Annotated in this window: 45 protein-coding genes and 1 pseudogene (2 of these 46 only partly in view); 28 read left to right on the top strand and 18 right to left on the bottom strand. The window is 50.8% G+C overall.

Annotation, left to right across the window (positions count from 1 at the left end; all coding sequences use genetic code 11):
* From AC286M_RS25650 to AC286M_RS25685, 8 genes are all read left to right on the top strand, one after another.
* Positions 1 to 2,324, top strand: the 3' portion of a protein-coding gene (locus tag AC286M_RS25650; protein ID WP_488207074.1) for a glycerophosphodiester phosphodiesterase family protein. It extends 1,702 nt beyond the left edge of the window; only the last 2,324 of its 4,026 coding nucleotides appear in the window; its start codon lies off the left edge, out of view; it ends in the stop codon at positions 2,322 to 2,324.
* Positions 2,325 to 2,719: 395 nt separating this feature from the next.
* Positions 2,720 to 6,697 (top strand): phytase, encoded by a 3,978-nt coding sequence (locus AC286M_RS25655; RefSeq protein ID WP_488207075.1) that lies wholly within the window; start codon positions 2,720 to 2,722, stop codon positions 6,695 to 6,697.
* A 319-nt stretch (positions 6,698 to 7,016) separates the two neighbouring features.
* The gene (locus AC286M_RS25660) at positions 7,017 to 7,505 is read left to right on the top strand and encodes a hypothetical protein (protein ID WP_488207076.1); all 489 of its coding nucleotides are present in this window, start codon (positions 7,017 to 7,019) and stop codon (positions 7,503 to 7,505) included.
* Between the two features lie 208 nt (positions 7,506 to 7,713).
* Positions 7,714 to 8,523 (top strand): PhoX family protein, encoded by an 810-nt coding sequence (locus AC286M_RS25665; RefSeq protein WP_488207077.1) that lies wholly within the window; start codon positions 7,714 to 7,716, stop codon positions 8,521 to 8,523.
* Between the two features lie 19 nt (positions 8,524 to 8,542).
* The gene (locus AC286M_RS25670) at positions 8,543 to 9,913 is read left to right on the top strand and encodes an IS4 family transposase (RefSeq protein WP_488202900.1); all 1,371 of its coding nucleotides are present in this window, start codon (positions 8,543 to 8,545) and stop codon (positions 9,911 to 9,913) included.
* Between the two features lie 19 nt (positions 9,914 to 9,932).
* Positions 9,933 to 11,102 carry a PhoX family protein gene (locus AC286M_RS25675; protein WP_488208863.1) on the top strand — a complete coding sequence of 390 codons (1,170 nt, stop codon included), beginning with the start codon at positions 9,933 to 9,935 and terminating at the stop codon, positions 11,100 to 11,102.
* 301 nt (positions 11,103 to 11,403) lie between these two features.
* Positions 11,404 to 11,634 (top strand): hypothetical protein, encoded by a 231-nt coding sequence (locus AC286M_RS25680; protein WP_488207078.1) that lies wholly within the window; start codon positions 11,404 to 11,406, stop codon positions 11,632 to 11,634.
* A 17-nt stretch (positions 11,635 to 11,651) separates the two neighbouring features.
* On the top strand, positions 11,652 to 13,796 hold the full coding sequence (locus AC286M_RS25685) for an NAD-binding protein (protein WP_488207079.1): 2,145 nt from the start codon (positions 11,652 to 11,654) through the stop codon (positions 13,794 to 13,796).
* 49 nt (positions 13,797 to 13,845) lie between these two features.
* On the opposite strand, the gene AC286M_RS25690 is transcribed toward AC286M_RS25685, so the two are convergent.
* Together AC286M_RS25690 and AC286M_RS25695 are read right to left on the bottom strand one after the other, a co-directional pair.
* Positions 13,846 to 14,946: a PstS family phosphate ABC transporter substrate-binding protein gene (locus AC286M_RS25690; RefSeq protein ID WP_488207080.1), complete on the bottom strand. Its 1,101-nt coding sequence runs from the start codon at positions 14,944 to 14,946 to the stop codon at positions 13,846 to 13,848.
* A gap of 118 nt (positions 14,947 to 15,064) precedes the next feature.
* A complete protein-coding gene (locus AC286M_RS25695) occupies positions 15,065 to 15,340 on the bottom strand; it encodes a DUF7219 family protein (RefSeq protein WP_488207081.1) in 276 nt (91 codons plus the stop codon).
* A 213-nt stretch (positions 15,341 to 15,553) separates the two neighbouring features.
* On the opposite strand from AC286M_RS25695, the gene AC286M_RS25700 reads away from it, so the two are divergent.
* Positions 15,554 to 15,793, top strand: a complete 240-nt coding sequence (locus AC286M_RS25700) for a hypothetical protein (protein ID WP_488207082.1) — start codon at positions 15,554 to 15,556, stop codon at positions 15,791 to 15,793.
* A 7-nt stretch (positions 15,794 to 15,800) separates the two neighbouring features.
* Here AC286M_RS25700 and AC286M_RS25705 read toward each other — a convergent pair whose 3' ends face one another.
* From AC286M_RS25705 to AC286M_RS25715, 3 genes are all read right to left on the bottom strand, one after another.
* On the bottom strand, positions 15,801 to 15,959 hold the full coding sequence (locus AC286M_RS25705) for a hypothetical protein (protein WP_488207083.1): 159 nt from the start codon (positions 15,957 to 15,959) through the stop codon (positions 15,801 to 15,803).
* Positions 15,960 to 16,194: 235 nt separating this feature from the next.
* Positions 16,195 to 17,757 carry a pyruvate kinase gene (locus AC286M_RS25710; protein ID WP_488207084.1) on the bottom strand — a complete coding sequence of 521 codons (1,563 nt, stop codon included), beginning with the start codon at positions 17,755 to 17,757 and terminating at the stop codon, positions 16,195 to 16,197.
* 288 nt (positions 17,758 to 18,045) lie between these two features.
* Positions 18,046 to 18,198 (bottom strand): ATP-binding protein, encoded by a 153-nt coding sequence (locus tag AC286M_RS25715; RefSeq protein WP_488208864.1) that lies wholly within the window; start codon positions 18,196 to 18,198, stop codon positions 18,046 to 18,048.
* A gap of 124 nt (positions 18,199 to 18,322) precedes the next feature.
* Here AC286M_RS25715 and AC286M_RS25720 point away from each other — a divergent pair, with 124 nt between their 5' ends.
* Positions 18,323 to 19,522 (top strand): IS4 family transposase, encoded by a 1,200-nt coding sequence (locus AC286M_RS25720; RefSeq protein WP_488203413.1) that lies wholly within the window; start codon positions 18,323 to 18,325, stop codon positions 19,520 to 19,522.
* An 8-nt stretch (positions 19,523 to 19,530) separates the two neighbouring features.
* Here the strand turns inward: AC286M_RS25720 and AC286M_RS25725 are convergent, their stop codons facing one another.
* A complete protein-coding gene (locus AC286M_RS25725; RefSeq protein WP_488207085.1) occupies positions 19,531 to 20,979 on the bottom strand; it encodes a sensor histidine kinase in 1,449 nt (482 codons plus the stop codon).
* A gap of 566 nt (positions 20,980 to 21,545) precedes the next feature.
* On the opposite strand from AC286M_RS25725, the gene prfB reads away from it, so the two are divergent.
* The 3 genes from prfB to AC286M_RS25740 all read left to right on the top strand — a co-directional run bounded on the left by prfB (position 21,546) and on the right by AC286M_RS25740 (position 25,793).
* Positions 21,546 to 22,680, top strand: a protein-coding gene (gene prfB, locus AC286M_RS25730) for a peptide chain release factor 2 (protein ID WP_488207086.1) whose coding sequence is annotated in 2 segments (ribosomal slippage) — positions 21,546 to 21,617 and positions 21,619 to 22,680 — 1,134 coding nt in all. Because the reading frame shifts where the segments join, the coding sequence is not laid out codon by codon here.
* A gap of 350 nt (positions 22,681 to 23,030) precedes the next feature.
* On the top strand, positions 23,031 to 25,163 hold the full coding sequence (locus AC286M_RS25735) for an ABC1 kinase family protein (RefSeq protein WP_488207087.1): 2,133 nt from the start codon (positions 23,031 to 23,033) through the stop codon (positions 25,161 to 25,163).
* 381 nt (positions 25,164 to 25,544) lie between these two features.
* Positions 25,545 to 25,793: a hypothetical protein gene (locus tag AC286M_RS25740; protein ID WP_488207088.1), complete on the top strand. Its 249-nt coding sequence runs from the start codon at positions 25,545 to 25,547 to the stop codon at positions 25,791 to 25,793.
* A 266-nt stretch (positions 25,794 to 26,059) separates the two neighbouring features.
* Here AC286M_RS25740 and AC286M_RS25745 read toward each other — a convergent pair whose 3' ends face one another.
* Positions 26,060 to 26,842: an HAD-IIB family hydrolase gene (locus tag AC286M_RS25745; RefSeq protein WP_488207089.1), complete on the bottom strand. Its 783-nt coding sequence runs from the start codon at positions 26,840 to 26,842 to the stop codon at positions 26,060 to 26,062.
* Between the two features lie 54 nt (positions 26,843 to 26,896).
* On the opposite strand from AC286M_RS25745, the gene AC286M_RS25750 reads away from it, so the two are divergent.
* From AC286M_RS25750 to AC286M_RS25760, 3 genes are all read left to right on the top strand, one after another.
* On the top strand, positions 26,897 to 28,600 hold the full coding sequence (locus tag AC286M_RS25750; RefSeq protein ID WP_488207090.1) for a peptidase M15A: 1,704 nt from the start codon (positions 26,897 to 26,899) through the stop codon (positions 28,598 to 28,600).
* A 128-nt stretch (positions 28,601 to 28,728) separates the two neighbouring features.
* On the top strand, positions 28,729 to 33,939 hold the full coding sequence (locus AC286M_RS25755) for a translocation/assembly module TamB domain-containing protein (RefSeq protein WP_488207091.1): 5,211 nt from the start codon (positions 28,729 to 28,731) through the stop codon (positions 33,937 to 33,939).
* Between the two features lie 235 nt (positions 33,940 to 34,174).
* Positions 34,175 to 35,347, top strand: coding sequence for a DNA double-strand break repair nuclease NurA (locus AC286M_RS25760; RefSeq protein WP_488207092.1), 1,173 nt, complete (start codon positions 34,175 to 34,177; stop codon positions 35,345 to 35,347).
* A gap of 59 nt (positions 35,348 to 35,406) precedes the next feature.
* On the opposite strand, the gene AC286M_RS25765 is transcribed toward AC286M_RS25760, so the two are convergent.
* Positions 35,407 to 35,628, bottom strand: coding sequence for a hypothetical protein (locus AC286M_RS25765; RefSeq protein ID WP_488207093.1), 222 nt, complete (start codon positions 35,626 to 35,628; stop codon positions 35,407 to 35,409).
* A gap of 253 nt (positions 35,629 to 35,881) precedes the next feature.
* Between AC286M_RS25765 and uvrB the strand changes: the two genes are divergently transcribed.
* The 4 genes and pseudogenes from uvrB to AC286M_RS25785 all read left to right on the top strand — a co-directional run bounded on the left by uvrB (position 35,882) and on the right by AC286M_RS25785 (position 40,856).
* Entirely contained in the window at positions 35,882 to 37,900 is a 2,019-nt protein-coding gene (gene uvrB / locus AC286M_RS25770; RefSeq protein ID WP_488207094.1) for an excinuclease ABC subunit UvrB, read from the top strand.
* A 154-nt stretch (positions 37,901 to 38,054) separates the two neighbouring features.
* Positions 38,055 to 38,900: a GGDEF domain-containing protein gene (locus AC286M_RS25775; protein ID WP_488207095.1), complete on the top strand. Its 846-nt coding sequence runs from the start codon at positions 38,055 to 38,057 to the stop codon at positions 38,898 to 38,900.
* Between the two features lie 108 nt (positions 38,901 to 39,008).
* Positions 39,009 to 40,222: pseudogene (gene bioF / locus AC286M_RS25780) on the top strand (8-amino-7-oxononanoate synthase).
* Between the two features lie 16 nt (positions 40,223 to 40,238).
* On the top strand, positions 40,239 to 40,856 hold the full coding sequence (locus AC286M_RS25785) for a nucleotidyltransferase family protein (protein WP_488207096.1): 618 nt from the start codon (positions 40,239 to 40,241) through the stop codon (positions 40,854 to 40,856).
* 19 nt (positions 40,857 to 40,875) lie between these two features.
* On the opposite strand, the gene AC286M_RS25790 is transcribed toward AC286M_RS25785, so the two are convergent.
* The 4 genes from AC286M_RS25790 to AC286M_RS25805 form a co-directional block, all read right to left on the bottom strand.
* Positions 40,876 to 41,763 carry an isocitrate lyase/PEP mutase family protein gene (locus AC286M_RS25790; RefSeq protein WP_488207097.1) on the bottom strand — a complete coding sequence of 296 codons (888 nt, stop codon included), beginning with the start codon at positions 41,761 to 41,763 and terminating at the stop codon, positions 40,876 to 40,878.
* A gap of 62 nt (positions 41,764 to 41,825) precedes the next feature.
* A complete protein-coding gene (locus AC286M_RS25795; protein ID WP_488207098.1) occupies positions 41,826 to 42,476 on the bottom strand; it encodes a DUF3226 domain-containing protein in 651 nt (216 codons plus the stop codon).
* A gap of 3 nt (positions 42,477 to 42,479) precedes the next feature.
* A complete protein-coding gene (locus AC286M_RS25800; RefSeq protein WP_488207099.1) occupies positions 42,480 to 43,595 on the bottom strand; it encodes an AAA family ATPase in 1,116 nt (371 codons plus the stop codon).
* A gap of 139 nt (positions 43,596 to 43,734) precedes the next feature.
* Positions 43,735 to 44,583, bottom strand: coding sequence for an ABC transporter permease (locus AC286M_RS25805; protein WP_488207100.1), 849 nt, complete (start codon positions 44,581 to 44,583; stop codon positions 43,735 to 43,737).
* 89 nt (positions 44,584 to 44,672) lie between these two features.
* Between AC286M_RS25805 and AC286M_RS25810 the strand changes: the two genes are divergently transcribed.
* Positions 44,673 to 45,890 (top strand): IS256 family transposase, encoded by a 1,218-nt coding sequence (locus AC286M_RS25810; protein ID WP_488202914.1) that lies wholly within the window; start codon positions 44,673 to 44,675, stop codon positions 45,888 to 45,890.
* Between the two features lie 92 nt (positions 45,891 to 45,982).
* Here AC286M_RS25810 and smpB read toward each other — a convergent pair whose 3' ends face one another.
* Together smpB and AC286M_RS25820 are read right to left on the bottom strand one after the other, a co-directional pair.
* On the bottom strand, positions 45,983 to 46,450 hold the full coding sequence (gene smpB, locus AC286M_RS25815; protein ID WP_488207101.1) for an SsrA-binding protein SmpB: 468 nt from the start codon (positions 46,448 to 46,450) through the stop codon (positions 45,983 to 45,985).
* A 30-nt stretch (positions 46,451 to 46,480) separates the two neighbouring features.
* Positions 46,481 to 46,747 (bottom strand): YciI family protein, encoded by a 267-nt coding sequence (locus AC286M_RS25820; RefSeq protein ID WP_488207102.1) that lies wholly within the window; start codon positions 46,745 to 46,747, stop codon positions 46,481 to 46,483.
* A 58-nt stretch (positions 46,748 to 46,805) separates the two neighbouring features.
* Between AC286M_RS25820 and AC286M_RS25825 the strand changes: the two genes are divergently transcribed.
* From AC286M_RS25825 to AC286M_RS25845, 5 genes are all read left to right on the top strand, one after another.
* A complete protein-coding gene (locus tag AC286M_RS25825; RefSeq protein WP_488207103.1) occupies positions 46,806 to 47,372 on the top strand; it encodes a 2'-5' RNA ligase family protein in 567 nt (188 codons plus the stop codon).
* A 305-nt stretch (positions 47,373 to 47,677) separates the two neighbouring features.
* Positions 47,678 to 48,721, top strand: a complete 1,044-nt coding sequence (locus AC286M_RS25830) for an acetamidase/formamidase family protein (RefSeq protein WP_488207104.1) — start codon at positions 47,678 to 47,680, stop codon at positions 48,719 to 48,721.
* Between the two features lie 176 nt (positions 48,722 to 48,897).
* Positions 48,898 to 49,857, top strand: a complete 960-nt coding sequence (locus AC286M_RS25835; protein WP_488207105.1) for a cation diffusion facilitator family transporter — start codon at positions 48,898 to 48,900, stop codon at positions 49,855 to 49,857.
* A 633-nt stretch (positions 49,858 to 50,490) separates the two neighbouring features.
* Positions 50,491 to 51,081 (top strand): sigma-70 family RNA polymerase sigma factor, encoded by a 591-nt coding sequence (locus AC286M_RS25840; protein ID WP_488207106.1) that lies wholly within the window; start codon positions 50,491 to 50,493, stop codon positions 51,079 to 51,081.
* A gap of 30 nt (positions 51,082 to 51,111) precedes the next feature.
* Positions 51,112 to 51,948, top strand: coding sequence for an anti-sigma factor domain-containing protein (locus AC286M_RS25845; RefSeq protein WP_488207107.1), 837 nt, complete (start codon positions 51,112 to 51,114; stop codon positions 51,946 to 51,948).
* On the opposite strand, the gene AC286M_RS25850 is transcribed toward AC286M_RS25845, so the two are convergent.
* Positions 51,920 to 52,360 (bottom strand): acyl-CoA thioesterase, encoded by a 441-nt coding sequence (locus AC286M_RS25850; protein WP_488207108.1) that lies wholly within the window; start codon positions 52,358 to 52,360, stop codon positions 51,920 to 51,922. The two genes, AC286M_RS25845 and AC286M_RS25850, sit on opposite strands and share 29 nt — an antisense overlap.
* Before the next feature lie 102 nt (positions 52,361 to 52,462).
* Complete coding sequence (locus AC286M_RS25855; protein WP_488207109.1) at positions 52,463 to 53,458, bottom strand: pentapeptide repeat-containing protein; 996 nt, start codon at positions 53,456 to 53,458, stop codon at positions 52,463 to 52,465.
* Positions 53,459 to 53,759: 301 nt separating this feature from the next.
* On the opposite strand from AC286M_RS25855, the gene AC286M_RS25860 reads away from it, so the two are divergent.
* Positions 53,760 to 54,407, top strand: a complete 648-nt coding sequence (locus AC286M_RS25860) for a phycobiliprotein lyase (RefSeq protein WP_488207110.1) — start codon at positions 53,760 to 53,762, stop codon at positions 54,405 to 54,407.
* Positions 54,400 to 55,587 (top strand): extracellular solute-binding protein, encoded by a 1,188-nt coding sequence (locus AC286M_RS25865; RefSeq protein WP_488207111.1) that lies wholly within the window; start codon positions 54,400 to 54,402, stop codon positions 55,585 to 55,587. Before AC286M_RS25860 ends, AC286M_RS25865 begins: the two co-directional genes overlap by 8 nt.
* Positions 55,588 to 55,848: 261 nt before the next feature.
* Here the strand turns inward: AC286M_RS25865 and AC286M_RS25870 are convergent, their stop codons facing one another.
* Together AC286M_RS25870 and AC286M_RS25875 are read right to left on the bottom strand one after the other, a co-directional pair.
* Positions 55,849 to 56,529, bottom strand: a complete 681-nt coding sequence (locus tag AC286M_RS25870; protein ID WP_488207112.1) for a hypothetical protein — start codon at positions 56,527 to 56,529, stop codon at positions 55,849 to 55,851.
* Positions 56,530 to 56,721: 192 nt separating this feature from the next.
* Positions 56,722 to 57,671, bottom strand: partial view of a molybdopterin molybdotransferase MoeA gene (locus tag AC286M_RS25875; protein WP_488207113.1) — the 3' portion only. Its footprint extends 313 nt past the window's final position; only the last 950 of its 1,263 coding nucleotides appear in the window; its start codon lies beyond the right edge, outside the window; the stop codon is at positions 56,722 to 56,724.

The raw sequence follows: 57,671 nt of genomic DNA on the forward strand, positions 1-57,671 counted from the left end.
CCGATGAAGTCCGCTCTCCCCAAAATCCGGACTTTGACTTCAATACGCTCAACGGTCAAACACCGCTGGTCATTGCCCACCGGGGTGCCAGCGGTGACTTTCCAGAGCACACCCTGGAAGCCTATCGCCTGGCGATTTACCAGGGAGCCGACTTCGTTGAGCCAGATTTAGTGATCACAAAGGATGGGGTGCTAATTGCCCGCCACGAGCCGATCCTGGACGACACTACCAATGTCGCCGAGGTATTTGGCCCAGAGCGGATGTCCACCAAAATTCTGGATGGCGAAGAAATTACCGCTTACTTTGCCGAAGACTTTACGCTGGCTGAAATCAAGCAGTTGCGAGCTGTCCAGCCTCGTCCCTATCGGAATCAGGCGTTCAATGGTGAGTTCGAAATTCCCACCTTTGCCGAGGTCATCGAACTGGTGCAGGAAGTCAGCGCGGCAGTGGGTCACAATATCGGCATCTACCCCGAAACCAAGCATCCCACCTTCTTCGACGAGCAGGGCCTATCGCTGGAAGAGCCACTGGTGCAAACGCTGGTTGATACCGGATTCACCAGTCGCGATCGCATTTTTATCCAGTCGTTTGAAGTCGCTAATCTGATTGAGTTACGCAATGAGCTTCTGCCTGCGGCGGGACTGGATGATCTGCAACTGGTGCAGCTTTTCGGCGATATTGAAGATACGTCGATTAACGCAGGTGGCGGCGGGTTTTCAGTTCCGTATGACTTTGTCGCCAATGCGGGCAAGTCTGAAACTGAGCTGCGCCAGATCTACGGTGACTTAGTAGACTTAATTGATTTCTCCGCCGCTCCTACCTATCAAGATCTGGCTAATCAAGCAGTCATTGACTTCATTAGTTCCTACGCCGACGGTCTTGGCCCCTGGAAAAACAGCATCCTGCTGCGGGAATCGTTGGCAACCCCAGTGGACGGCGATGGTGATGGCGTCGCTGAAATCACCACACAGCTCACGGGTGAAATCTTTCCGCTGATTGACTTTGCCCACAGTGCCGGGTTACAGGTGCATCCCTACACGCTGCGGGATGAAGAGCAGTTTCTGACGCTGGATGCAGACGGTAATCCCCAAACCACAGGCGATGAGTTCCGGCAGCTCATTGAAATTGGCACAGACGGCTTCTTTACCGATTTTCCAGAAACCGGACGAATCGTTCTAGAACAGTACGAGACGGCAGAAGAGTTTGCCAACCTCGGCGGTTCGCGCGGCTACGAAGGCATGGCGTTTAGCCCCGATCGGCTGACGCTCTACCCCATGCTGGAAGGTACCGTCTTTGGCGATCCAGTCGGCTCATTGCGGATCTATGAGTTTGATGTCACCACCCGTTCATTCGTTGACATCGTCGGTCTCTACCAGATGGAGGCCACAAACCACGCCATTGGAGACTTTACGCCGATCAGCGAGAACGAATATCTGGTGATTGAGCGGGATAATAATCAGGGCGCAGGCGCGGAGTTCAAGAAAATCTTCAAGGTCGATCTGTCTCAGGTGGATGAAGACGGGTTCGTCAAGAAAACTGAAGTCGTTGATCTGCTCAATATTGCCGATCCCAACGACCTGAATGGCGATGGTGACACCACGTTTACCTTCCCTTTCGTCACGATTGAAGACGTGCTGGTGATTGACGAAAGCACCATTCTAGTTGCCAACGACAACAACTATCCGTTTTCCATTGGTCGTGATTTTTCAGGCCAGGAAATTGACAACAACGAGATTATTTTACTTGGTCTCGATAACCCGCTGGATCTGGATTTGCGGCTGGGATCGGCATCCCTCACGCGGGACATCACTCAGGGATCGCGCGAGGCCGACATCCTGGCAGGCGGCACTGATGGCGATGACGTCATGTTTGGCAGCGATGGTGACGATATCCTGCGCGGTGACCTCAATTCATCGAACTCTCAAAATGGCATTGGCGACAATGACACCATCTTTGGCGAAGGCGGCAACGACAGGATCGGCGGCAAAGGCGGTAACGACTCGCTGTTTGGCGGTGAAGGCAATGACAAGATCTGGGGCGATGATGGCGATGACCTACTGCACGGTGGTCTCGGCAGCGATCGCTTAATGGGTGATTCTGCCGGAGGCCACGGTAGCGACACCTTCGTCCTCGCCTTAGGTGAAGGCACAGACCGAATTGTAGACTTTGAAGTGGGCACGGACTTCATCGGTTTGGCGGATGGTCTAGAGTTTGGCGTACTGTCCTTTGCTGGAAACGCCATTTTAGCGGGTAGCGAAACGCTGGCTATCCTGAATGGCGTAAATACCACAACCCTGAGTGAACTATCATTCGTGGTGGTTTAGGATTTGCCTAAACTGCTGAGATCAAGACGTTGATCACCAATTCATAAACTCGCAATACGATTCTGGGGGGCACGGCGACGCCGTGCCCCTGTACTTTATCTCATACCGAACTCGACTAGAAAAAAGCCGAATTATTTTTTGTGAAAGTCAGGTTATGCCTGACTTTCACAAAAAATAAAGGCTGGATTTATGAGCAAATTTTGTATCAGTCGTTCAATTCTAAAATTCAAGACATAATGTCTGAATAAACCAGCCTTTAACTTCAACGACTCTAGTCTTTAACTTGAGCTGATATTGTCGTCTGCGGAGTGGAAACACTGAATCATCCAGTATTTTTCCTCACACCGAATAGGTTAAGTGTTTCTCCCTGATAAACGACATGTGAGCCCCTTCCTATGACTGGTGAAATCCGTTTTGCAAGCTTCAATGCCTCTCTCAATCGTTCCAGTGCTGGCCAGTTAATTAACGACTTATCCACACCGGATAATGCTCAAGCTCAAGCCGTTGCTGAGATTATTCAACGCACTAATCCAGATGTGCTGCTGATTAACGAGTTTGACTATGACGAGAACGGCGAGGCGGCTGATTTATTTCGAGAAAACCATCTAGAAGTCAGTCAAAGCGGTATTGAGCCGATTGAATATTCCTATGTCTACGTTGCGCCGTCTAACACAGGCATTCCTTCGGGCTTTGACCTCAATAATGACGGCACAATTGGTGGCCCAGATGATGCGTTTGGCTTTGGCTTTTTCCCCGGCCAGTTTGGCATGGTGGTTTATTCCAAGTACCCCATTGATGAAGCCAATGTGCGGACGTTTCAGAACTTTTTGTGGAAAGACATGCCAGGGGCGCTGCTGCCCGCCGATCCGGCAGATGTAGACGCCAACGGCGATACGGCTAATTGGTATACCCTAGAAGAATTAGAAGCAGTTCGCCTTTCATCTAAAAGCCACTGGGATATCCCAATTCAAGTCAATGGCGAAACCATTCACGTTCTGGCTAGTCATCCCACTCCGCCTGTATTCGATGGGCCAGAAGATCGCAACGGGACACGCAACTTCGACGAGATTCGATTTTGGGCAGACTACATTGACGGAGCCAACTATATCTACGATGATGCCGGAAACTTCGGTGGTTTAGACTCCAATGCTCGCTTCGTTGTCATGGGCGATCAAAACTCCGATCCGTTTGATGGCGATAGCATTCTCGGTGCAATTCAGCAGCTTTTAGAAAATCCCCGCGTCAATACGACGGTCACGCCGTCCAGCCTTGGTGGGCCAGATGCTACCAAGAGGCAGGGCAGCAATAACCTCAGTCATCTCAGCGATCCGGCTTACGACACGGCAGACTTTGGTGAAGCGGAGTTTGGTGGCCCTGGCAATTTGCGAGTTGACTATGTGTTGCCGTCCAATAACCTGGATACCGCTGAAGCATTGGTGTTCTGGCCAGAAGCAGGCGGTGAGAACTTTGATTTAGTAGGGGATTTCCCCTTTCCCAGTTCTGATCACCGATTGGTTTACGCTGATGTTGCGATCGCACATTCCGGCTCTAGTCAAGATCGGGTTTCAGTAGGTGGGGTTGAGTTCCTGGGTGAAGTTACATTTGCGACGGGCACTGAACTAAATGGGACTGAAATTGGTGGACTGTCGGGGCTGACCTATGATGCAGCTCAGGGTGTGTACTATGCGCTGTCGGATGACCGCAGTTCTGATGCTCGCTTCTACACGCTAGAGATTGATCTGAGTGACGGTAGCCTGGATGAGGGAGATGTCGAATTCGTAAGCATAGCTCAACTTGCCGATGCAGCAGGCAATCCGTTTGCTGATGGCACGTTAGATCCAGAAGGAATTGCGCTGACGGGAATTGGTACGCTCTACATCTCGTCTGAAGGAGATGCCAGCCAACTGATTGATCCATTTGTCAACCAGTTCTCGATTACTGGACAGCAAATCAGCGAGTTGCCCGTACCCGACAAATATGCACCGACAGCGGATCAGACCAGTGGCATTCGCAACAATCTGGCGTTTGAAAGCTTGACCATCACACCGGATCAGCGTTTCCTCTATACAGCTACTGAAAATGCACTGTTTCAGGATGGCTCCGAGGCGACACTCGACACAGGCAGCCTCAGCCGCATTCTCAAATATGACCTCACCACTGGCGAACCTGTAGCCGAGTTTGTCTATGAAGTTGATGCCGTGCCCGATGTGCCCGTTTCGGCTGACGGCTTTACGACCAATGGCCTGGTTGAATTACTCGCAATCGACAATAACGGCACCCTGCTAGCGCTGGAGCGCGGCTTTTCGGTTGGGGTTGGTAACACGGTCAAGCTCTATCAGGTGAACACCCAGGGGGCGCTGAATGTCCTGGATACCCCGGATCTGTTCCGGGAAGACTCTGTGGAAGACGATGGTGAAATTTTGCCGCCAGGGCCGTTTGAAGTTGATCCAGCCGTAACCAAGGTCGAACTGCTGGACATTGAAGCAGACTTAGGGATTGAGCCGGACAACATTGAGGGCATGACCTTGGGGCCTGTCCTATCCAATGGTCGTCAGCCGCTCATTTTGGTCAGCGACAACAACTTTAGCGGCACTCAAACCACCCAGTTTATTACTCTAGCTCTGGACTTGGAGACCACACCAGCGGCACAGCCAGTGGTTGAAACGCCGCTGACGGTTGACGATGAGGACGGTACGACGCCGCTTCAAGGCGACTCCGACGATCCAGCGATTTGGGTGCATCCCACTGATCCCGCTCAAAGTGTGGTGCTGGCTACGCTGAAAGATGGTGGCTTGGTCAGCTTCGACCTAGAGAGCAATATCCTCGATACCTTTCGCCCCGATAACTATGGCGATATTCGCTATAACAATGTCGATTTGGTTTACGGCCTGGAGCGCCCGTCGATGCTGGGCGGCACAACGCCCGTTGATGTGGCCGTCATTAGCGATCGCGCCAATGATACGCTCGTTGTGCTGCAAATCGATCCGGCAACGGGAGAGCTGACCGATGTTACCGCTCCCGACATGCTGGAAACTATCTTCGGCGTAGATGATGGTGAAGCGACGGCCTATGGCTTAGCGACCTATACCAGCCCAGTGACCGGAACGTCCTATGCGTTTGTCACTCAGGCCAGTGGTAACCAGGTTGCTCAGCTTGAACTGGTATCCTATCTAGGGCCAGCAGATCAGTTCTATGTCAGAGCCGAAGTGGTGCGGATGATTGATTTGCCTGTGCCAACAGGTGATCCAGTTGATTCCCAGTCTGAAGGTTTAGTCGTTGATCAGGAAATGGGACTGCTGTACGTGGCCCTGGAAAACGAGGTCGGCATTCTCAAGTTTTTGGCTGAACCCGATGGCGGCGATGACTACGCGGTTGTGCAATCGATTGGCGCAGACTATTTAGTACCCGACATTGAAGGACTAAACATCTACTACGGGCCTGACGGGACTGGCTATCTGATTGCTAACAGTCAGGGTGATTCGTCCTATGCCGTCTTCAGCCGCGAGGGCACGAACGAATATCTCAGCAGCTTTATCGTTGGCGGCAATGGCGATATCGATCAGGTAAATGAATCGGATGGCCTGGACGTGAGCAACGTGCCACTCGGCCCTAACTTCCCGAATGGCTTGCTAGTGCTACAGGATGGTGCCAACGATCCGCAGAATGTGGTCGAAGATGACACCGAGCTAGAAAACAACAGCACCAACTTCAAATTCGTTCCCTGGGAAAACGTGGCTAATACCTTCGACAATCCGCTCTTAGTAGATCCCAGCAGTTATGCCCCCCGTCATCCCCAAAGCCTGATCCGTAGCGGCACCAACGCAGATGACGAGCTAGAAGGCGATGGCAGTAATATGACGCTGGCTGGCTACGCTGGAGACGATGCGATCGCAGGTGGCCTTGGTAACACAACTATTTTTGGTGGTGATGGGGATGATGTTTTGAGGGGCGATCTCAACTTCCGTCAGTCCGGCGGTAGCGTTGGTGGCGACGACACTATATTTGGCGGCGACGGCGATGATCGGATCGGTGGTAAAGGCGGCAATGACTCACTGTTTGGCGGTGCTGGCAATGACCAAATTTGGGGCGATGACGGTGATGACCTGCTGCGCGGCGGCCTTGGCAATGATCGTTTGATGGGCGATTCCGCTGGTAGCCAGGGTAGCGATACCTTTGTCTTGGCGCTAGGTGAAGGCACAGACCGAATTGTGGACTTCGAAGTGGGCACGGACTTCATCGGTTTGGCGGATGGTCTAGAATTTGGCGCACTGACCTTTGCCGGAAATGCAGTTCTAGCTAATGGTGAAATGTTGGCCATACTGAATGGCATCAATACGGCAACATTGACTGAATCATCATTTGTAGTGGTCTAGCCAGTTGCTCAAAATCAGCAATCCGAAAATTCCCATCAGTCAACCAAAAAATCAGCATCCACAAAAAGAAAGATACGGTTGAGAAAAATATTCCTCAATCGCATCTTTCTTTTTTATTTGTTGACATTTATATTTTCGATAGCACCTTTATTTTAACTTCATTTAACCTCAGCTTCACCTTGATCAGGCAAACTCAAATTATTGTGAATAAGCATGACAATCCAATTACTTCTGCACTGTTCTAACTGCTACTTTCTTACCGATGGCTCTAGATGGATTTCCAATTTTCTGCTTAAGTCGGATATTTTGTCGTCAAATATTGAAAGCGATCGCAACAACAATCTTGGTGTATTGTTTGGCAGGAGGATATCAGCCAGCTAGGGCGCAGACAGATAGCATCACACTTGAAATTCCGGTTGATGGACAGGTTCCATACCACGATTTAATGAACCAGGCTGAGTTTCTATCAACGAATGCAATCAGCCGCGAGTTTAGCCGAGACAACAGTCTTATGACAATCGAGGTCGTCGTTCTCGGTAATCGGCTCGGCGAAATTATTCCAATTCTGTCAACTACGGTTTCTCGCAACCAGTGGCAAGAAACTCCACAAGCGAGTACTTGGAGTCAGTACTATAACGCTTCCTATGCGCTGTTTCAGCGCCATGATATTGGAGTAAATGCAACCATAGCTCAGGCACCTAGCAGATCCAATATTTCAAATATTAGCGCTGTTCAGATTGACCGTGCTCTTGATGAAAGGCGGTTAACAGGAGAACAGGCGCAGCAATATTTGGATGACTTAGATTAGCTAATATCATGCCTAATCAATAATTGGGAGTGAGGTATATCGTTGCTCTCCCAGTCACTTAAAAGCTTTTCTAGTTTAGATATACGGATTTAGGGTTTAGCAAAACCTGAATTCTGATCGATTTTTTCCAATAGTATCGAGCTAGAAAAGATGCGATTTCCGTTTGCTGTTATTTATAACCAAGGCAATATTTGAGAGGAGAACATCAGTGATTCATGACGACGGTATTAGTAACAAGTCGGGCAATCGTCCATTTGAGGACGTTCTGCGAGTTCGGATGTCCCGACGCAATGTATTGGTGCGCGGAGCAGCCCTATCAGCCACTGGCTTTTTAGCGGCGTTGGCCGGTAACAAAGCATTGGTTGGGCGAGCAGTTGCGGCAACCACTTCTTCTGAATCGAGTACTGTTATCGGTAGTGGGATTGGTAGTGGTACCCAAATTGCCCAGAACAGCAGCCTGATTAATTTCCCGTTTGTGCCTCCTGCTGAGAGTGCTGGTGCTGTACCGGCTATTTCGACAGATTATCAATACGAGGTGCTGATTCCCTGGGGTACCCCAATTCAGCCCGGTGGTCCGAGCTACGATGGTGAACCCAATACCCGTCCCACTGCCAATGAACAAACGGAAATGGTGGGGATTGGTCATGACGGCATGTGGTTCTTCCCGATCGACGACAGCAACGACCACGGCATGTTAGCCATCAACCACGAATTTGGAACAAACGACCATGTTTTAGGTAAGGCAGAGCCAGATAGTTTGGCAGATGTGCGGCTTTCCCAGCATGCTCACGGCGTTGCGGTGGTAGAGATCAAGAAAGTCAACGGTAGCTGGCAAAACGTCGAGAGCAGCAATGCCCGCCGCATTCATGTCAACACTCCAGTCACCTTCAGTGGGCCTGCTGCTGGTAGCGATCTACTCAAGACTGCTGCAGGCAATAGTCCTCTAGGGACGAATGGCACTGACATAAGAGAGCAAAAAAGGCTTCAAGCGCCTGATTTGTCAGAATCAAACCGTTGAAGCCCATAACCTTGCCTCTATGATGCCGAATCGTGCGGACGTTCTCAAGGCCAACTATCAGAGCAGCATCGGTCTACCCTTTGCTGAGATGCTGCCGGAAGCAGAGATTGAAACTGTGCTGAGCGAGCAGGGAATCCGATATCGACAAGTCCTCTACACTCCCATGGTCGTCCTGTGGAGTTGGCTCTCCCAAGTGCTGGATGCCGACAGCAGTCTCAGCCATGCAGTCAAGCGAGTGGTGACCTGGATGAGCGTGTCGGGATTGGAGGTGCCCTCAGCCGATACCGGGGGCTATAGTAAAGCACGAAAACGCCTTCCCGAGTCGATATTTCCGCCCCTGTTCGAGCGGGTGGTGAGGGCGTTGCAGCGCCAAGTCTCCCCAGAGCAACGCTGGTGTGGCCGTCCGGTTAAAGCCTTTGATGCGACGACGGTCTTGATGAGTGACACGCAGGCCAACCAAGCCGAGTATCCTCAACACAGCAATCAGAAAGAGGGCTGCGGCTTTCCGATTCTCAAACTCCAAGTGTGGTTTTGTGTCACCACGGGAGCGGTTATGGCCGTGGCGATGGCTCCGTTGCGGGTGAGTGAATGGCGTCTAGCCCGCCAACTCTATCAGAAACTGCGCCCCGAGGATGTGGTGGTGGCCGATTCAGCCTATGGCACCTATGTAGATTTGGCCTGGGTCGCCCGGATGGGAGCCGATGCTGTCTTTCGCAAGCATCATCAGCGCCGCTGCGATTTCAGACGGGGCAAAAAACTGGGCATTGGCGATCACATCGTCCGCTGGCAGCGCCCGAAGCAATGCCCTCAAGCCCTCAAGCCGCAGGAGTTCGAGGCTCTGGCGGCATCCATTGAGGTGCGGGAAGTGTATCTCTTCATTCAGGTTCCTGGGTTTCGCCCGACCAACTTTGTGGTGGTAACGACGCTACTCGATCCCAACCGCTATCCCAAAGCTAAACTTGCCGAACTCTATCAGCTCCGCTGGCAGGCCGCCGAAGTTAATCTCCGGCATCTCAAAACCACCTTAGCCATGGAGATGATTGCTGCCAAAACACCCACCATGGTGAGCAAAAGTATTTGGGTGCATCTGTTGGCCTACAATCTGCTTCGCACCCTGATGTGGGAGGCGACAGCCGACGGCGAGGTCGGGGTGTTGCGAGTCTCTCTACAAGGTGCTCGGCAACAGTTCAATCACTTCCGGCCTGAGTTGCTGCATCTAGCTCCATCCGAACGACGGCGAGGCTACCAGGCCTTGTTAAACGTGGTGCGAGAGTTGGTGATTCCGTTTCGACCCAACCGTTCAGAACCCCGAGTTGTAAAGCGCCGTCCCAAACCGTTCCCAAGAATGCAGGAACCTCGCTCCGTCTTGAAAGCCAGGTTGCTAGCTTGATACAGCTTATGTCAGTGCCATTCCTCTAGGGACAGTTAACAATTGTGCTAACGGGTACACTCCTTGGGGAACATACCTCACCTGTGAGGAGAATTTCAACGGCTACTTTGGAGCCTCCGGGGACTGGACTCCCACGCCAGCTCAAGAACGCTATGGTTTCAGTGCTGATGGGTTTGGTTACGGCTGGCATCTGTTCGACTCTCGCTTTGACCTGTCCAATCCTGATTATGTCAACGAAGAAAATCGCTTTGGCTGGGTTGTTGAGATTGATCCGATGAATGGTTCTCAAACTCCAGTGAAGCGAACCGCTCTAGGCCGATTCAAGCATGAAGGGGTCGCATTCGCTGTGGGCCGAGGTGGTCGGGCCGTCTGCTATATGGGAGACGACGAGCGCTTTGACTATATCTATAAGTTTGTGTCAGACAGCAATTGGCGCTCCATGCAGGCACGGGGCATCAGCCCGTTGGATCGCGGCAAGCTCTATGTTGCTAAGTTTAATGACAATGGCACTGGCGACTGGCTAGAACTCACCGTTGATAATCCAGTTCTAAAAGCTCAATTCGCCGATCAGGCTGAGATACTGACCTACGCCCGACTGGCGGCAGATGCTCTGGGTGCTACGCCGATGGATCGTCCGGAGTGGACGACGCTGGCACCGACAGGTGAAATTTACTGCACCCTGACGAACAACTCTCAACGCCAGGTCGCGGATGCCGCTAATCCTTTGGCACCCAATCCCGATGGTCACATTATCCGGTTCAAAGATAGCAATCAGCATGTCGGTACTACCTTTACCTGGGACATCTTTGTATTAGCTCAGGACACCTTTAATGATGAAGCCGGTGCCTTTGCTAGCCCTGATGGTCTCTGGGCTGACCCTGATGGCCGCCTGTTCATCGAAACCGATGGTGGGCAACCAACGGTCAACGGGGTAACGCTTAACGACCAAATGCTGGTAGCTGACACCAATACGGGTGAGATTCGGCGCATGTTTGCTGGGGTGACAGATTGCGAAATAACCGGAGTCGCAGTGACCCCCAATCGCCGCACCATGTTCATTAACATCCAGCATCCCGGTAACGGCGACCCCGCAGCCACTAACTTCCCTGCGGCCCAGGGCAGTGGCCGGATTCCACGGGATTGCACCATTGTTGTCACCAAGAAAGATGGTGGTGTAATTGGCTCCTAGTTCCTGAATCGAGATAACTAAGTTAATCGCTGGGGACGATCTCAGATCGTCCCCAGCTATCGGTTTAAGGCTCGTGGCATTGGACAGCATGGGGTTGAACTGCGATCGCAACTCCTGCTAAAGCCGTTTTCCTGGGTTGGAATGTCGAATATGCAAGCTACGTAGAAGCTTTTTTGAGAAGAATATACATTTGGATATACACACCCATAGATAGAAGCCATCTTTTTGCTTAAGAAGTAACTAGATCATGGGTAGCGCATGTTACGTTGCAGTCAACTGTTGTTGTGGTTGAACTGTTGAGATGAAAAAGTCTATAGTTGCTGCATTCCAGCCGCTATTGGCCAAAGCTTCTAAATACGGATTGGCCTGTCTGACATTGGAGGCGGATAGCTGTCGGATTCAGCCTTGCAGTGATCTGCCAGAATGGTATCTCGTCGCTCAAGACGATCGGTGGTTGCTCGTTGTTCGAGGTATTCCGCAAATTCAATTTGGCCCTGAAGAAGCGCTGAAGTTTCTGGATCGCTTTGCCTAGAAAGAGCAGGGACTCAATTGAACAACCAGAGCTGCAACGACGATCAAGAATACAGCGATTTCACTTCTCTCGCTAATGACGCTTCGCTGGGGCATTTTATCGTCTGTGGCTTGGGTAGTCTGGGGCAGCACTGTATTTTGAATTTGGATCGATTTGCCTCAGACGAGTTTGGCATTACGCTAGTCGGGGTTGATCAAGAACCTGCGGGTGATTGGGAGATTGATAACCTCTCCGATTTGCTGGCCCAGCCTCCCATCCGGGGAGATTGCCGTCGAGAGGATATCCTTAAGCAATCTGGCATTCACCACTGCCGCGCTATTTTGCTGGTGACGAGTGATGAGAGTATTAATGTTGAAGCCGCGATCGCAGTTCGGCGACTGAATCCAACGGTGCAAATTGTCGTTCGATCATCTCGCGAAAATCTGAATCAACTACTCGAACGGCAGCTTGGTAACTTTGTAGCTCTGGATGCGACAAAGCTACCTGCGATCACCTTTGCCTTGGCTGGTTTGGGGGGTGAAATTCTAGGCATCTTTAACAAAGGCAGCTACTGGTTCCGGGTTGTTCAGCAGCGAGTTGCTCCAACGGACTATCGCTTCGATAAATTTCCCATTCATCGGCTCCATCGCAAGCATCATCGGCTACTGGACTTCCAACCTGCTTACCCATACGATCTATCGCTGAGAAGGGCCACGACTGGATCATCTATTTTTCATCGCTGGCTGCCGGATATGTCCGTTAATGCAGGTGATTGGGTTGCCTATGTTGAGCTGATGGAAAATAGCCCGAATTCAACGCCACAGGCACAACTGCGATCGCAGGGCATTTGGCAGCGGATTCAGAGCAGACTGCAAGATCTGATTCAAGATGATTGGCGGCAGCGGTTGGCACGCTTTTGGCAGTGGGGCCGAGAAAAGCGAATTCAACGAATGTTGGTGTTTAGCACGTTAACCGCTGTTAGCCTGTGGGTGATTGGAACGATGCTGCTGAAGCTCAGTGTCTCTGGGCTCACCTGGCAAAAGGCCATGTCGCTTGGCGTCATCTTGTTACTGGGCGGTTATGGCGACGTATTCGGTGGTTTAGACGCCGACCCAATTCCCGGTTGGATTCAGTTCGTCTGCTTACTCATTACGTTAACCAGCCTTTTAGTGGTGCTGGGAATTCTGGGTTTGATCGCTGAACAGTTACTGAGTTCTCGATTTGAGTTCTTGCAGCGCCGCCCACCCGTGCCGAAGTCAGATCACGTTGTGGTTGTTGGATTGGGACGCGTGGGGCAGCAGATCATTCAGTTTCTGCAAACGCTTAACCAGCCTCTGGTTGTGATTACCGAGCAAATCCCCGCATCTGATTTGTTAAGCCGAGTACCCGTTTTTTCTGGCCCTATTCTGCGCGAACTCGCTAACGTGAATTTGGCTACAGCAAAAAGCGTGATCGCCGTGACCGATGACCAAATGCTGAATTTGGAAGTTGCGCTCACAGCCGTAGAAACAGCAGACCAGGTAAAACACCCGATTCACACCATCATCCGCACCTCTGATCAAAGCTTTAGCAACAACCTCGTGGCGCTGCTGCCCAATGCTAGAGCCTTCAGCGCCTATGCTCTGTCTGCCGAAGCGTTTGCAGGTGCTGCATTTGGTGAGGATATGCTGAGCCTGTTTCCCTTGAGTGGACAAACGATTCTGGTCGCTGAATATGAGGTAACCGAGGGCGATACGTTGGTGGGTAAGCTATTGGCTCAAGTAGCTTATGGATATGGGGTTGTGCCTGTTTACTATCTGCGATCGCAAACTATCACGGGCGAAGTGGCAGAGCTGATCATGCCGTCAGACGATTGGCGACTCCATGCTGGCGATCGAGTGGTGCTGCTATCGTCCATCAATGGGCTGCGACGGATTGAGCGCGGCGAATTGACACCGCCCCGACGCTGGCAACTCATCGTCAAACAGCCCCTAAATCGAGAGTTCACGCTAGAAGCAGGCAACACCCTAGCCAATATCTCAGGCTGCGATTTGGAAATAGCCAGAGCCTTTATGCAGCAGTTGCCGGGAGAAATGGAGCTTGAACTCTATGATTATCAAGCCCATCGTCTGCTGCAAGAGCTACGAAAGCAAATCCCCGTCAAGCTCATGCCACTTGAAATACCTCATGAATTGCCGACCTGAAATTCAGCTTCCTGCTTCCCGCTTGAAAAGCCTGATTAATAGACGTTTCCTAAAATTCAGCTTCTCGCTTCAGCAGTTCTTCAATCGTCAGATCAAAGCGAGCCTCGCCCTCAAAGACGGTGCCCACTTTGCGGTTTTTCAAGTGCTCATGTGCGATCGCATGAGCCTCTTCCGGCAGCGCCGTGTATCCTACCACTGGAATCAGATAACGAGCGTTCGTTAGGTAATAATCCACAAAGGCCTCTAGTTCAGGTTTTTGCTCCAGCGCATCCACACTGACGTAGATAAACAAAGGCCGGGTCAGCGGCTGGTACTCACCACTGCTTACCGTTTCGTCGGATGGTGGCACTGGCCCATTGCCGTTGTCGATACTGAGCGCCTTCAAAGCCGTTTGGCTCTCTTCGTAGTAGGCATAGCCAAAATATCCCAGGCTGTTTGGATCGGTACGAACACCCCGCACCAATTCGGTATCGTCTTCGCTGGCGGTGTAATCGGTGCGGCTCGCTCCGGATTCACCTATAATGGCCTCAGCGAAGTAGTCAAACGTTCCCGAATCTTGATCTGCACCATAGAGGTTAATTGGCTCATCCGGCCAGTTTGGGCGAATCTGATTCCAGCGGCTAATCTGCCCTTCTGCTGCTGGTTCCCACAGCATCTTCAACTTATCAACGGTGATGTCCTCAGCCCAGTCGTTGTCGGGATGAACCGCAATGGTCAAGGCATCAAAGGCCACTGGCAACTCGATATATTCCACACCAGCATCCTTACAGGCAGCCATCTCATCTTTGGTAATCGGGCGAGATGCCCCGTTAATATCGGTTTCTCCCGCACAGAATTTGCGAAAGCCACCCGTCGTACCAGAGAACGCCACGTCAATTGAAGGAGCAGCCTCCGCCTTTTCAAACTGATATTCCTTCGCCACTTCATCCGAAATTGGATAGACCGTACTCGATCCATCAATTGCGATCGCAGTTGGTGATGATACCTCTGCCAATTCAGGCTGAGTAGATTCAGTTGATTCAATTGAAGCGGAACAGCCAACAGTTGTCAGCAATAAACTTAAGGCCATCACGCAGCGACGTTTCTGAAATATTGCCCATTGTGGAACCGATAATTGCGGCGTAGATGATTGGGGAGCTGGTGAAAGCATAGCCATCATGCCTCCTGTGAAGACACTATGTTTATCAGCAAACCAAAATTGTTTAAATTCTCAAGTCATGCAGAATACATCATGAAGCAACGACACGACATGAACTGCCATCCCTGTCTCACGCTTCATCAGCTTGGGACGATTCATTATCTGCAATTCCCAGTCCTTTCTTCGTGCGCTTGAGTTCTTTCCACGCCTGCTTAATCCCTTGGTACGCTTCACCCGCTGGAATTTTGCCACCCGTCTCTAAAGCACACAGATAACTAACCTGATGCGCAAACTCCTGCAGATTAATATTGAACGCCAACTGCTCAGGGCTGAACTCACCGTAGTATTGGCTACGGGCTTGTAAAAACTCTTGTTTTCCAATCACCGGATGATTATCAGTATTCATCGCTACATCACCTCAAACGAATATATTTAAATTAGCCTAAACTTTGACTGCTCTCTCTGCGACGGAAGAGAAGATTTACAACAGCCTCGTATAGTAAGGTTGCGAGCGGACTTCATCTGTTTCGCTAAGGAGAGTATCAGCTCTTACTGATTTGGTTAGCTAGCCGTTTATGTTTAACGTAAATTTAAACTGTTATTCTGTTTGGACAGCGCGATGAAACAGGACATGGCTGCCGTCTGCCAGCAACTGTTAACTAAAGCCGCTAATTGTGGCTTAGCCTGTCTGCTCTCTGAACAAGAGGGTTGCCGGATTCAACCTAACGGTCGGGCACCAGAGTGGTATCTGATGGCTCAGGATGAAAATTGGCTGCTCGTTGTCCGAGGTATTCCGCAAATTCAATTTGGCCCTGAAGAAGCATTGAAATTTCTCGACCGCTTTGCCAAGAGAGTTTAACCAGTTCCTAATCGTCTGAACAGGACTCAATATTTAAACGGCTCCGCTTTCTCAAGCACGCCATCATCTGTTGCCGCACCAACCTAGACCACTCTTTAAACTGCTGCGGGTCTAAGCGGGCAGGTTGTGTCACATGCAGAGAATCGGCTTCGACTTGATTGATCATGGCTCGTCCTCCGATCGCTTATCTACATCATTGATCTTGACAAATTTATGCCGCGAAAGAGTTTAATTGGCATTTAAGATTTGGTAGTCTTTACGTCAAATCTGCGTGTAAAAACTCAATTTCCTTTTGCGAAACGCTCGCCAAGCAAGCATTTCACAAAAAGAAATGGCGAATTTTCAAACGGACTTCATATTACGTTGAATTACGTTAGAAAGCCTTACACCAGCAAGCCAGTTCATTCGCACCAAGAATGGAGTGCTCGTAGCTGTGGTGTTTTCTTCATCTGGTGGGCTTCCATCCGAGTCAGGACATCGTCCAGAATTGTAATGGCTTCTGCGATGAATGGCCCCTTATTTAGCATGACGCATTCGGCTCGTTCCGCCATTGCCGCATCGGTCATTTCTCCACGAGAAGGTGCGCCCTTCTTCACCAAATTTTCTAGCACTTGTGTAGCCCAGATAACAGGCACATGAGCCGCTTCACAGAGCCAAAGGATTTCCTCCTGCATCTCTGCCAAGCGCTGATAACCAATTTCAACGGCGAGATCTCCCCGCGCAATCATCACCCCAAATGACCGCTTACCTGCTGCGTGAATGATCAGCTCAGGCAAGTTGCGGACTGCCACAGGAGTTTCAATCTTGGCCACAATCGCTGGATTTTTTTCTGTCCCCTGACATCGCTTATCAAGCTCTGCCTGAAGCAAATCGATATCACCCGCATGTTGAACAAACGAATAGCCAATAATGTCAGCATGACGTGCAACAAAGTCCAGATCTTTAAAATCTTTCTCTGTCAAAGGACTTAGGGGCAAAACTGTACCCGGAAAGTTGAGCCCTTTTTCTGATTTTAATCTCTCGCCTTTGGGGCGAGCGTGGGTTACTTGAAGTAACAGCGCATCTTCGCCATCGGGTAGCGGATAGTGAAGATCCACAACGCGGGTACGAATTTTGCCATCATCAATGTAAACAGGGGTATCTACAGTGAGCTGTTCTAGAATTTCAGGCACTGTGCAGGATGTTTGGAAGTAGCTTGTCGGCGATGGAGGTGGGCTGTCAAGTTCTTGCATGATGCTGAAGTGAGGAACTGAGCGAGACAAAATCAGATAGTCTCCATGAAATAACCGCTTCTGATCCGGCGGGACGAAAACTGGGCCAGTGCGAATTTTAGGCCCAGCCAGATCCATCATGACTTTGCAGGCTCTGTCAGTTTCCAACTCGGCTCGACAGGTATGAGCAATCATACTGCCCCAAGCTGTTGCATCATCATGAGCACAGTTGATTCGCACACAACTTGCCCCTCGTACCACAATCTCTCGAACTAGGTCATAATTTGTGGCTGCCTCAGTGGGCAGAGTGACCATAATTTGAACACGGCGATGACCTAAAGGTTGACCCAGCAAGTTTGCAGCGTGGCGTTGAAGTATGCGATCGCCTTCAAAAAACGCCTCAAGGGGTGGATGAATCGCTCCTTCTCTTTCACCACAGATTACTTTGAGGGTAGCAATCACTGCATCTAAATTGGGCATCACCCGTGCTTCAATGCGGCCCAGTGACGACAGACCCCAAGGCATCAAGGTCGTTTGGAGAGAGCGGAGGTCGTGGCGACGTAGCGCCAGATAGCGAGCTAGATTCAACGCACTTGGCAAAAATTCTGGGCGTTGGATATAGGCTTTCCATTCATTAAAGATCTCTAGTGCTTCGGTCTCAACATCCTGGCGCAGGATTTGTAGCGTTGCCAGCAAATCGTGGGGGGGAAATGGGGATGATGGTTTGACTTGACCCTGAAGTTGATTAACCATTTTGCCAACTCCTTATTAGGGCTTTTACCTTTAGTTTCAGACGAAAGCAGGAGCGCAATCGATAAATGTCAAATTTCGATACTTAATTAAGAAAAGGTAAACCCTCACTCTGCAATTTGCCACAAACAATAAGCGTTAATACATTTGGCATAGCTGCCCATCTTCTTCGGCCTGATCTGGCATCTTGGTAGAGATAGTCTCAGTTGGTTCTAACTGACTGCTCTGTAACTGAACCGGCAGAAAAATTGTAAACCGTGTTCCATGCCCTACCTGGGATTCGCAGGTCATCTATCCTTGATGCCGATCGATAGCACGACGACTGATCGCTAGACCCAAACCCGTGCCAATATCGGCAGGTTTAGTGGTAAAAAACGGCTCAAAAATGCGTTCTCTCACATGCTCGGGAATGCCAGGGCCATTATCAGCAATTTCAACATAAATTTGTTCGTTGTTGTGCTGCCCCTAACCGGGTGACAAGCGAGTTCAGAACCAAGGTGGACAAAGCTTTGAGAGAATAACAGAGGCAAAGAAATAGGGAGCCTTGAGCAGACTCCCCCAACCAAATATGTTTCCTGCATTCTACCAAACCACCCTCCAAGCTCATCTGAGCGACCCGCAGTATTTGACCCTGCAGCTCTTGTTATGTTTGCTACAGGCCCATCGTCAGGTCAAACTGTCAGTTTTAGCCAGTGTCTTTCCTCAACCGATTCAATATGGCAGTCGAAAACGGAACTTACAGCGGTTTTTAGTCTTGCCTCAACTGAGGGTCAAACTGCTGTGGTTTCCGCTGGTGAAATACTGGATTCGGCAAGAGCAAACCGGACGGGGATTGAATCGATCCCAACGCCGCCGCCTCAAACAACTGAAGCATCAAAAGTATGGCTACTGGATTCTGGCGATTGACCGCACTCAGTGGAAAGGGCGAAATATCTTCATGGTCTCTCTGATCTGGGGCACCCATGCCCTGCCCCTGTATTGGGAGGTCTTAAAGCAAAGCGGCAACAGCGACCTTCGGACTCAAAAACGACTGCTAAAAGCCGTTTTCCCCCTGTTGAAATCCTACCCCGTCTTAGTGCTTGGAGACCGAGAGTTCCATAGTCCAAAACTAGCTAAATGGCTAGACTCCAGGGGCATCATGTTTGCCTTGCGGCAGAAGAAAGACCTTCATTTTCAAGTGAGTGTGCAACAGGAGTATACCGTGGTGAAAGACTTGGGCATTCAACCCGGCATGAGACAGTTCTATCGGGGCATCTTGGCCAACAAAGGCGATGGGTTGGGTCCCTTTAATTTGGCGATCTATTGGAAACGAAGCTATCGTAACAAAGGCCCGAAAGACCCCTGGTATATTCTCACCAATCTGCCTAATTTGAAGCAGGCCATTGAGATCTATCGCTGTCGCTGGGGCATTGAGCAGCTCTTCAAGGACTGTAAGACTGGGGGCTACAACTTAGAGGACACCAAGGTCAATGAACCCCGATTTTTAGCCTTGCTCTTACTCATTGCGATCGCGTACAGTTTGGCCACCCTACAGGGGCAATGGATGCGGCAACTCCGCATTGACCACTATGCTGGACGTATTCAAAAACACCAAGATAAAACCTTGCGACACAGTGAGTTCAGCTTGGCTCTCTATGGGCAACGGTGGACGTATGGGATGGAACTGTGGGCCAATCAAGCGTTTCAGTTGATGGCGCTCAAACCCCACAAACGCCTCTATTTTCAGCGGGGTCTCCGTGCCCTATCCTTGATGCAGCAAGCTATCTAGCTATGTTGTCACCCTTTCAGGTGCTGCCCAGTCGTAATTTGAATCTGCTTCACTGACTCTGTAGCTTGTTCTTCCAAGGCATCAATCGCATTACCGATTAAATTGGTGAAAACCTGATAAAGCGAACCTGCATATCCCTCAATTTCAGGAATTGAGCCATAGTGGCAATTGACTTGAATATGATTTTTAATTCGATTTCGCAAAATCAATAACGCACCATCAATACAATCATGAACATTCAAGAGATGCGTTTCCGATTCGTTCAATCGCGAGAAATTGCGTAAACTGAGCACAATCTGTCTTGCTCGTTCTGAACCAACTTTCATTGATGACAAGAGCTTAGGCAGATCTGATTTGATGAACTCTAAATCCAGTTCTTCTCTCGCATCTTGTATCCGGTCAGATAACGGCGAGAGTTCTGTCTCATAGATTTGAATTAGCTGAAATAGATCATTGATATAGTTTTCAGCAAAATTGATGTTTCCATAGACGAAATTGATGGGATTATTGATTTCGTGAGCCACGCCAGCGAGCATCCGGCCTAAGCTAGCCATTCTCTCACTTTCAATCAATTTTTCGGCTTGTTCCTGCCGTTGGGCATCTAATAAACGTCTAATTTGCTGAATCAACTGATTAAAGCTTGTTGCCAAATCTCCCACTTCATCAAAGCTGGCGACAGGTACATGTAGATCCAGATTATTTTCATCCCGCACTCGACGAGCAATCTGCGTCACCTGATTCAGCGGCTTTGTAATCGCGCGACTCGTCAGCCAAGCACATAAAATTGACAAAATAATTGAAATAAAAGCGCTAGCAATAATGATATGAACTTGTGCTCTTTCAGCAGCATTTAAATTTTGCTGAGCGACCTGATAGCGCTGGGAGGCTGTTTGCACAAATGGCGCAATATCTTGAGTCAACAGATACAGTCGTCGGGACTTGGGACTTTTAACAAATTTTAGATAAGTCTGTATTGAAACGTTTCGCTGCTCGCCTGTGCTGGAATATACCGGAAACTCGTCGATCAGGATTTCCAGTTCACGTTGATAAACGCTAAGGGTTGTGCGATGCGAGTCTAATAGCGCTAACAATTTTGGAGAACTTACAACAGTAGCATCACCCCTAAGTTGCTGAAAAGACTGCTCGGCAACGGCTAGCCTTTGATTGATTTCCAGTTGCTGACGCTGAAACTCTTCGGGACTGCCCAGACTATTTAGCAAAATTTGTTGATGAAACGGTAGCGCAGCAATGTTTGTCTGCAAATCCCTCAAACGGCTTTCCTGCAAGCGTGTTTCGGCCAGATTTCGGATAGCTGCACGCTCATATCGATGGGAAATGGCAAAGCCAACACCCGTTCCAATCACGGTGATACTGAGGATCAAGATATAGCCAACGCTAATCTTGTCACGAATGCACAACTGTCGCCGGAAGGTACGTATAGCTTTCTGTATAAGCATGACTGGAAATTTATTTACTAGCCGATGATAAGTTTATCTAAGCCCCGTATTTAGTATCTCCGAATCAACGTAAAAAAGGCAACAATGCATTTCCAGATTATACGGATTTCACTGAAACGCAATTAGGCAAATCTAAAAAATCCGGTTAGTTAAATTGAACTAATTCTTAAGGCCAAAATCATCAAAATTGATTATTGGGGTAGTTAAAATACAACTTTTATTAATGCATTCTTAACGACTTGATTAACTGCCTGATCAATTGACCGAAGTACTAGTTCCGCTCCCACATTCAATCATATTTTCAAAATTGATCAGGTGCTTTATTTAGTAAATTCAGGCAGCAAAATATTATACGGTCAAAAAATATATAAGCCACTCAAGTCACTTTACTTAAGAAAGCGCGATCGCACTTTGGGTAGGAAGCACAGGAAGGAGAAACCAGCTGAGTCGAACGAGAACTGACGAGGCGCGAGCTACGGAGACTTTTATCCGGTAGTCAATTTTTGATTTTTACCAGACACTGGATATACAGCTTTTCACAAATTTCATACCTGATATCACAGCTTATGGATGTATTGGACATTAAACGCGACGTAGAACAACTGTCGAGTCGCCTGGGCAAAGCCCAGGACTATCTTTGACGTTCCCGCACTTACCGCCAAGATTCAAGATTTAGAGCAGCTCGCGGCTCAGCCCGACTTTTGGGACAACCCCGATCATGCCCAGCAGCAGATGCAGGAGCTTAACGATCTAAAGTCTCACCTGGAGCAGATGGATCAGTGGCGATCGCAACTGGACGATGTGCAGTCCTTTGTTGAATTAATGGACGGCGAAGCCGCTGATGAGGCGCTGCTTCAGGAAGCGCAGGAAACGGTACAGCAGCTTTATCGGGCGCTGGATCAGTGGGAACTGCAGCAGTTGCTGTCAGGCCCGTATGACCAGCGGGGCGCAGTGCTGTCGATCAACGCGGGTGCAGGCGGCACGGATGCCCAAGACTGGGCGGAGATGCTGTTGCGCATGTATACGCGCTGGGGTGAAGCTCAAGGATACAAGGTTCACCTGACGGAAATCTCAGAGGGCGACGAAGCGGGAATCAAGTCCGCCACGTTAGAAATTGATGGTAAGTATGCCTACGGCTATCTCAAGTCGGAGAAAGGTACCCATCGGCTCGTGCGCATTTCGCCATTCAATGCCAACGGCAAGCGCCAAACCAGTTTCGCGGGGGTGGAAGTAATGCCCGTGCTGGATGACACGATTGAGCTGAATATTCCCGAAAAAGACCTGGACATTAACACCTCACGCTCTGGTGGTGCCGGTGGCCAAAACGTGAATAAGGTGGAGACAGCGGTACGGATTACCCACATTCCTACCGGGATTTCGGTGCGCTGTACCCAAGAGCGATCGCAACTGCAAAACCGCGAGAAAGCGATGGCGATTCTAAAAGCCAAGCTGCTGCTAATTGCCCAAGAACAGCGAGCCAAAGAGGTTGCTGATATTCGAGGCGATATGGTTGAAGCAGCCTGGGGCAACCAGATCCGCAACTATGTCTTCCATCCCTATCAGATGGTGAAAGATTTACGCACTGGGGAGGAGACAACCGCGATCGACGATGTAATGAATGGTGAATTGGCCGAGTTTATTGAAGCGTACCTGCGGCAAGAAAATAATTTAGTTGACGATACGGCTGCTGAGCTGGTCTAAATAGCTAAAAACCGAGCGAATAGGCAAAAAGCAGGCTGAGCCTGCCTTTTGCCTATTCGCTCGGTTTTATTATGAGGATTTGCATACATCTCCACACCATTTATAGAGATCAAACTGAGAACGATTGTTACAATGTGTTACGTAACGTGTTTAAGAATGACACTCTACAAACGATGGCGTAGTTTTTCTACTGCTCAGTCGATGTGGCAATTGGAAGAAGTTGATACCTTGTTTCTAAGCGGCACACATTCAATTCGCCTGAATTGCAACGATATCGTTGATTGGAGTTGTTCTTAAACGCTCTGCTTTAATATCCGCTCATTTTGCTCAATTTTGCCTTCGGAGGCTATATGACGACGAGGTTATCTGAAACTCAAGCGACGGCACTTGCAACTCCTGCAGCTTCTGCAGAGGCCGCCCCATCTTCAATTGCGGTAACAGATCCAATCGAGTCGTCCACTCAGCAGCAGTCCGCCTATGCAGTTCCCAGTGTTGATGGCCCATTTGCATCCGACTACCCGCTTCAGAAAAGCTCTACAGGGGAGGCGGTTGCAGAGTTTGAGTCTGGAGAAGAAATCGTCTATGACCCAGATGCGATCGCAGCCATCTATCGCAGTCGTCCGTTTCAAGTCGTGGGGCGGATCTTTGGCATCTTAGGTCCAATGCTTTTCTTTTACCTGAAACTTTGGTGGGACGGTCGCACGGGTCAGGCTAAGAAGAATGAGCTTAAGCGGGCTGTGCAGTTACGGAACTTACTGACTAATTTGGGGCCAGCCTACATCAAGATTGGGCAAGCACTCTCTACTCGCCCCGACTTGGTTCCGCCACTGTATTTAGACGAGCTAACTCAGCTCCAGGATCAGCTGCCCGCATTTCCGAATGAAATTGCTTTTCACTTCATCGAAGAGGAACTTGGCGCACCGCCGAGTTCTCTGTATGCCGAACTGTCACCCAATCCCGTTTCAGCCGCTTCGTTAGGACAGGTCTATCGCGGTCGGTTATTTTCGGGCGAAGAGGTAGCCGTTAAAGTTCAGCGTCCTGGCCTTGCAGAGCGAATTACCCTGGACTTATTTATTCTGCGGGGACTAGCGAAATGGGCCAGCAACCTTAAGCAGGTGCGCAGCGACTTAGTCGGCATCATGGATGAGTTCGGTGCCCGCATTTTTGAAGAGATGGATTACACCCATGAGGGACGAAATGCCGAGCGCTTTGCCGATCTCTATGGTCACTTGCGCGATGTTTACGTGCCCACGATTTACTGGGAGTATACGGGGCGGCGCGTCCTGACGATGGAGTGGATTACGGGCACGAAATTAACTCGACCCGATTTGTTAGCTGCACAAGGAATTGATGCCCGCTACCTGATTGATGTGGGGGTTCAGTGTTCTTTACGGCAGCTACTGGAGCACGGCTTTTTCCACGCCGATCCACATCCGGGTAATTTGCTGGCAACACCCGACGGCAAGCTAGCCTATCTCGACTTCGGTATGATGAGCGAAGTCAAGCCCTATCAGCGCTATGGCCTGATTGAGGCGGTTGTCCACATGGTCAACCGGGATTTTGAGTCGCTGGTGAAAGACTATGTGAAACTGGAGTTCCTGACGCCCGACACTAACCTCGCGCCGATTGTGCCTGCGCTGGCAAACGTATTTGGTAACGCCTTGGGTGCCAGCGTGGCTGAGCTAAACTTCAAAAGCATCACCGATCAGCTCTCGGAGTTGATGTACGAGTACCCGTTCCGGGTGCCCGCTTACTATGCGCTAATTATCCGTTCACTGGTGACGCTGGAAGGGATTGCTATTAACGTCGATCCGGAGTTTAAGGTTCTGAGTCAGGCGTATCCCTACATCGCTAAGCGACTGCTGACTGATCCCTCACCTGAACTGCGCGCCTCCTTACGAGATTTACTGTTCAAAGACGGTAGCTTCCGTTGGAATCGCTTAGAAAACCTGCTACGCAACGCCAAAGACAGCCAGGACTACGATTTGGATGCGGTGCTGGATCAAACCGTTGACTTCTTGTTCTCCGAACGGGGCGCATTTATCCGCGATCGCATTGCCTCGGAAATCGTCAACAACGTTGATTACCTAGGACAGAATGCGATTCAGCGGTTTACCCGTGGCATCAGCGAACGCATTGGCTTTGAACCTCGGATTGGCGGTGCGGCTCCAGCCAAACCAACTAATAATGCTGAAGCACAAAAGAATTTAGAGCATATCCAGCGAATTATCGGCATTCTGCGGGAAACGCAGGGATTTGATCCGATCAAAGTCGCGTCCCTGGTGCCTCAGCTCTTGACGAAGCCAGAAACCCATCAGATGGGCCAGAAAATTGCCGGTCAATTGGCCCAGAGAGCAGCGGCTCGCCTGATTCGCCAGTTTCTAGTACCGGAACCCGATCCGGCAGCACTGCCACCGGTAACTTCATCCGCAAGTTCACCTCGTTCAGCCGCGATCGCACCTGCTGCATCGAGAAGGGTTTAGATGCCAGTTCTAGGGAATAGCGCTATAGATGAGGTACTGGGTTTTGGGCTTTAGGTGCTGAGTGCTGAGGATTAATTTTCACCCATAACCCAGGGAAGCGGCATAATTCTCTCTCGTTGCAGTGTGATTGCAATTAACAAGCCCCAGAACCGTTTTAGCTTAACCGCTAAAACGGTTCTGGGGTTTTTAAGCTGAGTTGAGGCTGAATTGCGTCTGGGGAATTTAAAGTTCTTACTTAGGGGACAGGATAATGGTAAGCCAGTTCGTTAGCCTGATTGAAAGCAGTAGTTCTCGGCTGATTTGATTTGACTAATAGAATTGCTCAAATTAGCTATCTCTGCCACTTTGTTTTTATATCTGCCAATAATTAACCGTATTAATATGTCCCAGACTCGACCTTTAACTGGAACGGATTTAGTTGATTGCGCTAAAGCCAATGCCGCTCAAGGCACCGATGTCGCTGCATCTCGCTGTGGCTATGACGATATTGATTCATTCATGAGCGCACTGCGTCAAGCGGCTGGAGAAATGGGAGTTGAACTCACGAATCTCAACGATCTGGTTTCAGATGGTGGCACGATTCAGCGCGGCGGAGTTGAGATTTCACCCGATGGGCCAGGACAGCTATAAGCATCGCTGTAAGTACTGCTGTTTTGATCAAAATTTTAAAACTCGGGTAAGGGGTTTGTCAGCAGACAAACCCCTGTTTTTTGCGAACTAGTGCTTTGTCAAGTGTGTTTTGAGGGGTAGAAGAATTTTGAAAATATTGCTCCGCAATATTTTCAAAATTCTTCTACCCCTCATCTTTACTTTGACAGACTACTAGGACAGTGCGGAGAAAAGTCAGGCGACTTTATTTCCTTCAGCACCAGCACCTAAAACCCAAAACCCAACTCTCAACCCTCAGCACTTCTCAAATACTGTGCCAGTTCACAAAAGCCTTCGGCTTCGGCAGCAATAGTGACATAACGAGGCTGATGCTGCATGCGATCGCAGTAATCTCGAATATTCGCCACCCCAACCGAATGAGGAAATAGATTTGGATTAAATAGGCTTTCGTCGTTGGGGCTATCACCGACGGTGAGCAGTTGAGTAGGTTCCACCTGGGGAAAGTGCTGTTGCAGGACGGACTGTAGACCCGCCGATTTTTCTTGTTCAGCCAGCTTGATGTGGCACTGCACGGTGCTGTAGGTGAAGCCCCAGCCCTGCTGAGCCAGATGTGCTCGCATCCAGTCCAGGTCTTCCGGGCTAAAGCCTGCAACATCAAACGTCCAGTCGGTTAGCCGATAGGCATTGTCCGCTGCTTCGCGCAGGTGGGGAAATTTGACCTGTAGGGATTGAAATGCCGCTTGGAGCGCCTGCCGATGCTGAATTAAGTCAGTAATCGGTACCAATAACTCAGGTGCTGTCGTATCGCGATCGCATTTTGGCATAAACAATGCGCCGCCATTTTCTGCGATCGCACCTGCAACCGGGAGGTAATGTGCGATCGCGCTCACCCAGCCAGCGGAGCGTCCGGTCACAATCAGCACGGTGATATCAGCCTTAGCCAGATCGGTCAAAGCCTGTAGTAGTGCAGGCGTAAAGCGACCGTGACGCGTCAGCGTCCCGTCCATGTCGGTGGCGATGAAACAAATCTTTTCAAAAGTTTTGGCTGTGAGGGACTGCATTTTCGCCATAAAGCACGTACATTGTGATGGATTTCACTCTATCCTTCGCAACTGTATCGGATCATGGCACCTCTGGTTTCCCCACAGCGAGACGCACTGTATGTCCAAGCGGCAGCCCGAACGGGCATTCATGCGCCCTTACTGGCAGCGCTCTATGCTGTACAGCGACAGCCCTATTTACCCGATGGGGACAGCGGTTTGGGAATGACGCCCGCCAATCAACTGCCGGGAGATGCCGTCAATACAGTTGTGAATCAGGTTCACTACGCCGCCAATACGCTGCGCAGTCTAGTCAGCTACCTGACCGCGAAGGGGTGGCAACCCGATGATTTTTGGCAGTCGGGGCAAGATCGCTATAGCGATCGCTTTATTCGCACCGTGGCGGATGGGTATGTACCACCGGAAACGATGCCGCTGGCCACGCGGTTAGAACCGTCTGATCCACAGGCTTTGCTGGCGGCTTATCTAGACGCTATTCCAACGGTAGACAATCCTGAATCCCAAACGATTGATGCCGCTCAGGACGTTGCCGACTCCGGTTTAGATAGGGCATTGCTCAGCTTTGTCCGCACCGTGCCGCGTACTTACAGTGGCTTGGGCTATCAGCGGCAGGCGCTGATGGAGCTGCTGCGGCTCTGGCGCAAGCTGGACACGCCACAGGAGGTGATTCAGTCGTTGGAGCTGGAGTTGCCCAAAGGACAGACCCTGGACAGCTTTGATCCGTCGCTGCTGGATCAGCCGCTGCTGATTTTTGCGCAGCAGGTGCCCCAGTTCTATGCGGGCTATCCCCACCAGCGGGAAGCCGTGATTCGACTGGCTCAGCTTTGGGGTCGCTATCCAACCCGCGAAGTTGCGATCGCAAATCTCCAATCTGTCTCCACGATTCAGCCAGATTTGGCCTTGCTTGATCCGGTGCTGATGGCCTTTGTCCAGTCGATGAGCAACCGCTATCGGGGGCTGGGGCAGCAGCGGCTGGCCCTGACGGATTTTTTTCAAACCTGGAATCAGTTGCGATCGCGGGAAACCGCCATTGTCGAGCTAGGGGTTGATCCCAGCCACCTCAATCCCAATGTGGCAACGGATGAGATCGTGGCCAATACGGCGCTCCAGATGGATCGCTCCCTGCTAGCCTTCATGCAGCGCCTGCCGCAGCAGTACCAAGCGACAGAACAACAGCGGGAGCATCTACTTCAGCTTGTGCAGCACTGGCACCCGTTCGACGATCGCGACATGGCCGTGCAGCACCTGTTCAGTCAACTGCGGCAGATGGAGACAGCCAATCGCACTGACCCCGAAGCTCCCCCTGCCCCCACGCCCTATCCCGCCACCTTCCGCCCTGACCGCTGGACAGTGGAAAATCTCCAGCTCATGCAGTCCATCTTGCCTAACGGCAGCTTCACCTGGGCCGATGCCACGCAAGGGGGCCGCTATTTACCTGTGAATCAAGCCGCCATTGACAGCATTGTGCAGTGCGCCACGCAGCTTCAGGCCGCTTGCGATCGCATTGGTCGCCCGTTTCGCATTACCCGCTGGTACGCACCAGATATATCGTCACAGAAGCTTGCAACCGATGCCCATCGCTTTGCCCTGGGAGAAGCCGTTGAATGTTACATACCGGGACTGACTGCCGATCAGGTCTACTGGGCGCTTACCCCCTGGTGGCCGGGTGGATTAGGGCGCTATCAAATCTATCCTTATCTGATCTATTTGGATATCAGCTCGTACCCCGTGCGCTGGAACGTGAAGGAAGTGCGTCATGTCCGGTAGCAATATCTACAAAATGGTCGATGCGCAATTGTTACTGTTCGGAGTCTTGCCGGATTTAGGCAAAATCCTTACTCTATAGAAGACCGTAGCCCAGATCGCCCCAATTATTCATCACCTGAAGTCTGCGGATGACCAGTCCTGATCCAAATCGGCCCCAGTCGGAGTCAGAATCTCCTCCGTCTTCTCGGCGACGCCGACGGATTCTTAATGCGATCGCAATTACGGGCATCTCATTTGGCACACTGGGCATCCTGGGCTATTTGGCGTTGAGCACCTGGATCTATCGTGAACTGCCGTCGTTCCTGAAAAATCGGCTGGAAGAAACATTAGATCGAGAGGTGAAAATTGGTGAGGTTGAGAACTTTACCCTGACTCGGATTCGCTTTGGCCCTTCCTCCATTCCGGCCACGCCTACCGATCCAGACCGGATTGCCACGGAAGCGATTGACTTAAGCATTAATCCATTTCCCCTGATCAGAAAGAATCTGCATCTCGACATTGAGCTGCTGGAACCCGTTCTCTACATCGAGCAAGCAGAAGATGGCAGTTGGCTCGATCTGGAATTTGATTCTCAAGGCGGCGAGTTTCCGCTCGATATTGACGCCACAATTGAGCTGAAGGAGGCAGATGCGGCCTTTTTACCGCTCAATACCAACAAAGCGATCGGGGTTTCGGCCAACGGTACATTACAGGTCGTTGGGGGCTCAGAGCAGCAAACCTTCAGGTATGACTTCATTGCCGAACTGGCGGATGGCGTGGCCGAAATTCAGGGTGAAACTTTAAACGACGAAGCGGCTACGAAGGCGACTGCTTTACTCCGCGATATTCAGTTAGCCCAGCTCACGCCGCTATTGGACTCACTCGGACTGCGTTTACCCGTTGAGGTGGTGGATGGTGAACTAAGCGCGAATTTGCGGGTTGTCCTGCCGTCCATTCGAGAATTATCGTCGCTGTCGCTGTATGGCACAGTGGCGCTGGATCAGCTGGCGGCCCAGGTAGAACCGCTGGAGCCGCCCATCACGCTGGAGGGAATGGCTCGCTTTGTGGATCAAACGGTTGTGCTGGAATCGCTGGAAGCGGCGGTTGACGATACCGTGGCGGAGCTAGAGGGCACGATTAATTTCGATAGGGGCTACAACCTCGACATTGACGTACCCTCGGTCGAGTTTGAAGATGTACTGGCCCTAGCTGAAATTGAAGAGTTGCCGATTGAGCTGCAAGGGGCTATCCAAGCTGAGTTTGAGCTGACCGGAGAGATTGACGATCCGCAGTTGGCTGGGGTAATTCGCAATCTCCGCACGACGCAGATCGACGAAGTGGCGCTTGATGATCTGCGAGTTGAGTTTGAAGCCAGCTTGGAGCGGTTTGTGCTGGAAGAACTGGCAGTTTCGCCAGTCGTTGGAGGAGACATCCGGGCAGAAGGCTTTATTCAATTTGAGAGCTTTGAGGAGTTTCTGAGCAATCCCATCGCGCTGGATTTAGACGTTGAAAATTTACCGACTGATACGCTGGCGGCTCTGTATGGTGCAACCACACCGAATATCCGCTTTGGGGTACTAAACGCCAACGGTCGCATCGGTGGCACCCTGGAGGATCTAACAGGTGGCGTAACCTGGCGACTACCCAATGCTTATGCGGAGGCGACAGGCGCGATCGCAGCTTTGGGTGAACTTCAACTGGAAGGTTCGAATTTACTGATCCGAGACACGCGCTTCAATCTGGTTGAGCAGGCGGGAGCGGTACTGGTAACCGGACAGGCCAATCTCGACACCAGCGCCTGGCAGTCGCAAATTCAGGCGCTGAATGTGGACTTGTCGCAGATTCCAGCTCTGCGCGATGCGCTGCAATCCTCGGCAACGCTGGCTTCAACGGCTCGATCTGATCGGCTCAATGCTCAGCTTGCTCTATCGGGTAACTTTGCCAGCTTATTCAACGACACGCCAACCACCACGATTACCGCAGATGCGATCGCAGCTCAACTGGGCGACCAGGCAGTTACCGCTGCCGGACAGTTTGACATTACGCAAGTGCCCGGTGGATCGCTGATTGTCTCAACGCTGCTGGATGTGACAGCTCAATCAAACCTGGCCTCACTGCCCCAAGCGCTGATTAACCAGCAGGTGCGCGATCGCAACATTGACCTGCGCGGTCTAGCTAACTTCCAGGGCCAGCTCCAGGCTGATAATCTGCTTAGCGGCCTGACGGCACCCGGTAACTTGAACCTGACGGGCAATTTGAACCTAGCCGATTTTGCGCTGAATCAAATCGCCTTTGAGTCGCTGTTATCTGGCTCCGTCAGCATCACACCAGGACAGGAAATTGTGCTGGATTTGCGGGGACAAACGCGGGCTGCGGGTCGCGATCGCATTGCCGCTCGGCTCACGCCCTGCGTTGAAGCACGCTGTCAGCTCCCCTATCTGCCGGAATTTATTGCCCTGCGCCAGGGCGGATTATCGCCAGATGCGGTTATTGTTTCCGGTGAGCGCCGGGGCGATATTTTAGATGTCTCGCTTGAAAACTTCTCGCTGGCGCTCTTCGATCTGGCACCGGGGCAACAGGTGGGGCTGCAAGGCCCATTACAGGGGCAGGTGACAGGCGATATTGCCTTTAATCTCTTCACCTTTGACACCAGTGGCAGTATTACCGTTGAGCAACCCGGCTTGGACTACATCTTGGCCAATCAGTTCACGGCGGATTTCACCTATCGAGATGGCATTGTTGAACTGACTTCTGGTTCACTCTCCCTGCTCGATCGCGCTCAGTCCACAGAGTACGCGTTGCAGGGTCGGCTGAATCTCGCGACCGGAGCGCTGAACGCTCAAATTGACGTGGTGCGCGGCTATGTGCAAGACCTGTTCTTCCTCACCAAAGTGTTTACGGTTGGAGACGTGCAGCGCGGACTGGCGGCCCCAACATACCTGACGGCCAACCAGATTTACACCAATCCCCAAGGTACACCCTACGCCTCGCTGGAATATCAGATTAAGCTGCTGATTGCCGTGACGCGAGATTTACAGCAACTTGCGATCGCACGTCAGCAGGCGACCGCACCGGAATATTTGGATATCCAAGGCGAGTACACAGGCGAGGTTAACATCAGCGGTACGCTTAGCAGTCCCACAGTCGCGTTTGACATTGCTATGCCGCCGGAAGAGAACTGGGTCTGGTATCCCGACGCCCCCTACCTGGTCTACGATGAGCCGCTTGATCTGACGGCTGAACCAGAAGTCGTGGTTGAGCGACCAGAGGCGGATCTCGACACGCAGCAAGAGATTGAAGCCGCCGTTGTAGAAGCTGCGATCGAGCCAGAGGATGATTACAATCGGGCGGAACTGGTCAGAGGGCGCGAGCTGATCATTTCTGACTTCAGTGTCTCAGGTGTCTATCAAAACGGTGCGATTTCTGTGGCACCGGGGACACAGATTGAATTGGAAAATCAAACGCTCCTCACCGTGGCTGGTTCGCTGGCCCCCAGCACCGCTGCCGAGTTTGAGCTATCGGATTTGACGGTGGACGTGATCCGCGAATTTGTCAGTGTTCCGTTTGATATCGAGGGCGAAATCAATGCCAGCGGCCTGATCCAAGGTGGCTTGGGCAATCCGACCGTCACGGGCAATGTTGCCTTTACCGATGCGGAGCTGAATCAGGAACCCGTGACCCCGATCCTGGGCGACTTTCGCTATGCTGATGCGCGGCTCAACTTTGTTACTACACCGGATTCACTGGTTACGGCCAACGCGAATATTCCGCTGCCGCCTTCACCCGGCAATGACGATTTTGAGGCAGACGTTTATCTCGATACGGAAGCGATTCAGGTTTTGTTGGCCTTCACCGATGATCAGGTTGAATGGGTTGATGGTGAAGCGACAGTGGATTTGGATGCTCGGGGACGGCTCGACTTTTCACCTGCCGGACTGCAAGCACTGCGAGCGACTGGGGAAGCCAATTTTGACAATGCCAGGGTCGATATTGCCCGCATTCAGCAATATGTAGTTGACGAGCAGCTTATCCTCAACGGTGAACTTCGGCTCGATCAGGGGCGCATTCGCGCTAACGACGTAGTGGCCCAGTTTGCCGAGGGCGACGTGCTGATTGGCGGTGTACTGCCAATTATTGCGCCCATTGGTTCCGCTGATCCCGATGCCGCTACGCCGCTGACGGTGCTAATTGAGGAGCAGGAATTTGATATCGACAGCTTCTACGATGGCGAGGTGGACGGCAGCGTTGTGCTGACGGGTTCCGCTGCGGCTCCGATTGTCAGCGGCAGTGTGACGCTCTACGATGGCGAGGTTTCAATTCCTGAACGGGAATCCGTCGATCCAGATGACAGCGATCTGGATGATGAGCCTGACACGACCTTTGCTGCGATCGCATCTTTCACCGAAACGCCAGAACCTCAATCGAACTTCGGCTGGACGCCCATCTTTGACGATTTTCAGCTTGTACTCGGTCGAGGCTTCGGCGTAGATAACTTCCCGCTGTACTCGGTTCGCGTCCGAGGGCCGCTAGCCATCAACGGCACCTTAAACAACCTCCAGGCCAATGGGGTAATTGACGTGACTCGCGCTCGCATCAATCTATTTAGCAGCCAGTTTTATCTCACTCGCCGCCCCGAAGGGCAAACTATCACCTTCTCGCCGGAATTAGAACTGACCAATCCCTATGTGAACGTGCAGCTTTCTGCTACGGCGTTCGAAAACTTTGCCCTGCGGCGCGAGGAAGTTTCAGAATCCGAAATTCGCGATGACATTATTCCTAATATTCGTCCCGAAGAAATCGAGGTGTTTCTGACGATAGACGGCCCAGCCCAAAGTCTGCTGCCTGACGATCCGCTAACCTCTGCCGCTGAATATTGCCAAGTGCGATCGCCCGCTACGTTTTTGGGTGAAAGTTTAGTTACGCCCGAACATCTCCAGTCGCTGGAAGACTGCTTGTTGCTCACTGCTCTATCGGGCGACCTGCAAGACCAGCAGGTAATTCAGTCCCCCGTTGTTGAATTGAGCAGCGTTCCGGAGCGGAGCAATAGCCAAATCGTGTCGCTGTTGGGCAACCAATTTTTGGCCTTTGCCGAAGAAGCAGAAGAGGTCATTTCGGGTGGCAGTGAAGAAGATATCGTCCTATTTGGTGTGTCTGAATTTGTGGTTAAGCCGCTGATTCAGAACTGGCTGCGGGATGTCGATGACTTTACCGATTCCTTAGGCGAAGAAGTGGGCCTCTCGCAGTTTCGTGTTTTGCCAACGGTGCGAGCGACTCGTCAACTTGATGAGGATTCTGCGCTTGATTTTCAGTATGACTATCAATATGGTCAGTTCCGAGTGCAGTATCGGTTAAGGTTTTAGGTTAGTTCATAGTTGATGGTTGATGGTTGGTAGTGAATGGTTATGGTTGATGGTTGGTAATTGATGGGTTAATGGTTTGTAGTTGATGGTTGATGGTCATAGTTCATTAGTTTATAGAGTGGGTTGGCGACAAAACAGTACGTCTAAACTAATATAGATGCAGCCCAGAAACGCAGCTCCCCTGCTCCCTCGTCCCTAACTCTGTATCTCTGTTAATCAGCAACGAATTAAGCCTATGCCCCTCAAACAGTCTGATATTTGGCAACAGCTCCAGGAGAAACGGGAACAGTTCAAACTTCACAATCAAGAAACGCTGAAGTATCTCCAGCAGTATCGCGCGGCGCTGCGGCATATCAGCAAGCTTTCCGCCAAAGAATGGAAACAGCGGGTGAATAGCCTGCCGCCGCTCAGTGGTGCGATTCCAATTGAATCGTTTGTTGAAACAGAACAAGGTGCGATCGCACATCGCCTGACCTGGGGCAGCCGGGAAGAGAGCTTGGCCTGGGTGCGGGACAAAATTACCGGGGTGGCCACGTTTGCGGTGGATGGGTCGCAGATTTATCCCAGCAAGGATATTTCGCTGCTGGTAGCGCTGGTGCAGGTGGGCTGGTACGAGAACCTGCATAAAGACGAGGGGGCGTATAGCAAAGATATTGAAGTGGAGGTGATGACGCCAATTGATCTAGCAGTTGAAGATCGGCGGGAGCTGATTGACCGGAAGGTAAATATGCGCCGCTTTCAGATGGAAACTGACTGTCTGGTGCGCTATATGGAAGCCCATGAAGGCGATGAAAACTGCCTGGTCTTCTTCGATGGTTCACTGGTGGCGACGTTCGCCGAAGCCTTTGACTTAAACAGTCAAAAGTTTTACGTTTCCTGTCTCACCCGCCTGCTCAATGCCAGTCAAACCTTTCGCGTTCCTCTGGTCGGCTATGTCGATACGTCCTATGCCCGCGACTTGACCACCATGCTTCAGCACATGGAGCAACTGCCCGATGTGGAATCGATTCACGACGCCCAGATTTTGAATACGGTTTTGAAAGACCGCTGGGGCGATCGCACTCCCCTATGCTTGTGCGATCGCAGCGGCATCCTGCGCGAATATGGCCACCAGCAGGATCAGATTACGTTTACGTATCTCAAAACTAACCAAAGCTATCCCGCTCGTTTGGAACTGCCTGCCTGGATTTACAAAGCGGGACGCCTAGAACAGGTGATTGACTGGGTCCGCAGCGAAGTGGTCATTGGCGGCGGCTATCCCTATGTGATTGAAACCGCTGACCAAACCGCCGTTCTGCAAGCTGGCGATCGCAACGCGTTCTACCGCATTCTGCAAGACTGGGCCGACACCGAGCAGTTGAATCTTCGCCTCTCGCGCAAGATGGTCAGCAAAGCCCGCCGCCGCTAAGTTTGATAAGTCGTTCTAGGTTTGGCTCAGCTCAAACCTAGAACGACTTAAACTGCTGCTTATGAGGCGAGGGAGCAGTTGGGAAATCGACCGGCTTGGCAGGCGCTGACGATCGCATTGCGGCAGTGCAATGGGCTTTCCCCCGTCTGCTGAGCCACTTCTTTCAGATTAATTAGCGGATGACTGCTTTCAGGCGCTTGCAGATAGAGATCGTAAGCAACTTCTAAGATGTCTTGATCAAGGGGACGGACATTGAGCGTTTTGGCAATGACGTTAAACATGGGAAGAATCTTAAAGAAATTTGGTTTAAAGGCGATTGATTCCGTAAATATACAGAAGCCGCTCTTCGTTCCAAAATCTCCTAAAGATAGACCTAGTGGACGAGAACTCTTTCTACTGATACATACCGGGCGATAGAAAACGGCATAGGGGAATCCGATACAGCCAAAGCCCGCTAGATTCGTCATCATAACTAAATGGGGTATTTCCCCCGTTGCTGTTCAAAAAACTGCTATAAAAACCAAACCTATACATATGGCTAACTTTTCCATCCAGGCCCCTTTTGAACCAATGGGCGATCAGCCAAGTGCGATCGCACAATTAACGGCTGGACTGCGCCAAAATCATCGCTACCAAACCCTGCTCGGTGCCACGGGTACGGGTAAGACGCATACGATTGCGCGGGTGATTGACCAGATTGGCAAGCCAACGCTGGTGCTGGCCCATAACAAAACCCTGGCGGCGCAGTTGTGCAACGAGCTGCGGGAGTTCTTTCCAGATAACGCAGTAGAGTACTTCATCAGCTATTACGACTACTACCAGCCGGAAGCCTACATTCCGGTTACGGATACGTACATCGCCAAGACTGCGTCGATCAACGATGAAATCGACATGCTGCGCCACTCGGCCACGCGATCGCTGTTTGAGCGCAAGGACGTAATCGTGGTGGCGTCGATTAGCTGTATTTACGGTTTGGGAATCCCGTCGGAGTATTTGAAGGCGTCGATTCCGCTCCAGGTGGGCATGGAAGTAAATCAGCGGCAGATTTTGCGCGACCTGGCTTCGGTGCAGTATGAGCGCAATGATTTGGACGTGGGTCGGGGTCGCTTCCGGGTGAAGGGCGACGTGCTGGAAATTGGCCCAGCCTACGAAGACCGGATTATCCGGGTCGAGTTTTTTGGCGATGAGATCGACGCGATTCGCTACATCGATCCGATTACGGGCGAAACGCTACAGAGCATGGATGCGTTGAGTATCTATCCGGCGCGTCACTTTGTCACTCCCGATGAGCGGCTAGAAGAAGCCTGCAATGCCATTCAGTTGGAACTGCGGGAGCGGCTGGAGGAACTGGAGCTAAACGGCAAACTGCTGGAAGCGCAGCGACTGGAACAGCGCACTCGCTACGATCTAGAAATGCTGCGGGAAGTGGGCTACTGCAACGGCGTGGAAAACTATGCCCGTCACCTGGCCGGACGCCTGCCCGGATCGCCGCCGGAGTGCTTAATTGATTATTTCCCCAGCAAAGACTGGCTGCTGGTGATCGATGAGTCTCACGTGACGGTGCCGCAGATTCGGGCCATGTATAACGGCGATCGCGCCCGCAAGACGGTGCTGATTGATCATGGTTTCCGGTTGCCCAGTGCGGCAGATAACCGTCCGCTTAAGGCGGAAGAATTTTGGGAGAAAGTCAACCAGTGTATTTTTGTTTCCGCCACGCCCGGTGACTGGGAGATCCAGATATCTGAAGGACAGGTGGCTGAGCAGGTGATTCGTCCGACGGGTGTACTCGATCCGGAAATTTTCGTCCGTCCCACAGAGGGGCAAGTCGATGATTTACTTGGAGAAATCCAGGAGCGGGCGCAGCGGCAGGAGCGGACGCTGGTGACGACGCTAACCAAACGCATGGCCGAAGACTTAACCGAATATTTTGAAGAACACGGGGTGCGGGTGCGCTATTTGCACTCGGAGATCCACTCAATCGAGCGGATTGAGATTATCCAAGATCTGCGAAACGGGGTGTTTGACGTGCTGATCGGCGTGAACCTGCTGCGGGAAGGATTGGACTTACCGGAAGTCTCCCTCGTTGCCATTCTTGACGCCGATAAGGAAGGCTTCCTGCGGGCTGAGCGATCGCTGATTCAGACCATTGGCCGAGCGGCGCGACATGTGCGGGGGCAAGCGGTACTCTATGCGGACAACTTGACTGACAGCATGGCCAAAGCCATTGGCGAAACCGAGCGGCGGCGACAAATCCAGATGGAGTACAACGAGAAGCACGGTATTACGCCCCAGCCGATCGTCAAGAAACCGAAGAACTCGATTCTGGCCTTCTTAGAAATCTCCCGCCGCTTGAACGCCGAAGAACTAGAGATTGCTTATGAAAACTCCTATGATCTGCCGCTGGAAGATATTCCCCAATTGATTACCCAGCTTGAAGCACAGATGAAAGAGGCCGCCAAGAATCTAGAATTTGAAGAGGCCGCCAAATATCGCGATCGCATTAAGCAACTGCGAGATCGGCTAACGGGTCGTGCGAGTCGATCGCAATCATAATTGAGGGATTACTAATTTTAAGGATAGCTGTGTGTCAGGTAGCTGAATTCCCTGACACATCGTCATCCTCAGATGAAGCAACGCTGTGATAAACATGGACAGATGATGACTGTCGTGCAACTCGTCAGCAGCATGGCCAAACGGTGCCTTATTCATGAGTTCGACTTTAGTACGTTTTCTTGACCATCAATCTCGGCCTTTTCTGATCGGCCTGAGTGCTGCCTTATTCATTGCTATTAGCAGCATTGACTATTTTATTGTGACGGCTGATCTGGGACTGTCCATCTTTTATGTTGCACCGATTTCGATTTTGGCCTGGTATGTCGGTCGCCGCAGTGCCTTTACCTTATCGATTATCAGCGCGATCGCATGGGGGCTAGCCGAATATCGCGCTAAAGAATATTACACTCTCCTATTCCCGATTTGGAATGCGGGCGTACGGCTCACCTTCTTTTGTTTGGTGAGCTATCTGATGGTGTCCTTAAGAGCGGCCTACGAGCGAGAGAAGCAGTTTGCCCGAATTGATGGCCTAACGCAGATTCTGAATCGCCGCTTTTTTATGGAGGTGCTGGAGCAGGAGCTCCTGCGATCGCGCCGCTATCACTATCCCATTACCTTAGCTTATCTAGATCTGGATAACTTCAAAGCCGTCAACGATAAGCAGGGACATCACATGGGCGATCAGCTTTTGCAGCAGGTTGCCCGCACCCTGACGGCCACCCTGCGAGATAGCGATCGCATTGCGCGGCTGGGCGGCGACGAGTTTGCTGTTTTGCTGCCCCATCTGGCCCCTCAAGAAGCAAAGATAGCGCTCAAGCGAATTCACGAACAGCTGCTGTATCAAGTTGAAGCGACCACTTGGGGCGTAGGCTTTAGTTTAGGAGCTGTGACCTGTCAAAGTTCTGCACCCTCGGTTCAAGACCTGCTGAACGAAGCCGACCGCCTCATGTATACCGTCAAAAACGGCGGCAAAAATCAAGTTCGACACCAGGTCATTTAAAGTAAATCTGCCGATCAATCCGCCAAAACTGCATGAAGTCAGTCTGAATTCCTTTGGGTGAAGCGCAATATTATAATAGCGAAGCCGTCACGGTAATACGAAAACACTATGGCTGCTCCTTATGCCTGGATTGAACAGTCCCTCAACACCATTCATCGCGCAAACTGGCATCGCTCAGTTCAGACCATTGAAAGTCAGTCCGGGGCAGTCGTTCTGCTAGAAGGCACGCCACTGATCAATTTTGCTAGCAATGATTATTTAGGACTCGCCAGCGACCCCCGCCTAGCCAAAGCTGCGATCGCAGCGATTAAAGAATATGGCACTAGCAGCACCGGGTCGCGCTTACTCAGCGGTCAGCGAGAACTACATAGCCAGATCGAATTAGCCATCGCCCGTTTCAAACAAACCGAAGATGCGCTGGTTTTTAGTTCGGGCTATCTGGCCAACATCGGCACCATCAAGGCTCTCGTCGATCATCGCGATTTGATTGTGTCGGATCAATATAACCACTCCAGCCTGCGCAATGGAGCGGCGATGAGTGGCGCAACGGTGGTGGACTATGCCCACTGTGACCTGACCGATTTAAAACTCAGCTTGAAACGCACCGCGATCGCAGTCGCCGCTGCCTGATTATTACCGACAGCGTCTTTAGTATGGATGGCGATCTCTGTCCCCTGCCCGGAATCTTAGACTTGGCCGATCAGTTTGACTGCATGGTGCTAGTGGATGAGGCCCACGGCACGGGTGTTTTGGGCGAAACGGGCGCAGGCTGTGTAGAGCACTTTGGCTGTACCAACCGTCCGCTGATTCAAATCGGCACATTGAGCAAAGCAATGGGCAGTTTGGGCGGCTATGTTGCCGCGTCGGCGCAAATAATTGATTGGCTGCGCAACCGTGCCCCTAGCTGGATTTACACCACAGCGCTCACTCCGGCAGATACTGCGGCGGCGTTGATGGGGTTGAAAATTGTCCAGGCCGAACCGGAACGGCGATCGCAACTGTGGAAAAATGTGCAGCAGTTTCAAATGGGATTAGATCAATTGTTCAAGGAAGAGGCCGCACAGAATCCCGATGCGCCTCAGCGCATTCCGTCCGAGTCAGCTATTGTTGGTCTCCGAGTCAAAGATGCCGAGACGGTACTGAGTATCGGCCATCGGCTTAAGGATCACGGGATTTTTGCGGCGGCGGTGCGTCCTCCAACCGTACTCACCAGCCGTCTCCGCTTTACGCTGATGGCTACTCATACGCCGGAACACATCCGCTACTTGCTGGAGGCGATCGCATGTTTGACACAGATGACAAACGCCCAGCTCGCTCAGTAGGCCAAGATCAACGCCTATGCCCTCTACGGTTGCCATCGTCTTAGCGGCTGGAGCCTCAAGTCGGATGGGGCAGTGCAAAGCACTTTTGCCCTGGCTCAACGGGTCTACCCTGCTGTCCTATCAGATTGCCCAGCTTCAGCAATCCGGTGTGCATCCGGTTGTCGTCCTGAGTCCGCAAACTACAGCAAACTGCGATCGCGTCTTAGCTCAATTCCAACGCAACGCTCAAAATCTGACATGCGTCGTCAATCCAGAGCCAGCACGCGGCAAAACAAGCTCCATTTTGACCGGACTCCACGCGATTCCAATCCCCTGGCACACCCTAATTGTTTCCGCCGTCGATCAGCCCCGTCCCGCCTGGTTCTACCAAACATTGCTCAATGCCCACCACCAGCACACTGCTCTAATCACCCTACCGACGTTCCAGGGACGCTCTGGGCATCCCGTTTTATTTGATGCAACCTTGCAACCAGAGCTGGCACGTATCCAAGAAGACAGTCTCGGACTGCGCGCCGTTGTGCAAACCCATGCCACCAACGTACAAAAAATTGACCTGCAAAGTGCGATCGCGCTGGCTGATTTGAACACACCTGATATCTATCAACAGGCCCTCGAACAATTTCAATCGGCTTAGCACGCTGCATTCGGCTACATTAGTCAGTTGGCCGGAGAGAAAACTGCTGCTCTAGCTGGCGATAGTGGGGCACGTCAATAATTTGCTCAAAGTCATGAAACGAAATCGGTGTTTCCAAGCCCAGCGTTGTCTGATGCTGGTGCAAATGCTGGAAGCACTGCTGTAGAGCATGAGTGGCCGCAAACAGCCCCGCCAGCGGATGAACAATAATCTTATAGCCTAACTCCTGGAGTTCCACTGGCGTCATCAGCGGCGTTTTGCCGCCCTGAATCATATTGGCGAAGAGAGGGATATTAGGGAATGCAGTTGTGATCGCGCGTAACTCCTCAGCCGACTGGGGCGCTTCAATAAACAGCACGTCCGCCCCTGCGTCGATATACATCTGACCTCGATGAATCGCTTCGTCTAATCCCAACGGCGCACGGGCATCAGTGCGGGCAATCAGCACAAACTCGCTCTCGCCTCGCGCATGAACGGCGGCACGGATTTTCTGCACATGCTCAGCGACTGGAATCACCCGCTTGCCCTCAAAGTGACCACACTTTTTCGGCCACTCCTGATCTTCCAAAATCATGCCCGCCATGCCAAACCGCAAACAGTCCTCCACGGTGCGGATCACGTTGAGCGGATTGCCGTAGCCCGTATCCATATCGGCAATCAGAGGAATCTCAATCGCCGCTGCCATATGTCCCACCGTTTCAATCATCTCCGTCGCCGTCACAAACCCATAGTCAGGCCGACCAAGCAGGGACGCCGCAATGCCAAAACCGCTAGTAAACACAGCTTCAAAACCCACCTGCTGAGCAATCTTGGCGCTGAGGCAGTCATACACACCCGGTAGAACTATCGGTTCGGGACGCTGAAGCAGAGAACGAAACTGTTGAGCAGGAGTTGTAGAAGACGGCATTTCTGATCAGTATGAGCTGCTAATAAAGTAGAGGAGTTGAGTAAGCAAGAAATCTTACTTACTCAACTCAAATCGTATAAAGTCTTAAACCAAGTCACAAATTTCTGAGCATTAGGATGTGTGGGATCGAAAACACGGTTTTTGACGGCTTCATGTAGTTGTTGCCCTGGAGAACTTTGCCAAGCCAACCATGTATAGATGTTAGCCTTATCAAGTTTCTGTTCAGTTAGTCTTGCACCTTTCCTCCTTGCCTCTTGAACAGCTTCTTGAGCAAACTGCCAAAGTTCTTGATTATCTGATGGAATTAAATAGGCTAGGAAAGTTTCTAGCATACCCCGCATCGTGTTGTCTGGCATCATCCAAATACCAAACTTAACCCCATTAGGTATAGCCTGTATTAGGCCATCTACTGGCAAGGTTTCAGGTATCTCAGGAATACTCTTTGAAGTAACATTTCTAATGCTTTGCCACCGTGTATCAGGATTATCATCACTATCAATTACGATGCCAAGCGCAGAAAGCCCAGAGCCTTGCAACTCAGTTGAAATGACATCTGGAGCTACTAAACTCTCATATCCACCCTTCGGACGGATATCGACAATTGGCTTCCCCTGATTCACCCAATCAACACCATTTGCAGCTATTAAATATGGTATTGCACGTTTATCTTGCTCTCCTTCTACCAAGAGAACGTTTGGATAGATTTCAGCCATTTCTTACCGCACCTCAATCCCACGTTCTGCTGCAATAGCAATTTGACGCTCAGTAAAAACGACACTAGTTGGCTTGCCTTTTTCAATCCTTTGAATCGTGATCCCTTCCTCACTAGGGTTTTCTGCATTCGCAATAGCCGCTAAACTTGTCCAACAATCGCTACTATGAGTTGTTGCGAAAACTTGAACGTTGAGACGCTTTGCTGTTTTCCAGATCAGCTTCCACATGTCGGCCATTGCAGTGAAGTGTAACCCAGCGTCAATTTCATCAACTAGTAAAATTCCATCTTTTGCATTGACGATTGCCAACGCAAGTCCTAACATTCGTCGGACACCATCTCCCATACTTCCCAAAGGTATACGTTTATCACTGTTATTTAAGCGTAAGAGTAGATTGCTTGGAACTCTTGATGTTATATATCGCCCAGATCCAGATGGAGCTAATCCATATCCAACTGATGCTATACGCTCAATATGTGGCTCCAGAGCTTTCACAGACTGGACGGCTAACTCTTCTTCAGGCGTTAATACAATTTGATCAAAAAGGTCAATAAGATCTTTGCCATTCAGAGATGATGTTGTCAAATATTGCGTAATTTTTCCATAATACTTTCTACTTTCTCGAAACTGAGAAATGTTATGTGATTGTTTTCTTCGAAGTAAAACCAAGTTCGTGGACAACCCTTCATTAATAGATAAAGGAATTTCAATAGCTTCAGTTTCTTTTTCTTTTCCCTTGTACTCAATATTAAGAACCAGCGAGCCAAATTCTTCAGAAATATCTGACTGCATATTCTCTTTTATATAAAAAATTAGTGCATCTTGTCGGTCTTTATGAAAACCTTGTATTGAAAATTGACTACCTGTTCTAATTTCATGCCCGTGAAGTAAATGGCGTATATCTAGATCCCACACGTTTTCGTTTTTTACTGACCATACATATTCCCCACGATTGCTCATTATTTCGCGCAAGGATTCCAGGGGGTCTTGTGAACAAAACAATTGTACAGCTTCTAGAATTGATGTTTTACCGCTATTGTTTTTGCCAACAAGTAAGTTTATTCTGCCAAGCTGCTGAAGCTCGAAAGTTTTGAAACAACGAAAATTTTCGATTCTCACTGATTTCAGCATAATTAACTAAAGCCGTGTTAAATACAGCGTGTCCTATCAGGATAAGTGATATTTTGAGATGGATGGTGAAATCAGGAACTATTCTAAAGATTGGCTGGCATAGCACGTTTGTGGTTGTTGCTGATGACTACGCTATTGTGCGCGGATCAAGGGCATCACGCAAGCCATCGCCGAGTAGATTAAAGGCCAGCACGATCAGGGTGATGGCTAAACCGGGAAACAGAATTGTCCAAGGCGACGATAGCGAGTAGCCTCCCTTAAACGCATCCGATAGCATTGTGCCCAGTTCTGGTGTTGGCGGTTGTGCGCCCAGCCCCAGAAAGCCCAAACCCGCAGCCTCTAGCGTGGCCGTCCCAATCGCCAGCGTTGCCTGCACCACCAGCGGCGAGAGGCTTGACGGCAAAATATGCACAAAGATAATTCGGCCCGGCGATGCGCCAAAGGATTTGACCGACTGGACAAAATTTTGCTCCCGCAGCGACAGCACCATACTGCGAGTGAGACGGATAAACTTGGGCAGTTGAATTGCGCTCACTGCCACCATGACGCTGCCTAAGCTCGGCCCCGTGACGGTGACAATTGCGATCGCAAGTAGAATCGACGGAAAGGCCAGCATGACATCGGTGATCAAGCCCACTAGGGTATCCCACCAGCCGCGAAAGTAACCCGCTAAAAGCCCCAGCAGGACACCAATCAGCAGCCCGATCAGCACTGAAATGACGCCAATAATCAATGAGGTTTGCAGACCATACCACACCTGCGTCAGCACATCGCGACCGAGTCCGTCTGTACCAAACCAGTGTTGCCAACTCGGCGATTGCAAACGAGATGCGTAATCTCTTGCTGTAGACGGATCATAGGGGCGGAGCAGCGGAGCCAATAGCGCAAGTCCAATCAGCCAAATTGTAAGAACCAGGCCAATTCGACCTGAGGTTGACTGAAAGAAGCGCTGTTGCGATCGCGATTCAAACAACATATAAAACCCAAATGAGGGATTGTAAATTAGATTGTGTCAAAGGTCAGAGATGAGATCTAATGAACTATTGAACCTAAGAGACTCGTACTATGACTTTTCGACCTGAACTCCTGGATGAATTGCTTAAAGGCTATCAGAATCCCGAAGACCTGCTGGGGGATGGAGGGATTCTTAAGCAGCTCACGGCGGCTTTGGTGGAACGCTGCTTGAATGCGGAAATGAAAACCCATCTGGACGAGCAACAGGCGGAGCCTGAAAGCGACGTCAAGCCAACTCGTAACCGCCGCAACGGCCACAGCAAGAAGACCATCAAAGGGGAGTTTGGAGAAGCTCAAATCAATGTTCCCCGTGACCGCAACAGTGAGTTTGAACCCATCATCGTCAAGAAGGGGCAGACCCGCTTCGAGGGCTTTGATGACAAGATCTTGTCCCTCTATGCCAGGGGCATGAGTACCCGTGACATTCAGGCTCAACTGCAAGACCTGTATGGCGTTGAGGTCTCAGCCGGGCTGATCTCGAACGTCACGGATGCGGTTGAAACGGAGCGTAAAATTTGGCAAAATCGCGCGCTCGACCCGGTTTATCCCATCGTCTATTTTGATGCCATCGTGGTCAAAGTCAGACAAGACGGGCGGGTGATCAACAAAGCGATTCACTTGGCGCTTGGGGTTAACTTGTCTGGCACCAAAGAACTCTTGGGGATGTGGATGACCCAGAACGAGTCTGCCAAATTTTGGCTTCAAGTGCTCACAGAGCTGCAAAATAGGGGTCTCAAAGACATCTTCATCGCTTGCTGTGATGGCCTCACTGGCTTTCCCGATGCCATTGAAGCGGTCTTTGCTCAAACCCAGGTGCAGTTGTGCATTGTTCACATGGTACGAAATTCACTCCGCTATGTGTCCTACAAAGACCGTAAGGCGGTTGCAGCAGACCTCAAGCTGATTTACACGGCCAGCACTGAGACTGAAGCAGAGCAGCGCTTAGTTGAGTTTGCCGAGCAGTGGGACCAGCAATATCCAACCATTAGCAGGTCTTGGCTTCATCATTGGCAGCGGATTATTCCCTTCTTTGCTTTTTCACCGGAGATTCGTAAAGCAATCTATACGACCAATGCGATTGAATCGATGAATATGACTCTTAGAAAGGTGATTAAAAACCACCGAGCTTTTCCAACCGATGAATCTGCCCTAAAAGTTATCTACTTGGCAATTCAAAATATTGCCAAAAAGTGGACCATGCCCATTCGCGACTGGAAACCCGCTCTCAACCGCTTCGCGATTGAATTCAGCGATCGCTTTCCAACTTGAGTTTTTACCTTTGACACAATCTATTTGACATACCCAAATGATATGTTGAGAGGGCTGGCTAAGCCAGCCCTCTCAACATATCCCGGATTGATCTAATAATTCTTCATTGCCCGCTCGATTTCTCGATTGGCCTGCTTGCGCTTCAGAGATTCTCGCTTATCGTGCAGCTTCTTACCTTTGGCTAGTCCCAGCAGCACCTTGATCCAGCCGCGCTTGAGATACATTTTCAGCGGCACGACCGTTAAACCCTTCTGCTCGGTTTTGCCGATTAGCTTGTTGATTTCATCACGATGCATCAGCAGCTTACGATTGCGGCGTGGCTCGTGGTTAAATGCCTCACTGGCGCTCTTGTGGGGCGAAATATGGACGTTGCTGAGCCATGCTTCGCCGTCCCGGATGTAAGCATAGCCATCCTTCAGATTGACCCGCCCTGCCCGGATGGATTTTACTTCGGTGCCGAGCAGTTCAACCCCAGCTTCATAAGTTTCCAGAATTTCGTACTGAAAGCGGGCCTGCCGATTATCGGCAATGGTTTTGGATCCGCGACTCTGATCGGCCATGTTTGAATCGTCCTAAGGGATGCTCTACTACTACTCTACGACAATGCACCATTGATGCAGTTCGTACTCTACGCAGTGGTGCTTAATCAGCGGGTCTTGTTCTACGATCTGTTTGGCTTCATCTAACGATGCCGCCTTAAATAACAGCATACCGCCACCATATTCGGCCCAATACCCCGTTTTAGCCTCATGTCCCTGCTCAATGAGCTGACGGACATAGGCTTTGTGCTCTGGCACATACTGATCAAATTCTGATTTGTTGACAATGCCCCGCTCAATTTTGACAAACCACGGCATAGATTTAGTTCTTTCGTATTCTTGAAAACTTTAGCCCTCCTATTTTAGGCAATTGCCCGTGACTGATCCGAACAGCCCCCGTCGATTCTTTATTGCCCTGCTGCCACCGCCACCGATTCAGGACTATGCGACCCAAATTAAGCAGGAATTTTGCGATCGCTATTCCAGTAAAGCGGCGTTGCGATCGCCACCGCACATTACGCTGCAACCGCCGTTTGAGTGGACATTCGCAGAAATTGATCAGGTTAAGCATCAGCTTCAGGTATTTGCTAGCCGTCACTCATCACTGCTCATTCAGCTTTCAGGCTTTGGCGCATTTCCACCTCGGGTAATCTATATCGACGTGGTGCGCAGTTCGGAACTTTTGGAACTCCAGCGCAACCTGATGGCGCATTTAGAAGAGACGCTGGACATTGTCCATCCGGTTTCAAAAAAGCGACCCTTTGCGCCGCACATGACCGTGGCATTCCGCGATCTCAAACCCGCCAGCTTTCGCATCGCCTGGCCAGAATTTGAAAATCGCGAACTGAAATTTGAGTTTATGGCCTCTGCACTGACGCTCTTGCTGCACGATGGCCAACGCTGGACAGTCTATGAGAATTTTCAGCTTGAGGCCGTTCAGTAGTTCATACCGACAGCCGTAGCCGCAAAATCTGCGGTGGTGAAGCTGGGTTATCTATAAAAATCAACGTTTACTGATACTTTCCGTAGAGCGAATGAGCTTTGTAGCCTAAGTAACAATCACAGGGTTCAAAAGACTATTTACTTATCTTTACATTTAGCTTGTATGTCTATTGGACAAGTATGAAAGTTATAAGGCGTTCACATAAGCTTCGGAAATTCCGGTCTGTTCGGCGGTCTTGGCAGCTTGCAGGTGGAGCACTACTGCTCGCTCTATTCGCCACAGTCGGATTGGTTCAGTTTTCACCCGTGTGGGCAACAAACCACACCTATGAGGTTAAATCTACTCCCGAAAATGTGATCTGGGGAGAATTATTTAAGCCTGACAGTGCGCCTATTTTGACCATTCAGTCAGGCGATCAAATCACCATGGAAACGGTTTCCCATGAAGGTATCCTGCCCGACCAAGGTGACACTGTTGAGTTCTTGACCAAGGGTGGTATCAAAGAAGACGACATCCTACCGGATCAAATCACCATCAAGTCCACTGTCACCAAGTCTGGTCCTGGCCCCCATGTCATCACAGGCCCTATCTATGTTGAAGGCGCAGAACCGGGTGACGTGTTGGAGATCAAAACCGTCAACATTGACTACCGGGTGCCCTACGGCGTCATCTCGAATCGTCACGGCAAGGGTTCATTGCCAGGAGAATATCCTGAAAATGGCGATCCCATCTATACCAAGGTTATTCCAATTGAGATGACCAAGGATGTCGGTATTTTCAAACCCAGCAATGGTTTGTCTGATCTGGAAATCCCGCTGAAGCCGTTTATAGGACTCATGGGCGTTGTCCCTGCCGACACCGAGCAAACGGCTAACTCCGTGCCACCGGGTCTATATGGTGGCAATTTGGACATTAAGCATCTGGGTGAGGGCAGCAGCTTATACCTGCCAGTACAGGTACCAGGCGCACTCTTTTATGCAGGCGATCCGCACTGTGCCCAAGGAAATGGTGAAGTTGCTCTAACCGCAATTGAGTGTTCGCTGACGCCAACCTTTGAACTGACGTTGCACAAGGACATGGAGCTACCTGCCCCAATGGGTGAGACGGAAGATGCCTGGATTGCGGTCGGTCTAGATGAAGACCTCGACGAAGCCATGAAGAAGTCTGTGCGTGAATACTTACGCATCATGAATGAGAACTATGGTCTGACTAAGCCGGATGCATTACTCTACGCCAGCGCGGGCATCGATTTTGAGGTGTCACAGGTAGTGGATATCGTCAAGGGGATTCACAGCGTGATTCCTAAAGAGCGATTCAAGGTGCTGGAAGAAACCGTTCCTGGTTCGTAAGTCAGCTTCTGAATCCATTGCTGTTACGTAGGGGCGAGGCATTTGCCCCTACAGGATGTTTGGAATTGCTGATTTTAAGTATGAATTGTGATGTGGGGTGTCCCCACATCACAATTCATACCCAGATTAAGCAACGCCGGATTTTATTGATAACGGTTAACGATTAGGTTGGCTTGATGTTTGTCCATTCTGCAAATTGTGGCTGTACCCAGCACGCTTCGGTTGATCAGAATCAGAAGACTCGTTTACTGCTAACTGCGCTGGCGCTGATTGGTGGATTTTCAGTCATTGAGCTGGTGATGAGTGTATCAAGCGGTAGTTTAGCGCTGCTGGCTGAAGCTGGACACATGCTGTCCGACTGCGCGGCCCTGGGTATTGCCCTGCTGGCAACCTGGCTGGGGCGACGAACCGCTTCTGCACCAGCTCCCTTTGGCCATCGCCGAGTTGAGATTCTGGCGGCACTGCTCAACGGCTTGGGACTGATAGCCGTTGCCCTCTGGGTGAGTTGGGAAGCAATTGAGCGGTTGCAGGCTCCCGCAGTTGAAGTTCTGGCACTACCAATGCTGGTGACCGCAATGCTGGGACTGGTTGTTAACCTGTTCAATATTGCGCTGCTACACGACCATAGCCATTCTGATCTCAACCTCAAAGGAGCATTTTTGCACGTGGTGGCGGATGCTCTGGGATCGCTAGGGGTAATTGTAGCTGCGATCGCAGTTTATGTTTTGGGCTGGACATGGGCTGACAGTGCGATTAGTCTCGTGGTTGCAGCTTTGATTGTCACAGGAGCCATGCCTCTCGTGCGTCAGAGTCTTGATATTTTGCTAGAGAAGCCCCTTACAGAGCTGAATGTCAGCGAGATAGAAGCGCTATTGGCATCAGCACCGGGAGTCATCAGAGTCGAAAATCTGCATTTGTCGGCAATTGCACCGGATCACAATCGGCTCTCAGCTCATTTAGTGGTTGAACTGACAAATGCAGCAGCACGTGATCGGCTGTTGCAGGAGCTACAGGTCAGTTTGTTCCAGCGGTTTGGCTTACAAGATACGTGTCTGCAAATGCAGTCGCCTGCCCCCGCTACTCTTTCACTCTCACCGAATCTATTGCTATTGGCTGTAGGGAAAGGTTGCCGATAGATGAAGTCTCAGGATCGGCTATTATAGCCATCGCCATTTTGGTTGAGTGGTTGAGACATCTACAGAATCCAACGTTTGAATGTTTGAACGTTTTCGGGATTTTCCAACGTTCTAACTAATACAGCCATCTTAAATTGATTATGAACAGGCCGCCCCGCTGGGGCGGCCTGTTCATAATCAATTTAGTTCATCAGCTATTTGAGAGCGCTGTATAACTATTGCTATGAATTGGGTGCATTTTCCGGGGCGATAATAGTTAGCTATTTCTACAGCAATAGATTTAGTAAGTCTGCGTTAATTGCTCATATTTTGCTCACATCTTTTTCTCATATCTAAAGAGGCTGTTTTGCTGCTGTGTTTTGGTGGTGAAACAGCCTCTTCATGCTTTTATATTTTCGGCTTTTTTGGGAACACTATCAAAATTTTAGTTGAAATTGCTAAAGTGAAACATTTATCGCATTCTGCCAAAAAAACGGATCACTAACCCTGAATCTAATACCCGTGCATCCAAATCGTCATCGGTGACGTAATCCTAGTGCAGTCGATATTTTAGGACATCAACTTATCCAGTATCGATGAAAAATCATCGATCGAAGTAAGATATGTCATAGCGGTTCTGCATATTTAGGGTCTATGGATTCCGAACAATCTAGCCATGCTGAGCAGACTGACCTGACAGATGTGCAACTATGGCAGGCAACTCAGCAGGGTCAGACAGAGGCATTAGGGGTGCTTTATGATCGCCATGCTGGTCTGGTCTATGGAATTGCGCTAAAGGTACTGGGAAATTCTCAAGAAGCAGAGGATTTAACGCAGGATATTTTTATCAAGCTAATCGATGGTTCATCGTATGATCCTCAGCGCGGTTCATTAAGAACGTTTTTAGCCATTCTCACCCGATCGCGGGCGCTTGATCGGGTGAGGTCGCGCCAACGGGAAAGCCTACGGCGGAGAAAAAATCAGACTTTAGTGTTTCAAGACTCTATTCATTCATCATCTAGTTCAATTGATGAAATTTTTCAGCAAGAGCAGAAACAAGAAATACGCTCTGCCCTTTCGCAATTGTCAGAACAGCAGCAGCAGCTTTTAAGAATGAGTTATTACGATGGATTGACCCAGTCAGCCATTGCTGAGCGTTTAAATTTGCCGCTCGGAACCGTTAAGTCAAAGGTGCGCCGAGGACTACTCAAACTGCGCCAAGTTTTACAAGATCGGTTGGATTAATCATTTCATTGTGTCTATGACAGTATGACCATGTCGATGTCTCCGGAAGAGTTACAGCAGTTAATCGCAGGCTACGTTCTTTATACGCTCAGCCCAGAAGAGGTGGCTACCTTAGAACAGTTGATGAGAACGAATCCAACGATTCTCAAAGAAGTTGAGCTGATGCAAAAAGCGCTGGAACTCACGTTTATGTCGTCCGAGGCGCAGCCACCGGAACAGTTGCGATCGCAGATTTTAAATCTCGCGCGTCAAACCGCTCTGCCGCAGTCCCAGCAGCCATCAGCCGCATCGCCCGTTCCCGACGCAACAGTTCCCAACCCAACAATTCCCGACCCAAGCCCTATTCCCGTATTTGAATCACCATCTCTATCCCGCCAGACTCAACGGCGGGGTTGGGCCATCGGTCTGGGTGCGATCGCAGCTTCGCTCATTGTGGGGTTAAGCATCAGTAATTACGCGCTGTGGCGCTCGTTACAACTTGCCCGTTCTCAACTACAACCTTCTGAGGCCGTGGTCGTTGCGCTCGAACCAACGGCAGAGGATAGTCCAGTAGCGGCCACAGTTGCGCTTGATCCCGCTAATCTGCAGGCCACCTTGAACATTGAAAACCTGCCTCCACTACCAGCAGGCCAGGTCTATGTGCTGTGGACGGTTCTAGAAGCGGATGCACCATTTACCACGGATGCCAAGAATGCGATTCTGACCGAAACCTTTACCGTTAGCGATCAGGAAACGCAATCACAGCAAATTGCTCTCCCGCCCGTCTATCGCGATCGCCAGTGGATAAAAGCGATCGCAATTACCGTCGAAGCGGCAGAAGCTCCCCAACGGCACGAAGCTAGTCCAATTCTGAAACAGATGCTGTAGCGTCATCACGCATCTGTTTCAGCCACTGTAGCAACTCATTCGGCAGCGGACGCTTGGCTCGACTGCGAGGATCGATGCAAACATGACGAGTTTTTGCGATCGCGGCAGGCTTATCGGTTACAGAAAAGACTTGATAGCTAATTTCAAACACTGCCTCACTGAGTTTGACGGGCAAAAGCTGCACCGTTAACCGATCGCCACAGAATAGCGGTTGATGAAAATCTGCACTGGAATGAACAATAGGGACAGCCACAATTCCCTGACTGCTAAAAAACTCTCGCAGCACAATACCTGAATCGGCCAAAGATGCCTCGTAAGCCTCATGACACAGGCTTAAAAGGTTTGCGAAGTAAACCACGCCCGCCGCATCCGTATCCTGAAAGCGAACGGTACGTTGATATGAAAAAGCCATAGTGCGATCGCACCCAGTCTAACGAAACGGCATATAAAATCGCGGCAACTGTAGGAGCGAAAGGGTTTCGCCCTAAGATGCTGAAAGATGCGGATCTAAGCATCAGCTATGAACCGAACCATCTGGCATGATCACGCCCGTCAAAATTGCTCCCGTCAGTTTCACCATAATTTTGTCGGAGAAGCCAACCCGTGCCCCAGTCATATCCGCACCGGATAAATCTGCACCGGATAAATCCGCACCGATTAAATCCGCTTCCCGCAAGTTTGCACCCCGTAAATTCGCCTGGAGCAAATTTGCGCGGAACAAGCGAGCTTTTGAAAGGTTTGCGCCACTAAGGTCAATCTTATGCAAAAACGCATCGCTCAAATCCGCACCGCTCAAATTGCAGCCACTAAGATTTTGACCCGATAAATCGCGCTCATGTAGATCAGCTCCCTCCAAGTTTTGATGGCTGAGTTCTGACGGCTTCGCGGATGATGGCTCTGGCGAAGATGAATGAGATGGCTCTGGCGGACGATAAGATTGGGTATTGCGCCAATAGTGAGGCGGCGGCGTATAGCCTGAGGAAGGCCGAGGAGGATACTGCTGAGCGTAGTTGGAATCATATTCCCAGCCTGTATCGTACGGAGCCTGTGGTTGCGGTTGCGACTTATAAGAACGAGGATAGCCTTGGTCGTAGGCCGATCGGGCGGAGGTGGACTGAGACGTAGACTGATGAGTATCCTCCCGCCGATGGGCATCGCCGTTGGCATAGCGGTTAGAGTAGCCGTTTTGATAGCTACGGCTGGAGTCGCGATTTCCATCACTGCGGGAATTGGTACTCGCTGAGCGCGCTGAGCCATTGGCCGTATTGGTGGCATTATTAGACGCTCGACTAGAGCGCCGTTCTTCCCGCCGATAACGCCGCAGCTCGTCCCGTGCGTGGTTAATCGCCTTAATCTTTTCCTGGGCCTTTTGGTGCAATCGCGTATTATCCTTTGGGATGCGATCGGGATGCCAAATAAACACCAAGTCTTTGTAAGCCTGGTTGATGTCCTCCAGCGAGGCACCAGGCTCTAGCTCTAGAATGCGGTAGCAGTGTTCCAAATCTCTCATACTGAGATCAACATAACACCTAGCGCCCCAAGACGATCGCGCTCTTCACCAGTCTACTTAATCCCGAACAATAGGAACTGGTACTCAAGTAGTGATTTTTAGAGACTCTTGGAAAAAGACAATGGCACAGGCTGGCTCCCAGTATGGAGAAGAATCTAGCTAACGCGACAAAATTGCAACACTGTCTTTATATCTGTCTCTTTATATCTGTCAAGTAATACCGAATCTAAAGCCAGCCACACAGTCACCGTGCTAGCGCTGTAGAATTGCACAGGGGATTCAACGGGAGCAAACGAACGACATGCTGAGCTTCTATGATTTTTTTGCGGCCTGTTCCGGCAAGTGGACAACGGAGCGTACCTATCATTTTGTCCTCACCGACACGATTGAGCGCTCTCACACTACCTTTCATGTCCAACCGTTAGGCAACGAAGATAAGCAGCGAATTCTTTCAGTTGCAGATCCAGAATCGGCACCACTCAAGATTAATCTGGCCCAGGCGAACCAAGACGAGAAACTGTGGCCCGGATTCTCAATTTCCTTCGAGACTCGCTCTGAAACGGGTGAAGAAGTCTCAATGGATTTGAAGGCGCTGTTTGTGCCCGATGCGCTGGTGCTCTCGCCGGAAACAGCGGCTCAGTTTCCGCCCTCTCCCGTCGCCTCCCAGATTACGGATACAGAATCGGGCGATATCATTCGCGGCTTTTATCTGCGGGATCAGGGCTATTCCGAAGCAGGTGCGATCGCAGGTCGGTTTACCTATCAGTCGATTCGTCAAGCCCTGGAAATGACGACCTACTATCGGCGTTCGGTGGCAGTGGATCAAATGCGGATTATCAGTCCTAAGCTGCGGCTGCGGACGATTGTGAACTATCAGCGCCCGGAGACGGATGTGTCTCCCAGCGTGATTGATTTGATTGGATTTGGTGTTGAACAAAAGCATGGTTAATCGGCGTTCAGTACTGATTGGCGGCAGCGCTCTGGCAGCAGCGCAGTTACTCAGCGCCTGTCGGCCCAGGCAAATTCCTAGACTGCGGGTAGACTATCTGAAAGATTCTGTTCCCAGTTCACTGCTAGAGATCTTTCAAGAATCACAGGCTGAACCGCTGGATTTACGGTTGCAGACCAGCGACCAAATCCGTGAACTGTATGAAACGCTAGTTGCGATCGCAGATCCGCAGAATGCGCCCAAACCTTGGCTCAGACTGCCCTTCCGCAACTCTGGGCCGCCCCAATTAGATATCGTCACACTGGGCGACTACTGGCTGACAAAAGCCATTCGGGAAGAGCTGATTCAGCCGCTCAATGTCAGCCAGCTTTCGGGCTGGTCGCAGTTGCCGCCTCAGTTTCAGCAACTGGTTCAGCGGAATGAACAGGGATCTGTCGAGCCAAACGGCTCGATCTGGGGTGCGCCCTATCGCTGGGGCAGTACCGTGATTATTTATCGGATTCAAGACTTTGACGATTTGGGTTGGACACCTCAAGACTGGTCAGACCTGTGGCGGCCAGAATTGAGAGGCAAAATCTCCCTGCTCGATAGCCCCCGCGAGGTGATTGGCTTGACGCTCAAGCGGCTCGGTTACTCATACAATGAACCGGATCTAGCTGCGATCGCAGAGTTGCCGAAAGCCTTGGCCGAACTCGATCAGCAGGTCAAAGTATATACGTCTACCTCCTACCTCGAACCGCTGCTGATTGGTGACATCTCACTGGCGGTTGGCTGGTCAACGGATATCGTGCCTGTCCTGCGCAAATCACGAGATTTGGCCGCCGTTGTGCCTGTCTCAGGCACCGCTCTGTTTGCAGATTTATGGGTGCAGCCCGCATCTGCATCATCGACCGATGACGCGGACTCATCTACTGACTTGCTGTCCCAGTGGTTTAACTTCTACTGGCAACCTGAGGTTGGCATCCAACTGGCACTGCAAGCGGCGGGTAGTTCGCCAGTTGTACCTGGCTTATCAGCAGATCAACTGCCGGAGACGCTACAGCAGGATGAACTGTCACTGCCCAATTCTGAGATCTTGAGTAAAAGCGAGTTTCTGCTGCCGTTGACCGATGATACGGCTAAGAAACAGTTTGATCTATGGGAAGAAATGCGCTGTCAGGAGAAGCAAACAGCTTGCTGACAATTGATTTTGGGGTTGTACGCGATCGCATCATGAAACAACAGCACTGAGTTCAACCAGGATGAGATCTTACTTCTTGGAATCCGCCCGCCAGGGACGCAACCACTTTTCCAGATACCTGCTGTTTAAGTATTATCCTGTTCTTAGTTCGAATAGGAATATTTTATTACTGCTCTTTAAAATATTCTCGTATAGGGGTAAATCATTCTTCTTAAACGAAGCAAGTTAGGGTGCAAACTCAACTTGAAAGACCCCACCGTTCTATGGTGAAGATGCGCCAAATCCAGAATTGTTTTGTCCCCGTATACCGCCTGCACCAAAGGCGTCTAGCCTTTCGACTGTACAAGTGGAAGCATCTGCGATCGCACTTCGATCACCCACCAACGTTGGGTTCGCAGCTAACGTCGGCTCAAACCTGCAAAAGTACGCCCCCAAAAAGTCCCGTTCTGTATTGAAAATTCGCACGCTGTAAAGATAATCACGCGCTGCTGTGCCAAACTGATTCAGCACCGTGTAGCGCTCCATATAGTCCAACAGACTCCACGGCTGGGCATTCACGACGATATCGACTCGTCGCACCGCAGTCGCCGCATCCGGATAGGCCAACCAATTTTCGACTAGCAGCGGATTAAACTGCTCGGCAATCTGATCCCGCGTGTACCACAGGCTGGGAATCGTCAACTGCGCCTGATTCACGTCGTTGGCTGTGATCACCCCCGTCGTTTTGACGCCCCCATCCCCCGCCGCATTGTCCGGCGATTCTGTATCCTCATCCAGCAGCTCCGGCTGAAACGGCGCATTCAGCAATGCCTCCAACTGGCTATCCTGCCGATACGCAATCTTCTTCGCAGCGGCTGGATCGGTCATTAGCGTCAATCCAAGAGCAAGTGCGATCGCACTCCATCTCCCCAACATTCGGTACTGCCCAGCTCGAACCTTCATTGCACCCATTCCCCGCCTTTCCTAAATAGTTGCCCTTCACGTGTGAGTAGTCGCGGTCTTGCACAGCGAACTCGGTTCGTCCAACCCCATCCTCCAAGGCCACCCAAAATCGTAGAGCTAGTCAAACACAACCACCTAGATAGCTCACCATTGATCATCAAGCGAAGCGTAATCCTTCTTCACTCCTCACCCTCACCCCACCATCATCACCCTCACCATACTCCCCGCTTCAATCACCGTCTCCCCCATTGGCACCACCGCCAGTCCAGACGTATTGGCCAAATTAATCAAGTTACCTGAACTATGACTGCCACCTGACAAAGCAAACTCGTAGCCATCAGCAGTTAACGATAGCTGTCCCCACAAATAAGTTTCCCGTTTACCGCCCGCTTTCAGCGTCTGTTGCGATCGCGCTTGCACAAATTTGGGCGACCAGGGTGCAGGTAGTCCCGACCGTTTACGAATTGCAGGCTGCACAAATCGCCAGAAGCTTACCAGTGCCGAAACCGGATTGCCTGGTAGACCAAAGTAAAAGGCTTGAGACTGAGCTTCCGTGTCCGGATCGGTTTTCGGTAGGGTAGCGAACGTCAGCGGCTTACCGGGCTTGACTGCAACAGAGCGAATATGCAGCGTTGCATCCAGTTCCGCCAAGATGTCATCCACATAGTCATAGTCACCCACGGAAACGCCACCAGAGGACAGAACGATATCGGCTTGTGATGCCGCTTTTGCGATCGCATCTTTCAGCACGTCTCGATCATCAGGCACAATGCCCATCGTCAGCGGAATCGCACCCGTTTGAGCCACCAGAGCCGCCAGCGCATACTGATTGGAATCAACAATCTCACCAGGCCTCAGCTTTTGGTTGATTGGCATCAGCTCATCGCCTGTAGACAGAATCGCCACCTTGGGTCGCCGATAAACGGGAATTTCAATGCACTGGGCGGCAGCGAGAATCGCGATTTCGGGCGCTTGCACATAGGAACCAGCCGGGAGCAGTGGCCCACCTGCCTTGTAGAAGCTGCCTTGGTGACGCACAAAGGCTTGCGGTTCCGGTGCAGCCAAGATTTTGACCTGTGACTCCTCGCGCTCGGTTTCCTCCTGAATCACAATCGTGTCGGCTCCCTCCGACATCATCGAAC

Source organism: Thainema salinarum CENA647, from assembly GCF_057732415.1.

What these genes read in the sequence shown, in the direction of transcription:
- AC286M_RS25655 (WP_488207075.1), top strand. Translation starts at nt 2,720, where the DNA reads ATGACTGGTGAAATCCGTTTTGCAAGCTTCAATGCCTCTCTCAATCGT.
- AC286M_RS25670 (WP_488202900.1), top strand. Translation starts at nt 8,543, where the DNA reads ATGATGCCGAATCGTGCGGACGTTCTCAAGGCCAACTATCAGAGCAGC.
- AC286M_RS25680 (WP_488207078.1), top strand. Translation starts at nt 11,404, where the DNA reads ATGAAAAAGTCTATAGTTGCTGCATTCCAGCCGCTATTGGCCAAAGCT.
- AC286M_RS25690 (WP_488207080.1), bottom strand. Translation starts at nt 14,946, where the DNA reads ATGCTTTCACCAGCTCCCCAATCATCTACGCCGCAATTATCGGTTCCA.
- AC286M_RS25695 (WP_488207081.1), bottom strand. Translation starts at nt 15,340, where the DNA reads ATGAATACTGATAATCATCCGGTGATTGGAAAACAAGAGTTTTTACAA.
- AC286M_RS25700 (WP_488207082.1), top strand. Translation starts at nt 15,554, where the DNA reads ATGAAACAGGACATGGCTGCCGTCTGCCAGCAACTGTTAACTAAAGCC.
- AC286M_RS25705 (WP_488207083.1), bottom strand. Translation starts at nt 15,959, where the DNA reads ATGATCAATCAAGTCGAAGCCGATTCTCTGCATGTGACACAACCTGCC.
- AC286M_RS25710 (WP_488207084.1), bottom strand. Translation starts at nt 17,757, where the DNA reads ATGGTTAATCAACTTCAGGGTCAAGTCAAACCATCATCCCCATTTCCC.
- AC286M_RS25720 (WP_488203413.1), top strand. Translation starts at nt 18,323, where the DNA reads ATGTTTCCTGCATTCTACCAAACCACCCTCCAAGCTCATCTGAGCGAC.
- AC286M_RS25725 (WP_488207085.1), bottom strand. Translation starts at nt 20,979, where the DNA reads ATGCTTATACAGAAAGCTATACGTACCTTCCGGCGACAGTTGTGCATT.
- AC286M_RS25735 (WP_488207087.1), top strand. Translation starts at nt 23,031, where the DNA reads ATGACGACGAGGTTATCTGAAACTCAAGCGACGGCACTTGCAACTCCT.
- AC286M_RS25740 (WP_488207088.1), top strand. Translation starts at nt 25,545, where the DNA reads ATGTCCCAGACTCGACCTTTAACTGGAACGGATTTAGTTGATTGCGCT.
- AC286M_RS25745 (WP_488207089.1), bottom strand. Translation starts at nt 26,842, where the DNA reads ATGGCGAAAATGCAGTCCCTCACAGCCAAAACTTTTGAAAAGATTTGT.
- AC286M_RS25750 (WP_488207090.1), top strand. Translation starts at nt 26,897, where the DNA reads ATGGCACCTCTGGTTTCCCCACAGCGAGACGCACTGTATGTCCAAGCG.
- AC286M_RS25755 (WP_488207091.1), top strand. Translation starts at nt 28,729, where the DNA reads ATGACCAGTCCTGATCCAAATCGGCCCCAGTCGGAGTCAGAATCTCCT.
- AC286M_RS25760 (WP_488207092.1), top strand. Translation starts at nt 34,175, where the DNA reads ATGCCCCTCAAACAGTCTGATATTTGGCAACAGCTCCAGGAGAAACGG.
- AC286M_RS25765 (WP_488207093.1), bottom strand. Translation starts at nt 35,628, where the DNA reads ATGTTTAACGTCATTGCCAAAACGCTCAATGTCCGTCCCCTTGATCAA.
- uvrB (WP_488207094.1), top strand. Translation starts at nt 35,882, where the DNA reads ATGGCTAACTTTTCCATCCAGGCCCCTTTTGAACCAATGGGCGATCAG.
- AC286M_RS25775 (WP_488207095.1), top strand. Translation starts at nt 38,055, where the DNA reads ATGAGTTCGACTTTAGTACGTTTTCTTGACCATCAATCTCGGCCTTTT.
- AC286M_RS25785 (WP_488207096.1), top strand. Translation starts at nt 40,239, where the DNA reads ATGCCCTCTACGGTTGCCATCGTCTTAGCGGCTGGAGCCTCAAGTCGG.
- AC286M_RS25790 (WP_488207097.1), bottom strand. Translation starts at nt 41,763, where the DNA reads ATGCCGTCTTCTACAACTCCTGCTCAACAGTTTCGTTCTCTGCTTCAG.
- AC286M_RS25795 (WP_488207098.1), bottom strand. Translation starts at nt 42,476, where the DNA reads ATGGCTGAAATCTATCCAAACGTTCTCTTGGTAGAAGGAGAGCAAGAT.
- AC286M_RS25805 (WP_488207100.1), bottom strand. Translation starts at nt 44,583, where the DNA reads ATGTTGTTTGAATCGCGATCGCAACAGCGCTTCTTTCAGTCAACCTCA.
- AC286M_RS25810 (WP_488202914.1), top strand. Translation starts at nt 44,673, where the DNA reads ATGACTTTTCGACCTGAACTCCTGGATGAATTGCTTAAAGGCTATCAG.
- smpB (WP_488207101.1), bottom strand. Translation starts at nt 46,450, where the DNA reads ATGGCCGATCAGAGTCGCGGATCCAAAACCATTGCCGATAATCGGCAG.
- AC286M_RS25820 (WP_488207102.1), bottom strand. Translation starts at nt 46,747, where the DNA reads ATGCCGTGGTTTGTCAAAATTGAGCGGGGCATTGTCAACAAATCAGAA.
- AC286M_RS25835 (WP_488207105.1), top strand. Translation starts at nt 48,898, where the DNA reads ATGTTTGTCCATTCTGCAAATTGTGGCTGTACCCAGCACGCTTCGGTT.
- AC286M_RS25840 (WP_488207106.1), top strand. Translation starts at nt 50,491, where the DNA reads ATGGATTCCGAACAATCTAGCCATGCTGAGCAGACTGACCTGACAGAT.
- AC286M_RS25845 (WP_488207107.1), top strand. Translation starts at nt 51,112, where the DNA reads ATGTCGATGTCTCCGGAAGAGTTACAGCAGTTAATCGCAGGCTACGTT.
- AC286M_RS25850 (WP_488207108.1), bottom strand. Translation starts at nt 52,360, where the DNA reads ATGGCTTTTTCATATCAACGTACCGTTCGCTTTCAGGATACGGATGCG.
- AC286M_RS25855 (WP_488207109.1), bottom strand. Translation starts at nt 53,458, where the DNA reads ATGAGAGATTTGGAACACTGCTACCGCATTCTAGAGCTAGAGCCTGGT.
- AC286M_RS25860 (WP_488207110.1), top strand. Translation starts at nt 53,760, where the DNA reads ATGCTGAGCTTCTATGATTTTTTTGCGGCCTGTTCCGGCAAGTGGACA.
- AC286M_RS25865 (WP_488207111.1), top strand. Translation starts at nt 54,400, where the DNA reads ATGGTTAATCGGCGTTCAGTACTGATTGGCGGCAGCGCTCTGGCAGCA.
- AC286M_RS25870 (WP_488207112.1), bottom strand. Translation starts at nt 56,529, where the DNA reads ATGAAGGTTCGAGCTGGGCAGTACCGAATGTTGGGGAGATGGAGTGCG.